The 57,671-nt window shown below is 68.7% G+C and carries 43 protein-coding genes (1 of these 43 running past the window's edge); 26 read left to right on the top strand and 17 right to left on the bottom strand.

The window, feature by feature from the left end:
- Positions 1-421: the 5' portion of an HDOD domain-containing protein gene (locus AB0M54_RS38525; RefSeq protein WP_364326452.1), read on the bottom strand. It extends 875 nt beyond the left edge of the window; only the first 421 of its 1,296 coding nucleotides appear in the window; its start codon is at positions 419-421; its stop codon lies off the left edge, out of view.
- A 400-nt stretch (positions 422-821) separates the two neighbouring features.
- Between AB0M54_RS38525 and AB0M54_RS38520 the strand changes: the two genes are divergently transcribed.
- The 3 genes from AB0M54_RS38520 (at position 822) to AB0M54_RS38510 (ending at position 5,022) form a co-directional block, all read left to right on the top strand.
- Positions 822-2,534: a sensor histidine kinase gene (locus AB0M54_RS38520; RefSeq protein WP_364476876.1), complete on the top strand. Its 1,713-nt coding sequence runs from the start codon at positions 822-824 to the stop codon at positions 2,532-2,534.
- Between the two features lie 77 nt (positions 2,535-2,611).
- Positions 2,612-3,298 (top strand): response regulator transcription factor, encoded by a 687-nt coding sequence (locus tag AB0M54_RS38515; protein WP_364476874.1) that lies wholly within the window; start codon positions 2,612-2,614, stop codon positions 3,296-3,298.
- Positions 3,298-5,022, top strand: a complete 1,725-nt coding sequence (locus AB0M54_RS38510; RefSeq protein ID WP_364476934.1) for a HAMP domain-containing sensor histidine kinase — start codon at positions 3,298-3,300, stop codon at positions 5,020-5,022. The genes AB0M54_RS38515 and AB0M54_RS38510 overlap by 1 nt, the downstream gene beginning before the upstream one ends.
- Here AB0M54_RS38510 and AB0M54_RS38505 read toward each other — a convergent pair.
- Both AB0M54_RS38505 and AB0M54_RS38500 read right to left on the bottom strand, forming a co-directional pair.
- Positions 5,006-5,602 (bottom strand): hypothetical protein, encoded by a 597-nt coding sequence (locus AB0M54_RS38505; protein WP_364476872.1) that lies wholly within the window; start codon positions 5,600-5,602, stop codon positions 5,006-5,008. The genes AB0M54_RS38510 and AB0M54_RS38505 overlap by 17 nt on opposite strands.
- A gap of 180 nt (positions 5,603-5,782) precedes the next feature.
- Positions 5,783-6,517 (bottom strand): GH25 family lysozyme, encoded by a 735-nt coding sequence (locus tag AB0M54_RS38500; protein WP_364326440.1) that lies wholly within the window; start codon positions 6,515-6,517, stop codon positions 5,783-5,785.
- Between the two features lie 416 nt (positions 6,518-6,933).
- Between AB0M54_RS38500 and AB0M54_RS38495 the strand changes: the two genes are divergently transcribed.
- Positions 6,934-7,656, top strand: a complete 723-nt coding sequence (locus AB0M54_RS38495; RefSeq protein WP_364476871.1) for a hypothetical protein — start codon at positions 6,934-6,936, stop codon at positions 7,654-7,656.
- 905 nt (positions 7,657-8,561) lie between these two features.
- On the opposite strand, the gene AB0M54_RS38490 is transcribed toward AB0M54_RS38495, so the two are convergent.
- Both AB0M54_RS38490 and AB0M54_RS38485 read right to left on the bottom strand, forming a co-directional pair.
- A complete protein-coding gene (locus AB0M54_RS38490) occupies positions 8,562-8,996 on the bottom strand; it encodes a DUF6294 family protein (RefSeq protein WP_364476869.1) in 435 nt (144 codons plus the stop codon).
- A 76-nt stretch (positions 8,997-9,072) separates the two neighbouring features.
- Complete coding sequence (locus AB0M54_RS38485) at positions 9,073-9,558, bottom strand: hypothetical protein (RefSeq protein WP_364476867.1); 486 nt, start codon at positions 9,556-9,558, stop codon at positions 9,073-9,075.
- 309 nt (positions 9,559-9,867) lie between these two features.
- Between AB0M54_RS38485 and AB0M54_RS38480 the strand changes: the two genes are divergently transcribed.
- Entirely contained in the window at positions 9,868-12,489 is a 2,622-nt protein-coding gene (locus AB0M54_RS38480; protein ID WP_364476865.1) for a tetratricopeptide repeat protein, read from the top strand.
- Between the two features lie 445 nt (positions 12,490-12,934).
- Here AB0M54_RS38480 and AB0M54_RS38475 read toward each other — a convergent pair whose 3' ends face one another.
- Complete coding sequence (locus tag AB0M54_RS38475) at positions 12,935-13,948, bottom strand: diacylglycerol kinase family protein (protein WP_364476863.1); 1,014 nt, start codon at positions 13,946-13,948, stop codon at positions 12,935-12,937.
- A 95-nt stretch (positions 13,949-14,043) separates the two neighbouring features.
- Positions 14,044-14,346 (bottom strand): hypothetical protein, encoded by a 303-nt coding sequence (locus tag AB0M54_RS38470; RefSeq protein WP_364326422.1) that lies wholly within the window; start codon positions 14,344-14,346, stop codon positions 14,044-14,046.
- Positions 14,347-14,736: 390 nt separating this feature from the next.
- Here AB0M54_RS38470 and AB0M54_RS38465 point away from each other — a divergent pair, with 390 nt between their 5' ends.
- The gene (locus AB0M54_RS38465; protein WP_364476861.1) at positions 14,737-15,768 is read left to right on the top strand and encodes an acyl-CoA desaturase; all 1,032 of its coding nucleotides are present in this window, start codon (positions 14,737-14,739) and stop codon (positions 15,766-15,768) included.
- An 89-nt stretch (positions 15,769-15,857) separates the two neighbouring features.
- Here AB0M54_RS38465 and AB0M54_RS38460 read toward each other — a convergent pair whose 3' ends face one another.
- The 7 genes from AB0M54_RS38460 to AB0M54_RS38430 form a co-directional block, all read right to left on the bottom strand.
- Positions 15,858-16,082, bottom strand: a complete 225-nt coding sequence (locus AB0M54_RS38460) for a hypothetical protein (RefSeq protein ID WP_364326417.1) — start codon at positions 16,080-16,082, stop codon at positions 15,858-15,860.
- 148 nt (positions 16,083-16,230) lie between these two features.
- Positions 16,231-18,492, bottom strand: a complete 2,262-nt coding sequence (locus AB0M54_RS38455) for an ATP-binding protein (protein ID WP_364476859.1) — start codon at positions 18,490-18,492, stop codon at positions 16,231-16,233.
- Complete coding sequence (locus tag AB0M54_RS38450; RefSeq protein WP_364476857.1) at positions 18,489-20,162, bottom strand: S8 family peptidase; 1,674 nt, start codon at positions 20,160-20,162, stop codon at positions 18,489-18,491. Before AB0M54_RS38450 ends, AB0M54_RS38455 begins: the two co-directional genes overlap by 4 nt.
- Positions 20,163-20,323: 161 nt before the next feature.
- Positions 20,324-20,707: a response regulator transcription factor gene (locus AB0M54_RS38445; RefSeq protein WP_285685715.1), complete on the bottom strand. Its 384-nt coding sequence runs from the start codon at positions 20,705-20,707 to the stop codon at positions 20,324-20,326.
- Between the two features lie 42 nt (positions 20,708-20,749).
- The gene (locus AB0M54_RS38440; protein WP_364326408.1) at positions 20,750-21,943 is read right to left on the bottom strand and encodes a response regulator; all 1,194 of its coding nucleotides are present in this window, start codon (positions 21,941-21,943) and stop codon (positions 20,750-20,752) included.
- Positions 21,940-23,109 (bottom strand): PAS domain-containing sensor histidine kinase, encoded by a 1,170-nt coding sequence (locus AB0M54_RS38435; protein ID WP_364476855.1) that lies wholly within the window; start codon positions 23,107-23,109, stop codon positions 21,940-21,942. Before AB0M54_RS38435 ends, AB0M54_RS38440 begins: the two co-directional genes overlap by 4 nt.
- A gap of 283 nt (positions 23,110-23,392) precedes the next feature.
- Entirely contained in the window at positions 23,393-24,322 is a 930-nt protein-coding gene (locus AB0M54_RS38430) for an NAD-dependent epimerase/dehydratase family protein (RefSeq protein WP_364476853.1), read from the bottom strand.
- Between the two features lie 135 nt (positions 24,323-24,457).
- Between AB0M54_RS38430 and AB0M54_RS38425 the strand changes: the two genes are divergently transcribed.
- The 11 genes from AB0M54_RS38425 (at position 24,458) to AB0M54_RS38375 (ending at position 37,312) form a co-directional block, all read left to right on the top strand.
- A complete protein-coding gene (locus tag AB0M54_RS38425; RefSeq protein ID WP_364326399.1) occupies positions 24,458-25,378 on the top strand; it encodes a LysR family transcriptional regulator in 921 nt (306 codons plus the stop codon).
- 102 nt (positions 25,379-25,480) lie between these two features.
- Positions 25,481-26,680 (top strand): MFS transporter, encoded by a 1,200-nt coding sequence (locus tag AB0M54_RS38420; protein WP_364326396.1) that lies wholly within the window; start codon positions 25,481-25,483, stop codon positions 26,678-26,680.
- Positions 26,681-27,179: 499 nt separating this feature from the next.
- Positions 27,180-27,704 carry a hypothetical protein gene (locus tag AB0M54_RS38415; RefSeq protein WP_364326393.1) on the top strand — a complete coding sequence of 175 codons (525 nt, stop codon included), beginning with the start codon at positions 27,180-27,182 and terminating at the stop codon, positions 27,702-27,704.
- Positions 27,705-27,718: 14 nt separating this feature from the next.
- Positions 27,719-28,045 carry a hypothetical protein gene (locus AB0M54_RS38410; protein WP_364326391.1) on the top strand — a complete coding sequence of 109 codons (327 nt, stop codon included), beginning with the start codon at positions 27,719-27,721 and terminating at the stop codon, positions 28,043-28,045.
- A gap of 6 nt (positions 28,046-28,051) precedes the next feature.
- The gene (locus AB0M54_RS38405; protein ID WP_364476851.1) at positions 28,052-28,846 is read left to right on the top strand and encodes a metallophosphoesterase; all 795 of its coding nucleotides are present in this window, start codon (positions 28,052-28,054) and stop codon (positions 28,844-28,846) included.
- A gap of 33 nt (positions 28,847-28,879) precedes the next feature.
- Positions 28,880-29,320: a YbaB/EbfC family nucleoid-associated protein gene (locus tag AB0M54_RS38400; protein WP_364476849.1), complete on the top strand. Its 441-nt coding sequence runs from the start codon at positions 28,880-28,882 to the stop codon at positions 29,318-29,320.
- Between the two features lies 1 nt (position 29,321).
- Positions 29,322-29,636 (top strand): type VII secretion target, encoded by a 315-nt coding sequence (locus AB0M54_RS38395; RefSeq protein WP_364326383.1) that lies wholly within the window; start codon positions 29,322-29,324, stop codon positions 29,634-29,636.
- A 2-nt stretch (positions 29,637-29,638) separates the two neighbouring features.
- Positions 29,639-30,343: a hypothetical protein gene (locus tag AB0M54_RS38390; protein ID WP_364326380.1), complete on the top strand. Its 705-nt coding sequence runs from the start codon at positions 29,639-29,641 to the stop codon at positions 30,341-30,343.
- Positions 30,344-30,887: 544 nt separating this feature from the next.
- On the top strand, positions 30,888-32,546 hold the full coding sequence (locus AB0M54_RS38385) for a hypothetical protein (RefSeq protein ID WP_364476847.1): 1,659 nt from the start codon (positions 30,888-30,890) through the stop codon (positions 32,544-32,546).
- 109 nt (positions 32,547-32,655) lie between these two features.
- Positions 32,656-34,800 (top strand): family 78 glycoside hydrolase catalytic domain, encoded by a 2,145-nt coding sequence (locus AB0M54_RS38380; protein ID WP_364476845.1) that lies wholly within the window; start codon positions 32,656-32,658, stop codon positions 34,798-34,800.
- A gap of 19 nt (positions 34,801-34,819) precedes the next feature.
- Complete coding sequence (locus AB0M54_RS38375) at positions 34,820-37,312, top strand: alpha-L-rhamnosidase C-terminal domain-containing protein (protein WP_364476843.1); 2,493 nt, start codon at positions 34,820-34,822, stop codon at positions 37,310-37,312.
- A 10-nt stretch (positions 37,313-37,322) separates the two neighbouring features.
- Here AB0M54_RS38375 and AB0M54_RS38370 read toward each other — a convergent pair whose 3' ends face one another.
- The 3 genes from AB0M54_RS38370 to AB0M54_RS38360 are packed head-to-tail and all read right to left on the bottom strand — an operon-like array spanning position 37,323 to position 47,775.
- Positions 37,323-37,529, bottom strand: coding sequence for a hypothetical protein (locus AB0M54_RS38370; protein ID WP_364326372.1), 207 nt, complete (start codon positions 37,527-37,529; stop codon positions 37,323-37,325).
- A 13-nt stretch (positions 37,530-37,542) separates the two neighbouring features.
- Positions 37,543-41,496: an AAA family ATPase gene (locus AB0M54_RS38365; protein WP_364476841.1), complete on the bottom strand. Its 3,954-nt coding sequence runs from the start codon at positions 41,494-41,496 to the stop codon at positions 37,543-37,545.
- Positions 41,497-41,526: 30 nt separating this feature from the next.
- A complete protein-coding gene (locus AB0M54_RS38360) occupies positions 41,527-47,775 on the bottom strand; it encodes an RHS repeat-associated core domain-containing protein (RefSeq protein ID WP_364476839.1) in 6,249 nt (2,082 codons plus the stop codon).
- A 654-nt stretch (positions 47,776-48,429) separates the two neighbouring features.
- Between AB0M54_RS38360 and urtA the strand changes: the two genes are divergently transcribed.
- From urtA to AB0M54_RS38315, 9 genes are all read left to right on the top strand, one after another.
- Positions 48,430-49,728: an urea ABC transporter substrate-binding protein gene (gene urtA / locus AB0M54_RS38355; RefSeq protein WP_364326364.1), complete on the top strand. Its 1,299-nt coding sequence runs from the start codon at positions 48,430-48,432 to the stop codon at positions 49,726-49,728.
- A 90-nt stretch (positions 49,729-49,818) separates the two neighbouring features.
- Positions 49,819-50,703, top strand: coding sequence for an urea ABC transporter permease subunit UrtB (urtB, locus tag AB0M54_RS38350; protein WP_364476837.1), 885 nt, complete (start codon positions 49,819-49,821; stop codon positions 50,701-50,703).
- Positions 50,700-51,794: an urea ABC transporter permease subunit UrtC gene (urtC, locus tag AB0M54_RS38345; RefSeq protein WP_364326675.1), complete on the top strand. Its 1,095-nt coding sequence runs from the start codon at positions 50,700-50,702 to the stop codon at positions 51,792-51,794. The genes urtB and urtC overlap by 4 nt, the downstream gene beginning before the upstream one ends.
- On the top strand, positions 51,791-52,594 hold the full coding sequence (gene urtD / locus AB0M54_RS38340; protein WP_364476835.1) for an urea ABC transporter ATP-binding protein UrtD: 804 nt from the start codon (positions 51,791-51,793) through the stop codon (positions 52,592-52,594). The genes urtC and urtD overlap by 4 nt, the downstream gene beginning before the upstream one ends.
- Position 52,595: 1 nt before the next feature.
- Entirely contained in the window at positions 52,596-53,279 is a 684-nt protein-coding gene (locus AB0M54_RS38335; RefSeq protein WP_364326356.1) for an ATP-binding cassette domain-containing protein, read from the top strand.
- A 6-nt stretch (positions 53,280-53,285) separates the two neighbouring features.
- The gene (locus AB0M54_RS38330; RefSeq protein ID WP_364326353.1) at positions 53,286-55,013 is read left to right on the top strand and encodes a hypothetical protein; all 1,728 of its coding nucleotides are present in this window, start codon (positions 53,286-53,288) and stop codon (positions 55,011-55,013) included.
- A gap of 23 nt (positions 55,014-55,036) precedes the next feature.
- Positions 55,037-55,606 (top strand): TetR/AcrR family transcriptional regulator, encoded by a 570-nt coding sequence (locus tag AB0M54_RS38325; protein ID WP_364326350.1) that lies wholly within the window; start codon positions 55,037-55,039, stop codon positions 55,604-55,606.
- Between the two features lie 8 nt (positions 55,607-55,614).
- Complete coding sequence (locus AB0M54_RS38320) at positions 55,615-56,178, top strand: TetR/AcrR family transcriptional regulator (RefSeq protein WP_364326347.1); 564 nt, start codon at positions 55,615-55,617, stop codon at positions 56,176-56,178.
- A 60-nt stretch (positions 56,179-56,238) separates the two neighbouring features.
- Entirely contained in the window at positions 56,239-57,480 is a 1,242-nt protein-coding gene (locus tag AB0M54_RS38315; protein WP_364476833.1) for an ISAzo13 family transposase, read from the top strand.
- The last annotated feature ends 191 nt before the right edge of the window (positions 57,481-57,671 follow it).

Here is a 57,671-nt window from a genome sequence, read left to right as displayed (position 1 = left end):
AACTCAGAAGCCTTTCATGGCGGCCGATCATGAAGTCGTCGAGCGCAACGGTATAACCATCGTCGACCAGCCGCGTCACACCGCCGACGACCTCATCGTCGATGTCGACGGTTTCTACCACCTCGATCACCGCATCGTCAGGGCCGAAGGGAACGGGCAGCTCGCCGACCAGGAACTCCCGGGTGACATTGACGAAACAAGAGCGACCGCCCACCAATTGTTCTATTCCGAACTCGGTGAAAGCAGCAACGATCACCCGGCTCGTCGCCGCGGCGGAACGCAGTGTGGCGCTGGTCGCGTTCTCGGCATCCCGGAAGAGCAGCTCGTATGCAACGAGGGCGCCGTCGCGGTCGTAGATCGCCTGACGGCCCACATGAGTCACCGGCAGTCGCGCCGTTTCCACCTGTTGCTGATGGTCCATAAGTCAATGTTAATCGTCAGCAGAGCGCATCATAGCCAGTTTAAATCAATTCACTCAGGCAACTACCCGTCCGCCCACTGCGATCATGCCATCACGTCCGGTGGCGTGACGGAAAACGCGGAAATGGAGTTCGGCTGAGCCGGCCGGCGACGTCTCGCCCGACGGATGCGACGGCTGCTGCCGATGGAGCGCGAAGATCGATCTCGGCCAACGCGGCGAGCCTGCGATGGGCAACCGGGCGCAGGCCCCCTGGTCGCCCGTTAGGCGCCTTGACTTGCATCGGCCCTGTTGCGGGCGGAAACGGGACGAGCCGGCACTCGCGGTGGGCGGGCGCCTGGGGCCGGGTCGGCGGTGCCCGCGATCGGTTCCTGTTGCAACTTGCACGAGCGATCATCGAGTCGTGCGTGGGCTGCGAGAGTATCGGCCGTCCTGGCTGCGGTGGCGGTTCGTGGCCGTCCCGGTGGTCATCTGGCTGGTGCTGACCACGATCGGCGCGGCGGGCCTTTTGCATGCTCAGCACAACAGTCGCGAACGGCAGGTCCAGCTTTTCGAGCTGCGGGTCGCGCTGATGGGCGACTTCGTCACCAGCTACGTCACCGATCTGATCGAGCGGGAACGGGCCGTCGCACTCGCGGTCCTGACCGGACCCGCGGTGAGCAGACACGACTTCAACCGGATGGTGTCCGGATTCGGCTATCCGGCGGCTGTCCTGCTCGACGAAAGCGGCCGGGTTCTGCACGTCGCCCCGGACAATCCCGCGATCGACGGCACGGACCTCACCGATCGGTACGCGCACCTGCGCACCGCGGTGAAACAACGGCGCCCGGCGGTGTCGACGGTGGTGCCGTCCGCCGCCCGCGGCACGCCGGTGGTCGCGTTCGCGGTCCCGTTCGACACCGCTTCCGGGCCTCGGGTGTTCTCCGGCGCCATCGACATCCGCCACAACCAGCTGTCGTCCTACGTATCCACCGCACTGTCGCTGTCCGGGGTACGCATCCAACTGGTCGACTCCTCCGGCGCCATCGTGGCCGCCAACCGGCCCTTGTACGACGCGATACCAAACTTCACGGGCGACGACCCCACCCTGGCCGCCGCCCTGCGGCACCAGCCGACCGGCCGCTACGAGCAGGACGGCAACACCTGGCGCTACGCCTCCGAAGCCATCCCTGGCACACCATGGCGGCTCTCCGCCACCGTGCGCGAAGACGTCCTGGGCGCCGCCAGTGCCGATAGCCAGCTCGCCGGCAGCCTCGCCCTGACCGCCGCCGCGGTCGTCGGGCTGATCGTCGTCGCCGCCGTCGCCCGCAGCCGCCGCAACCGCCGCGACCTGCAACGCAACGAAGCCGAACTAGCCCAACGCGCCGAACAACTGCAACAGGCCAACGCCCAGATGTCGGACTTCCTCGCCATGCTCACCCACGACGTCAGGCAGCCCCTGGCCAACGTGGTCGCCACCGGCGAACTCGTCCTGGCCGACTGGGAAGAGATCGACCAGAACACCAAACATCACTACCTACGGCGCATGATCCACGCCGGGCACCGCGCCAGCGACCTGGTCGGGGAAATCCTCACCCTCGCCCAACTCGACGCCGGCGCCCTGGTCGCCCGCCCCGTCCGGCTCGACATCGCACACGCCGCCCGGGAAGCAGCCGGCGCCCACAACACCACCCTCGAACAGCCGATCATCGTGGTAGCACCCGACCAATGCACCGCACTGGCCGACCCGGCCCTCCTGCAACTGATCCTCGGCAACTTGCTCGGCAACGCCACCAAATACGGTGCCCCACCGGTCACCGTCACCGTGGTCAACGATCCGGACCACGTCCGCATCCACGTCGCCGACCACGGCGAAGGAATACCCGAAGCGTTCCTGCCCCACCTGTTCGACCGGTTCAGGCGCGCCGTGACCGGCATAGCCACCACCAAACCCGGCACCGGCCTAGGCCTGTACTTCGTCCGCCAATTGGCCAACGCCAGCGGTTTGACCATCGACTACCGACCCAACCACCCCCACGGGGCTGTCTTCGACCTGACGCTTCCCCACGCCCCACCACAGCGAACCGCCGCCGGCCGGGACGGTCTCGCCAACGGCGTGCCCGGCATCTTCGGTTAGTCGGTCAGGAACCTGTTAGCCCGGAGCAACGATCCGTACGGCGAAATCGCTCGCCTCGTCTGCCTATAGTGCCGCCCGTGTGCGCATACGTGCTGATCGCCGAGGACAACGAGCGCCAGGCTGAGGCGCTGCGGCAGTACCTGGAGGCCGATGGCCACCGGGCGGTAGTGGTGCACGACGGGCAGTCGGCGCTCGATCACGCGCTGCGGTCGGCGCCGGATCTGCTCGTGCTCGACGTGATGCTCCCGGTCATGAACGGGCTGCAGGTGTGCCGGCGGCTGCGGGAGGGTTCGTCGGTGCCGGTGCTCATGCTGACCGCGCGCACCGAGGAGGAGGATCAACTCGTCGGGCTGGAGCTGGGCGCCGACGACTACCTGACCAAGCCGTACAGCCCCCGGGTCCTCGCCGCGCGGGTCCGCAGCCTGCTCCGCCGCGCCGCGGCGACGCCCGACCCGGGCGGGATCCGCCAGGTCGGGCAGCTGACCGTGGATCCCGGGCGGCATGAGGTGACCGTGGCCGGGCGGCGGGTCGAGTGCACGCGGGCCGAGTTCGCGCTGATCGACGCGATGAGCGCGCAGCCCGAGCGGGTGTTCACCCGCCTCCAGCTGCTGGAAGTCATCAACGGCCTGGACCGCACCTCCACGCGCCGGGCGATCGACGTCCACGTCCTCAACCTGCGCCGGAAGATCGAAGCGGATCCGCATCGGCCCGAACTGCTGGTCACCGTGTACGGCGTGGGATACAAGCTGACCGGCGGCGCGTGATGGCCGCCCGCGGCGTGCCGGCGCACCGCAGCATCGTGGTGCGGCTCCTGGCCACCTCGATCCTCGTGGCGATCTGCGCGGTCGTCGGCACGGCGTGGCTGGCGGTCGAGACGACGACCCAGGCGATCCGCCAGGAGCAGGGCCGCTCGCTCGCCGACGATCAGCATGTGTACGACGTCCTGACCGGCTTCGCCGCCACTCACCGCGGCTGGGAAGGGGTCGCCCCGGTGCTGGACGGGCTGGCGCGGCGGACCGGGCAGCGCATCACGCTGCTGACCGCGGACCGGCAGCCGATCGCGGACACGCACCCCGGACCGTCGCCCACGGACCGCCGGCCCACCGCGACGGTCGATCCGCTGGTCGGCCCGGACCCCAGGGCGGTCGGGCCTTATCGGCTGGCGAAGGACGAGCGGGCGATCATGCGCAAGTGGGCCGACGGCGTACTCGGCTGCATGCGGAACAACGGCGTTCGCGGCGAGGCGGTCGAGGAGCCGACCGGGCAGTTGGTCGTGCGGCCGCGGCCCGCCACCGTCGGGGACGTCGCCGCCGAGAGCTGCGGCGGCGTCCGGTTCCCGAATCTCACCCGGACCGAGTCCAGGGCGCTGGACGACCTGGGGCGCCGGATCACCCGGTGCATGGGCGCGGACCCGCCGATCACCATCGGGCCGGGCTTCGTCACGAAGGAGATCTCGTCGCCGAAGCTCGACGCGTGCGTCATGAGCGCGCGCCGGGCCCAGCTGCGACCGTACGTGGCCCCGCCCGCGCTGTTGTACGTCGACGATCCGGTCGCGCCGGGCGAGCCCGAGGTGTTCAGCCTGTCAGGTGACAACGTCGGCCGGATCGCCGGGGTCACCGGCGTGGTCCTCGCGCTGACCGTGGCGTTCACGGTCGTCGCGGGACTGCGCCTGGTCCGGCCGCTGCGGGCACTCGCCGCCGCGGCGGGCGCCCGGGAGCCGATGCCGGTCGCCCGCCGGGACGAGATCGGCCATCTCTCCATGGTTCTCAACGACCTGTCGGAGCGCCGCGACCGCTCCGAGCAGCAGCGCAAGGCCATGATCAGTGACATCGCGCACGAGCTGCGCAGCCCCATGACGAACATCCGGAGCTGGCTGGAGGCGGCCGAGGACGGCGTGACGCCCACCGATGGGCAGTTGCTGGCGCTGCTCCTCGACGAGACCTCGCAGCTGTCCCGCATCCTCGACGACCTGCGGGACCTGGCCGCCGCGGACGCGGGCACGCTGCGCATCCACCCGGAACCTTTCCGGCTCGGCGACGTGCTGGGGGTCGCGGCGGACGCGCACCGGGGCACCGCGGAGGCGGGCCGGGTGCGGCTGACGACATCCTTCGACCCGCGCGAGCCGGTCGTGGCCGACCCGGTCCGGATGCGCCAGGTCGTGGGCAACCTGCTCTCCAACGCCGTCCGGCACACGCCACCCGGCGGCACGGTCGCGCTGCGGGCCGGCGTGACCGGCCCGGCCCTGCTCATCGAGGTCTCCGACACGGGTACGGGCATCGCGCCGGACGACCTGCCGCACATCTTCGACCGGTTCTGGCGGGCCGACCGCTCCCGCGGGCGCAACACCGGCGGGAGCGGCCTGGGCCTGGCCATCGTGCGCGATCTCGCGGAGGCGCACGGCGGGACGGTCGAGGCGGTGAGCGCGCTCGACGCCGGAACGACCGTCACCGTACGCGTCCCCGCCCGGCCCCTCAGCGGTACGTCTTGATCCGCTCGGCGAACGCCTCGTCGATGCACTTGTCCTCGGTGTCGCCGGCCCGCATGAACTCGCCGGAGTCCCGGTAGGCGAGCCGCAACTCGGGCTCTTGGACGACCCGGGCCTCGAACCCCTTCTTCTTGAGGCACTTGGCCGCGCTCCGCAGCAGGTCGGCGAACTCCGGGTTGGTGCGCCGCTCCACCTCCAGCCAGCTCATCGGCTCCTTGCCGGCGCAGGCGGTCTTCGCGGCCCGGACCTTCTCGGGGGAGGGCGAGGGCTGCCCCGCCTTGGTCTCGCCGTCCTTCGACGACGGTGCTCCGTTGTCGCGAAGGCACTTGAAGTAGATGCGTTCGAGGTCGCGGATCTCCTCGCTGCCGGCGTCGGGCCGGATGATCGCACCGATCTCCGGCCCGGCCGCCGCGGAGGCCGGCGCGGAGGCCGGCGCGGAAACGCTGGGCGGCGCGCTCTGCAGGGTGGCGACCTCGTCACTGCTCTTGCCGGCGGTCCGCGGCCCGGCCTCGCCCCCGCAGGCCGTGACGGCCAAGACGGCGGCGGTCGCCGCGAGGAGGAGGGGCACTCTGCTGAATGTCATGCCGACGAAGATCGCAGCGGCATGTCAGCGAGTGGTTAGCGTTGCCGAACGGTCCGCCCTTGTCGCACGGACGGGCGCCCGGACCTGGGTGCGGCAATGGAGGTCACCCGCGTCCATCTGCGCCGGCCGCCCGTCTCGCGAGACCGCGGCGATGTCGCCCGGCCGCCGCCCGTCAGCTGGTCAGCCGACCGTGGCGAACCTGGTCAGCTGTTCCTGGCTGCCGTTGAAGACGTTGAGGTCGACCTCGCCGTTGATGCCCGGTACGGAGCCGGACTGACTGTATTGCCAGAAGGTGTAGCGGCTCCAGCCGTTGGGCAGCTGCGGCTGAGGGTCGGGTTCGGCATACCAGAGGGGGTTGTTCGCGGCGAACTCGCCGTTGCCGCCGGTGCAGCTGTTCCACCAGCTGCGGTTGGTGTAGATCACGACGTGCCGGCCGGTGCGTTCGCGGTAGCGGTCGGCGAACTGGTGGATCCACTGCACCATCGCCGCCGGTGACAGGCCGGCGCAGTCGCCCTCGAGGTCGAGTGCGCCCGGCAGGGTCCGGCCGTCGGCCGACCAGCCGCCGCCGTTGGCGAGGAAGTAGTCGGCCTGGACCATGCCGTTCGACCGGGCCGGCCGGGCGAAGTGGTACGCCCCGCGGATCATCCCGACGAGGTAGGCCTGCAGGTAGTTGACGTCGAAGTAGGTGTCCTTGATGGTCGTTCCCTCGGTGGCCTTGATGTAGGCGAAGCGTTTGCCGTTGAGCGCGACGGTCGCCCAGACGACGACCGTCTGGTAGTGCGACACGTCGATGCCCTCCGGGCCGGTCTGCTGGATCTGTGGCTGGGCCGGCGCGGCTGTTGCCGCGCCGGCCGGCAGACCCAGGCTGAGGGCCAGAGCGGTGACCGCGGCTGCGGCGGCCTTGACAACGCGCATGACTGTTCTCCCCTTGCTCGCACGCCCCGTCAGGGCGCTGGTGGCTGCTGAGGAGTTCGATTACACCCAGTGTGGATCGCACCCGGGCATGCCATTCGATTTACATCGAAACGGCATCGAAGGCTGTCACGATGGGACTTTCGGAAGCGAGGGTTGTACGCCAACGCGTGTATGCCCTCGCCGAGCGGGCCGAACAGGCCAGGGATCTTCCGCATGCCATCGTTCGCGGGCGGAATAGGCGCGTTCTTCGCGCCCGGCTGCGCCGATCCGCCAACCGATCGGCGCCGCCGCGGCAACGGTTCGCATAGTCCACATCCGCCTTCTGGCGCGACCACCGGAAGCTCTCGCAGTCGATGATCGGGTGCACGCTCATCGGCAGATGCGTGCGGTGTTGCGTCTGTCGAGACTCGAACCACATGACGACGACCTTCTCGCCCCTGCTGGACACGGCACGCGGCGGAGCAGCAAGATTGACGCACCCCGATGCGGAGGTGCCCAACATCATGACGACGCTGTCCGTGGACGCGGCGCGCAAGGTGTGTGAGATCGGGCTGACCGTCATTCCCGTGTTCGCGCTCGCGTTCCTCGTCAGCGAGCGCGACAAGCTCCGGATTCCCCTGATCGAGCCGCCACCCGCGGGCGAGTCACCGGAGGAGAGCAACCGGCGGGGCCGGCCCGGCACCTACCGCCAGCGCAACTCGGATCCCGTCGAGTTCATCCCTGCCACGGATCTTTCGACTGCTGTCCAACTAGCCACTGGACTTCCGTTTCTGATGGCCTCGCTGATCGGCTTCATCGTGGCCCTGCTCGGGCTGATTGTTCGGCCCGCACCGTGGCTCCTGGCGATAGTGACGTCATGTCTGCTGATCGTCGTGTTCTTGTTCTTCGTTCACGTGGCACTCAATATCGCCCAGTCTTCCTTCCAGCAGGCCGCCACCGGAACGACGCCGGCCGAGCGCGTCCGAGCCGTGTTCCTCGGTCGAGAGCGCGGATATCTGGGATCAACCCCGAATGATGCCGACGCCTATGAGCGGATCGGCTTGGCGGCCCTGCGTATCGGATTTCTCCTGTCAGCGTTGGGCGTACTGACTTTCGTCGGAATCAACGTGTTGATCCTTGGCTTCGTACGCCTCGGCTGAGCGGACCGCCGGCCGACGCCCAGTAGGCAGGTCGAGCTACGATTTGCTAAGTAATCATGCAGACGTGAGCAGTGCACATGACGTATCCCGACTCGCTCTTGCCGCAGGCGTAAGTGTGGTCCCAACACTCGACCGACTGGCGCAAGAGGGGATCCGTTGTGGGTTGGTCGCCGCCTGGCCCGACCTTGATCTCGAATTTGATCTCCGTCGGGACCGGCATACCGGCGTTGGCGCGACGCATCAGGAGATCGCGGCCAGCCGCTTGGAGAGCGGCGACATGCGAGGTCACGCTTTCGGCCAGATCGAATAGAACACGCCGAGTCTCGTCGGACGCCGTGCTTGAAAAGTGCACCTGACTCTCGGGCTGCATTTCTGGTACCTCCGGTTCGTTTTAGCCGGTGTCGTTGAAGTTCAGGCTTAATTCTTACGACCACAGCCTCCGAATCGGAGGCTCTCTGGAAACGTTGAGCATTCCGGGCACGGCTCGTCACATGCATCAGTGGTGGTGGATCAGGCGTCGTATGTGGTTTCTGGGGTGCCGTTGACTCGAACAAGTGAGTTCTTAACGCATGCCGTAGAGTCTCCGCGGAGTAGCTGATAGGTGCACGTTGCCGACGTCCAAGAAAACCCCGCTGTCCGGATCGCCTACGTGAACTCCGGGTTCTCTCTAATACGATGCGGCGACTTCGGGCCGGCCGGCATCCGCTGAACTACGCATCCATGCCGCTCCGAGTACGTATCCGCGCCGCTTCGGTACGTACTTTGAGTGACAAACCTCTATGCCAAGACCCCGCCGCCTTCGTCTCCACGACACGCTTGACAACCCAGCCCGAGCCCTTAACTACCCGGCATTTGGGCTAGCCGGCCGCTGTTGTTGCCGCCGGCTCGTCGCTGTTGCGAGACCCTCAACAGTGAAAAGACATCGATACCCGGGCGATGTGCGGGAAGATGTAGGCGCCGAAGAAGATCTGGTTGGCGCTGATCCATTCGATGGGGGTCGGGCTCAGGGTCGGTGACCAGATCCATCCGTGCTGCCACAGCGGAACGTCGTGGTTGTCGAGGAATAGGAACCTTGATCCCCAGGAGTCTTCTCCGACGTTCCTCGACATCACGGTCGCCTGCCATCGGGCGGTTCCGTCATCGAAAATGTCCAACCGGTTTCCGCCCAGCGTGCATCCCCCTGAGAACAGCCTCGGCCAGGAGAACGACAGCGTCGCAAGCGTCGCACTGGCCGGGATGTCTATCACGGTTTCGCTCAGCGCGACGCCGGATGCTGGCGCATGCGTGTGGGGGTGCTCATCATCGTTGATTGCGGCGGTGGTGTCTTTCGAGTCGGTCATGGCGTGGTCCTCCATACGTACCGCTTGGTGGTGGTGCGCCTCGGTCTCGAACGTGCTTGCTGCGGCGGTCGTCCGCTCATCCGATCTGTTCGTAGACCTTGACGGAGTAGAACAGCCAGTGATCGTTGTTGGCGTTGCGCAGGGCCCAGGGGTGCCAGCCTTGTTTGGTGATGGTTTCGGTGAATTCCAGGTCCGCGTCGCCGCCGGCGACCGTGACCGGCGTACGGTCGTTGAGCTTGTAGCGGGTGGTCGCGGTGACGTCGGTGGTCAGATGAAAGACCACCTTGTAGGTGTGTGGCCTGTCGTCCGGGACCGCGTACATGGGCACGGCGCTCTGATTGATGGACGGGTCCAACACCTTCGGGTTGAAGTTGACCAGGATCGGGGTGAACGCGTAGACGCCGTAGAGCGTCAATACGCTGTTGGGGGTCTGCACGTGAGCTGGGTCGAGTGTGGCGGCCAACGACCACGCGGCGTCCGGGGCGGATTCGATCTGCCTTTGCTGCGACGCGGTCCGGCCCTCAGTGGCGGCAGCCGCCGCGGGAAGCACTCCGAGAGTCATGGCGGCCGAGGTAAGCATGAGTGCCAGGCGGCGAAGGGCGGGCTGTCGGTGCCTGAGTTGATGGCGCACTGCGAGTCTCCTCGATCACGATGTCGTCGGCGGGAAGTCCCGGCCGGCTGGGGTTGGCTTACCGACGAGGTTTCCGTGGCGGCTTGCCGCGTGGGGAAATCCCAGACAAATCCAGCAGGGAACATCCACTTGTCCCGATCATGTCCGAGTGGCAGATCGTGGACACGAGCCCGACCTCACCTGCCGCGTCGATACGCTGAACGAGCGTTCTCGACGGTCACCTATGCCTAGGGATGATCTATGGATGCTGTGCGGCCGGATGATGCGTTCGCCGCGATTCCGGACCCGGGCCGGGCCCGCACTCTCGATGAGCTGATCGACGAACTGCGGTCGTTGAAGGTGTGGGCCGGGGACCCGTCCTACGAGTGGATCACCAGCGAGATCAACGACGCGTGGACCGCCGCCGGTCGCCCGGCCGGGGAGTCGGCCAAGAGGCCCACAGTCGGGGATTGTTTCAAACCCGGCCGGCGACGGCTGAACACCGACCTCGTCATCGCGATCGTGCAGGCCCTGCACCCTGACGTGGGATACGTGACCCAGTGGCGCCAAGCGCTACGAGTAATCGGTGGGGAGACCCGGGCAGCGGCGCAGGTGCGGACCCAGGACCGGCTGCCGCCGGACCTGGTCGGCTTCACCGGCCGCAGCACCGAACTCAACCAGCTCCGCCAGGCCCTGCACCACAGCCAGCAAAATGGTGGTGCGGTGGTGATCTCCGCGATCGCGGGGATGGCCGGAATCGGCAAGACCCAACTCGCCATCCACGCCGGGCACCTCCTCACCGGCGAGAGGCCGTTCGACCGGGTGCTGTTCGTCAACCTGCGCGGGTTCCACCCCGACCCGGCCCAGCCACCCGCCGATCCGGCCGCCGTCCTCGACGGCTTCCTGCGCCTGCTCGGTGTGCCCGGCCAGCAGATCCCGCACGACCTGGACGCCCGCACCACGGTCTATCGTGGCCAGCTTGCCGGCGTCCGTGCCTTGGTCGTCCTGGACAATGCCGCCGACGCCGATCAGGTCTGGCCGCTGCTACCGGAGACCCCGGGTTGCCTCACCCTGGTCACCAGTAGGCGAAGCCTCGCCGACCTGGACGCGGCGACACAGCTCACGGTGGACGTGTTCACGGCGGACGAGGCCCGGCAATTCCTGACCCGAGCCGCACCCCACGTTCCGATCGGTGACGATCCCGACGCGGCGGCCCGGATAGCCGCACGTTGCGGCTATCTACCGCTGGCGCTCGGGCTGGTTGCCGGGCACATGCGGGCCCAACCGGGCTGGACGCTGACCGATCACGCCGACCGGCTCGACGAACGCCACCAGCAGCGGCGCCTGGACACCGGCGTCGAACTCGCCCTCGACCTGTCCTACCAACACCTACCAGCCGACCGGCAACGACTACTGCGACTACTGGCGCTGCACCCGGGCCAGGACTTCGACGCCTACGCCGCCGCCGCGCTGGCCGACACCGACCTTCACACCGCCCAGACCCGCCTGCACCACCTGTGCGGCGACCACCTACTGCAACAGAGCACCCCCGGCCGGTACACCTTCCACGACCTGGTCCGCGGCTACGCCAACACCCGCGCCCACGACGAAGACCGCCCGCCCGAGCGCCGCACCGCCCTGACCCGCCTGTTCGACTACTACCTGGCCACGGCCGCCGCCGCCATGAACACCCTGCACCCCGCCGAAGTCCACCACCGACCCCATACCCCTCCGCCCCGCATTCCCCGACCGGGCATGCCCGTGCCGGATCTGACCGACCGCGGCGTTGCCCTTGCCTGGCTGGATACCGAACGGCCCACTCTGGTCGCGGTTGCCGCACACACCAGTACGTACGGCTGGCCCACCCACACCGTCCGACTGTCCATGACCCTGTTCTGCTACCTCGGCGGTGGACACCTCGTCGACGCCGTGGCCGTGCACGGCCACGCCTACCAAGCCGCCTGCCACGGCCGCGACCCGATCGGACAAGCCCACGCCCTGACCAACTTCGGCGACACCCACCTGCGGCTTGGCCGGTTCGAGGCGGCTGTCGAGTGCCTCCAAAATGCCTTGAATCTGTTCGAGCAGGCCGCCTCCCCGGTTGGTCAGGCTCGCGCATTGCGTACCCTCGGCATCGCCGAGACGTACCTGGGCCACTACCGGCCAGCCGCCCGCCGAATCAAGAAAGCCCTGACGCTGTACCAGCAGGCCGGCGACCGACTCGGCGAAGCAAATACGCTGATCAACCTCGGCACCGTCGAGACGTACCTGGGCCATTACCGGCCAGCCGCCGACCACTACGAGCAGGGCCTCATCCTGTTCGGACCGGACGGTGAACGGGTCGCGCAAGCCTACGCGCTGAACGGCCTTAGCGAGCTTGAGATACGAATAGGTCGGCCGGGGCCGGCCGTCGACCATCTTCAGCAGGCCCTGCGTCTGTGCCGGCAGGCCGGCAATCGCATCGGCGAAGCCTGGACGCTCGACAGCCTTGGCAAGCTATACACCCGCCTCGGCCAGCCTGCCCAGGCCACCGAACACCTCCTGCAGGCCGCCGTCATCCACCGCGAGACCGGCAACCCGTACGGCGAAGCCTGCGCGCTCAACGGCCTCGGCGAAGCCGCACACACCGCCAGCCACCCCTCCGACGCCCTCACCCACCACACCGCCGCCCACACCATCGCCGCCGACACCGGCGACCGCCGCCAGCAGGCCCGCGCCCTCATCGGCCTCGGCCACGCCCACCACACCCTCAACCACCCCGGCCAAGCCAGCCAGCACTACCGGCACGCCCTGACCCTCTACATCGACCTCGGCGTGCCGGAGGTCGACCAGATCCACGCCTACCTCGCCGCCCTCGACGACAACGGCTCAGAACAGCGGTGATGGGAACACCCGCTGGTTGCCTTCAGGGAAGGTCCCGGCCCTGGTCACCTGACCGTGCTCGCGTCCGGCCGGAGTTGGATGCGCACGTCGTCGTCGTACGGAATGATCAGGGTCCTGCTCTGCTTGGTCCATTTCCCCGGCACCACGACTGGCCAAGTCCGGAAGCCGCACCTCGTACGACGCCTGACGAATTCAGCGACCGCCGCCGGCCCACATTGATTCCGGGCCGGCGGCGATCGCTGTTTCTGTGGCGAAACGTTTGTCGACCTCAAGCGAGGGTGGCCGCCGAGCGCTCCGCAAATATCGGTCCGAACGCCGCGACAGTGAAGGCGCTGCTCACCGCGGGTGCCGACCCGATCGGCGGCACCCCATCCGTGGTGGCCACGGCGAATCTTCAAGCTCTCCGAGATGGCCTCACTGCTGAGGGAGCAGCGGTCCCCACGCGTCAGCTCGCCGAAGCACTTGCGTCGACGGCTGCACGGATCTCATCTGCCTGACGGTCGGTCGCGGCGGCGTCGTGGGCGAGATCGGGGTCGGTGGCGGGCTGGGGCACGCAGAGCAGAAGCGCTTTCGGCCGTACGGTGATCAGCAGTTGTTTGCCGGCCTCGATGAGGTCGCCGTCGAGCTGGCGTGGCTGGATCCGCTTGCTGTTGATCTCCACCCGGGTGGCTGTGAAGGTCTTCATGTTCGAGACCGTTTCCTTGCGTCGGATGACTCCCCAGCCCAGTGCCAGCCAGTGCCGCAGAGTACGCGGACTCAGGACGGCGACATCGAGCAGCCCGTCGTCGGGCCGGGCGTCGGCGAGCAGCCGCATTCCGCCGCTGAGCCGTCCGACGTTGCCGACGATCACAGTGCGGGGGCGGCAGGCGAACGACGGCCGGTCGTCGAGGGTGACGCGGACCCTCATGGGCCGGTCTCGCAGGTGCCGTGCTGCTCCGGCGGCGTAGGCGAGCCAGCCGATGTGCTTCTTCGCGGTGTCGTTGGTCGCGTCGAGCATGTGGGCGTCGAAGCCCATGCCGGCCATCACGGCGAAACTCTGCTCGCCGACGGCGCCGACGTCTATACGCCGGCGTCCGCCCTGCAGTACGACCTCGAGCCCGGTGGCGAGGTCGCCGGTGAGTCCGAGGTTGGCGGCCAGCAGATTGCCGGTGCCCGCGGGCAGCACGGCGAGAGCGACGTCGGTTCCGGCCAGGGCGGTCACACATGCCATGACGGTGCCGTCACCGCCGCAGGCGAAGACGAGTTCGGCGCCGTCACGCACCGCCTGAGAGGCCTGGCCGGATCCCGGGTCGTCGACTGTGGTCTCCAGCCACATGGGCTTCGGCCACCCAGCGGCGGTCAGAGTGGCCGTGATGGTGCGGCGGAGCTGGGGCAGGTCGGGCACCTTCACCGGATTGACGACGACGGCTGATCGCAGAGCGGCGGTCGGTGATGCGACGGGCTTGGTGGGAGCGTCCACGGGGAGTCCTCGAACTTTCTGGCGGCGAAGCAGCACATGAAACCGCCGCCGCCCCGGACGTCGATGTCCGGGGCGGCGGCGGTCGTGGGAACTGATCAGACGTCGGAGTCGCGGCTGCCGGCCTTGGCCAGCCCTCGGCTGACCATGTAGCCGATGGTCAGCAGGGTGATGTAGAGCCAGGCCCGGTCGGCGCGGAAGTAGTCGCCAGCGGCGCCGTTGTCACCGTTGCCGTTGCCGTCGACCGCCACGGACGCGATCAGGATCCCCACGGTGATGACGACATACGCGATGAACTCCGTGGTCTTGAAGGCGGCCTTCGTCTCGGCCGAGCGGCTACGCGGAACCCGGTCGGTGGGAGTCACGTCGTGCCGAGAAGTTTCCAGGTTGGAGCGGGTCAAGAAATTCTCCAGGTGCGATCAATGCCCGGCCAGCATGTCGTGCCTCGCATTGCTGCGGCTGGTTAAAGGCGAATGAGCCGAAGAAGCGGCTTCCCGATGACAACTGTTTGTCACCGTCGATTCAGCGGATACCCGGGCCGTCCGGGCACAAACAGGAATGCTCCCGCAGGTTCGTCACCGGTCCCGCCGGCTCACGCGCAACCGATGAACGCCCATACCGGTTGCCTACCGTTTACGGCCTTGCCGAGCGGGTAGTCGTTGAGAACTGCAGTCGTCGCCCTGGGGCGGTGACGCGGCGGCCGCCCAGACTCCGCGGCCCTGCCATCAGCTCACGCCGGCCCGCCCGACAGAGACGTCGTGTCTGGCCGTCAGATTTCTAGGAGTCGCGCGATGAGCGCATCTGTTACGCAGCGGCCGCGGACGGCCGGCAGCGATTTCGCCGTGCTGAATCGTCAGATCGTCAACGCCGGACTGCTCGAACGACGTCCCGCCTACTACGCCGCGCGGTCGAGTGTCGTGGCCGCGATGTTCGCCGGCGGGTGGGTGGCTTTCTTCCTGATCGGCTCTTCCTGGTGGACCGTGGCCGTCGCGGTGTTCCTCGGGATCGCCTTCTCACAGGCGGCGCTATTGGCGCACGACGTGGCCCACCGACAGGTGTTCCGTACGAAGAGGCCCAGCGAGCTGGCCGGTCGGATCGCCGCGAACGTGGCGGTCGGGATGAGCTACGGCTGGTGGATGGACAAGCACACCCGCCACCACAACAACCCCAACCACGACGATCTCGATCCTGACGTACGACCTGAGGTGCTGATCTGGGCCACCGAGTCCGCGTGGGGCCGGCGTGGTTTGAAGGGCTTCATCACCCGTCATCAGGCCGGGTTGTTCTTCCCCCTGCTGACGCTGCTCAGCATCGATCTGCGTATCTCCAGCTTCAAGGCGCTGCGGCGGCCGGGCATGAAGCGCCGCGGCTCGGAAGCCGGCTTGATGGCGTTGCATCTGGTCGCCTATGTGACCGCGTTGCTCGTCGTGCTGTCCCCGCTGCAGGCGCTCGTGTTCTTCCTCGTGCACCACGCGGTGTTCGGCGTCTACCTGGGAATGACGTTCGCGCCGAACCACAAGGGCATGCCGCACCCGACCGGCGACGAGGACTACTTACGCAAGCAGGTGGTGACCTCACGCAACGTCGCCGGGGGCCGGCTGATCGACGCGGCCCTGGGCGGCCTGAACTACCAGATCGAACATCACCTGTTCCCGGCGATGCCCACCCCGAACCTGAAGAAGGCCCAGCCCCTCGTCGAGGCGTACTGCCTGCGTGCCGGTGTGCCCTACGTGGAGACGAGCCTGGTCGAGTCGTACCGGCAGGCGCTGCGTCACCTGCACGAGGTCGGTGCCCCGCTGCGTACGGCGCGATGGAACCGGTGACAGCGGCCAACTTTCTCGGTAGTCGGGTAGTCCTGCGGGCCGTCGTCGGAGGGATGCCGGCCCGCAGGACGCCTCCGTCAGTGTTCGCGTCAGCCTGTCGGCTCGGTCTTCAGCAGTGCCATCGTCAGTGAACCTTTTTCAACGTGGCCAGGGCCGTACGGAGCGGCGCCGGTCAACGGCGCTGAAGCCTCCGGCCGGTCGCCAGGTTGAAAAAGGTTCAGTGTCAGCGCCGCGGTCACGGTGGTGATCGGCGCTACCTGAGTAGGAAACGCCCGCCGCATCGTCGGGTGGAAGACCTCGAATCGATGTGACACCGATCTGATCCTGGCCGCGCTCGAGTACGGCATCTGGTCACGCGACGTCCGTGACGGCGGCCTGATCCATCACAGCGACCGCGGGATTGATCTCCAGATCGATGTGACTGCAGGACCCCGCTACTGACGCTCAGAACCAGCCAGGCGATTACTCCAGTCGGTGTTCTCCGTACGTGAGGGACAGGGTAAACGTCGATCCGGTGTTCAGGGTCGAGGTGACGCTGATGTCTCCGTCCATCGCGCGGGCCAGCCTGCGGGCGATGAACAGTCCCAGGCCGGTGCCGCTGGTGCTCATCGTCATCGGATCTTCTACGCGGTGGAACTTCTCGAAGACCTTGTCGAGCTGGTCGGTCGGAATACCGTAGCCCTGGTCCCGGACGTCGACGTGCAGGCGGGTCACGTCGAACCGCAGGCCGACCCGCACCTCGGTCTCCTCCGCGGAGTACTTGAGACCGTTGCCGATCAGGTTGGCGAGCACCTGCAACGTGCGCTCCGCATCACAATGGGCAAAAACGGGTACCGACGGCAGGTCCACCCGGACGCGGGCCGAACCCAGATCCCGGGCGGCTTGAGTGATCAGCGCGCACAGGTCGTGAGTCGCTGAGGACACGCGCAGGGAGATGTCGTCCGGGTTGTCACCGATCCGCGAGGCGAGCAGGAGATCCTCCACCAGCCGGGAGAGATGCCCGGCGCGGTCCCCGATCAGGTTCAACGCATCCAGTCGCTTCTGGGGAGTCATCCGCTCCCCCCGTTTACGCAGCAGATCGACATAGCCGATGATCGGCGTCAGCGGCGTCCGCAGCTCGTGCGACACCATGGCGATGAAGTCGGATTTGAGCCGGTCGGTGCGGTATTCGCGGGTCAGGTCGCTGATCACCACCACGTCGCGGACGAGAGCGGTGAGGGTGAAGATCGCCGAATGGGCTAGACGCAGGCGGCGTTGCTCCCCGTCGGGGCGACGGACGGTGAGTTCGGAGACCGCCTTCGGTTGCGCCACCGACACCGGCATGAGCAGCATCTGTTCGTCCTCGACGGGCACGTCGAGGACATCTATGACCGGCCGGCCGGCGGCGTCGGCCGCGTCAATACCGGTGATCTCGGCCAGCGCCCGGCTCCACATCTGGACCAACCCGTCGCCGTCGATCACCATGATGCCTTCGGCGGACTGCTCGACGACGGCCTGCAGCTTGCTGGTCTCGTCCACGAGCCGGTCCAGGTGCTCGGCGCCGCGCATGGCCACGGCGAGAGCGCTGGCCAGTGAGGCCAGCAAGCTGATGTCGCCGGTCGTCATCCATCCGCGATCGCGGCGATGGACGGCGAACGCCGCCGTACCGAATCGGCGGCCGCCGCCCTGGATCGGGACGACCACCATCCGGCGCAGGCCTGCCGGCAGGTCCTCGGACAGGTCCACCGGCCCGTCGATCCGGCGTAGTTCAGCGAGGTGGCGTGGAATCGGGCCGTGTCGCGGGGAACCAGGTGCGGCGGCCTCCACCGAGAGCGCCACGTCGTCGTTGTCCAGCATCACGACGGCCAGGTCGGCGCCGAAGGCCTCCCGGACCAGGACGACGAAGTGACGCACCACGTCCTCGCGCTCGGCGAGGGCGTGTGAAAGCTGGAGCAGGCAGCCGGAGCGAGAACGTTCCTCGGCTTCCCGTGCTGCCGCCCGGTAGGCGTAGGTGACCGCGAGTGCGGGCATCGCCATGAACGGCAGCAGCAGTGGTGCGTGCAGCGCGATTTCCGTGGTGGTCAGCCCGGTCGCGACCGTCCCGACGGCCATGTATCCGGACAGCCGGGCCTCCGAGCGGACGATCAGCCAGGGCGGCTGGGAGTTGATGACGCCCAGGATCTGAGCCAGGCAGCAGAGGTTCACCATCGTGAAGGCGATCGTTGCTAGCACCACGCCGGCGAGCACGTGCAGGGTCATCACGCCGGGCGTGCCGGCCACCAGATGCACGATGATGATCAGTACCGAGGTGGCGGCCGTGTAGGTGCCGACGTTGAAGAGCGCCTTCACGACGGGCCGCCGCTGCAATCCGCTGGCGAACACCAGCCCGCCGACGGTGGCGATCAGGGCGTCCCGGGGCGACAGGAGCAGGACGTCGATGATCAGGGCGACCTCGTAGAGGCTGAGCTCCTCGACGGCTTCCCCGTGCCGTAGTCGCACCACGGCTATCTCGGCGAGGCAGGTCAGCACCGTCAGGCCGGGCAGCAGCAACGCCGTCGGCACACCGATTCCGCGCAAGACGCTGCCGTGCCCCGGAAATCCCAGGATCACCACGGTGGCCAGCCCGGAGCCCAGCAGGACGACCGCCACCACCCGGCGCAGGATCGGATCGCCCAGCTGTGAACGCACGGCGCCGGCCGCCCGGGACAGACCCGGGCGGCCGGCGCGTGACGGAGCCGTGCTCACGACAGGGGCATCCAGGCCCAGGCGCGGGCGGCCCATCGGTCGGCCGCCCAGGCCCGTGCCGTCCAGTCGTCGGCGGCCCAGGCTCGGGCGGTCCAATCGGAGCCGGCCCAGGCGCGGGCCGCCCAGTCGTCCGACGCCCAGGCTCGAGCGGCCCACGCCCGGGCCGCCCAGGCCCGGGCCGCCCACTCACCGGCGGCGCCGGCCCAGGCCCGCGCTGCCCAGGCCCGTGCCGCCCAGGCGCGTGCGGCCGGGTCGAGTTGTGCCCAGGCCCGGGCAGCCCAGTCCCGCGACGCCGGGGTCAGCTTTGTCCACGCCCGTTCGGCAGCGTCCTGGTCGCCGTCCACGACGGCCTTCGAGAATGCCGCCCAGCGGCTCGCGTCGCGCCCGATCGTGGCGGTGTCGTCGTCGTACTGTTTCTGCGCCTTGCTGACGCGCCAGCCGGACGCGGACTTGAGCACTCGAGAAGCGTCCAGGCCGCCCGCGCCGCCGCCGGCCGCCCGGCTCAATCCGGCACTTGCGTACGTCGTGGTGGTGAGCAGGTTCTTCATCGCGTCCGGCCGCAGCCGGGGCTGCAGGGCGAGCGCGCCCGCGGCAACGCCGGAGGTCACCGCCGCGGCCATCGACGTCCCGGAACCGCGGAAGTAGCCGTTGCCGACCCGGGCCTGAGGGTTGCCCTTGTCGACCACGCTGCCCGGCGAGCGCAGGCTCACCACATGACCGCCGACGGCGACCAGGTCGGGCTTGGCGTCGCCCTGCCAGGTGGGGCCGCGCCCCGACCAGGTACCGACCACGTCGTCGCCATGGTCGGCCGTTCCCTCGGCATCGAGGCCGCCCGTGGTCAGCAGCAGCGGGTCGTTGCCAGGGGACGTCACCGAGCCGGTGCCCGGGCCGTCGTTCCCCGACGGCACGACCACCATGACGCCCTGGTGCCACAGCGATTCGAGCGCCTGCGTCAACGGGTCGATCTGGTACGGCAGTGGGCTGTTCGAGGACAGCGACAGGTTGACGACCTGCACGTCCTCGCGATGGTCGCTGACCCACTGCAGGCCGCGCAGCACGGTGGTGAGGTCGGTGCGCCCGTCGGCGTCCGCGACCTTGACGTCGATCAGCTTCGCGCCGGGCGCGACTCCGCGGTAGGCGCCTCCCGAGGCCCTGCCCGAGGCGGCGATCAGGCCGGCCATGAACGTTCCGTGGCCGTAGCCGTCACCGGTGCCGGTATCGGTCAGGTCGACCCGGTCGGCCACCTGCCCGGCGAGGTCGGGCACGGCGGCGATGCCGGTGTCCACCACGGCCACCGTCACCCCACGTCCTTCGTCGCCGTCCGCGGGCAGACCGAGCATCTGGCGTACGGCCACCCCGCCGGCGGTACCGTCTGGTGTCGCCGCTTCGGCCACGGCGATCTCACGCTCGGGGGCGATCGACCACGCCGGGTCGAGGGTGCTGTCCTGCGCCAGTTGAGCGGCAACGCCGCGGACGACCGGCAGCTTGGCCACCACTCGGCCGCCGGCCGCCTCGACCGCACGTGCGGCCCCGTCGGCGTCCGAGCCGGTGACCACCACATCCCGCCACGCGGCGGCGACCGGATGCGCGCCGGCGGCGACCGGGAGGCCGGTGACGGCCAGCGCGGCAGTGATGATCGTGGCCATGCGCCGGCGGTTTCCAGCGGTCATTGATAGGCAGCTCAGTCTCATGCTGCAATCTCCCAGTCACGTTCAGTAGTCGAGGGGGGCGTGGAGAAGTAGCGCGAACGGCTGCTGTCTCGGGAGACCTATATCGGTTGCTCCGCGGCCGTCTTGAGCAGGATCGCCTCCCGGTTCCCGGTCGGCCGTCGTCATCGGTCGTTGGCGCCCGCCTGGTCGTTCAGCACGCCGTCGATCAGGTCCAGCACAGCGTCCGGGGTGAACGGCTTGGCGAGGTAGTAGTCCACACCGCTCGCCCAAGCACGCGCGTCGGCATCCGCTTCGGCCGCGGCGGTCAGCATGAGCACGGGCACCGGTTCGCCAGGTTGGGCACGGATCGCGCTCAGCACCCCGAAACCGTCGAGTCCCGGCATCATCACATCCAGCACCACGAAGTCCGGGCTGGACGCCTCCACCGCACGAACAGCAGCCAACCCGTCCACGGCGACGCTGACCTCGTACCCATCCATCTCCAGCACGTCGATCAGAAGTTGCCGGATCGCCGGGTCGTCGTCGACCACCAGGATGCGTGCCATGACTCCTCCTCCCAGATCGAGCCGCCGCAGCGGCGCCGATGATCATCGCCCGCGGTCGTCGTCCCGCTGGCCGGCGTGGCGTGAAGCGTCGTCGGCGGCCGCGCGCCAGTCGATGCCCTGGGCCCGCAGTTGCGGATGGGACAGCAGGTGAGCCAGTTCCTCACCGTGGGCGCCGGCGCCCGGGCACGCCGACTCGGTCTCCTGGAGCAGCAGATGAGCGGTCCGTACCGATGCGGCCACCCCCAGCCCGGAAGCGTCCGGCGATTGCGGTGTGTCGCGATGCGCCACCGCGGCGATGATCGGCGGGTGCAGACCCCACAGATGCAGCAGTTCCACGCCGACGTCGCGGAACGGAACGCCGTCGCGCGTCTGAGCGGCGAGGTCCACCCCCGCGCCCCGGGCGTCGGCCACCGCGGCCAGGCAGATCAGCCGCCCCACGTCCTGCAGAAGAGCCGCGGCCTGCGCATGCGGCCGGTTGGCCGGTGAGGCGACGACCTCGACCAGGCACGCCGTCGCCACCGCATGCCGCCAAGCGGTCTCGAGGTGCCGCTCGATCGTGGGGTCCCAGGCTGTGGTGGGCTGTAACGCGCACACGGCGCCGACCACCGCTTGCACCATCGGGAGGCCCATCGAGTGGGCGATCGACTCGACCGAGGAGTTGCGTGGCCGGGAACCGAAGAACCGAGAATTCGAGAGCTGAAGCAGCTTGGCGGTCAGTCCGACATCGTGCATCGCCGTCCGCGCGGCGAGCTGCAGGTCGACGTCCGGTCCGAGAAGGGCGACGACTCGTTCAGCGTGCGCCGGCAGGGCGGGAATGGCACGGACACCGCCCGCGATGCGCCGGGCCGCTCTCTCATGGCCATGGGACGTCCGGACCAGCAGTTGCTCGATAACGGCGACCACGTCCTCGGTCGCGGACGGCTTGGTGAGGAAGCGATGGCCGGCGACCGACACGCGAATCGTCGCGTCCGGTTCGATGTGCCCGGACAACACGACCCGGCCGACCTGCGGGTGACGTTCGCTGACGTGGCTGAGCAACTCGGCGCCGTCCATGCCCGGCATCCGCATGTCGGACACGACCACGTCGCACGGCGACGTCGCGAGCAGTTCGAGGGCCTCCGCGCCACCGGGGGCGAACGACATCTCCCACGCGCCACGTTTACCACGCAGCGAGCGACGAAGTCCGTCCAGGATGGATGGCTCGTCATCGACGAACAGGACTGAGGGCTTGCTCATACCGAAACGTTCTGCTTGCCGTCGATCGGAAGCCGCAGGATGAACTCGGTACCCTCGCCGATCACCGATCGCACCCCGATCGATCCGCCGTGTTTCTCCATCACCGCGCGGGCAAGCGCGAGCCCCTGCCCGGTGCCCTTGCCGATCTCCTTGGTGGTGAAGAAGGGCTCGAAGATCGACTGCTGGATGTCCTCCGGAATGCCCGGCCCGTTGTCGGAGAATCTGATGACCGCGGCGGGGCCGTCCGTCTCCGAACTGATCCGGATCTCGCCCCGTTCATCCTTGTCCGTCAAGGCGTCGGCGGCGTTCACCAGAAGGTTGAGGAAGACCTGGTTCAGATCGCCGAGATGACACCGTACGTCGGGCAGCTCACCCAGGTGTAACGCCACATCGGCGACATACTTGACCTCGTTGCGCGCGACGGTGACGGTGGTCCGAATCGCCTCGTTCAGGTCCGCGTAAGCCGGCTCGGTGGAGTCCTTGTAGCTGAACGACTTCATCGACCGCACCAGCGACGCCACCCGCTCGGTGCCCTCCAGGCTCTGGCTGACCGCATTCGGAATCTCGATGGCGAGGTATTCGATGTCCGCCTTGAGCTCAGCCTCCTGCGCCCGCCGGATCCGCTCGTCCCAGTTCACCTCACCCGTGGTGGGCGCCATGCACGCGCGATACACCAGCAGCAGGTCCAGCATGTCCCGGTAAGCCTCGGCCAGGAACCGGGTGTTGTCCCCGACGAACTGGATGGGTGTGTTGATCTCGTGGGCCAGGCCGGCGGAAAGGCGACCCAACGATTCCAATTTCAGAGCGTGACTGGCCTCGACCTCGGCCCGTCGCGCCTCTGCATCCTTCTCGATGTCTGTGGCGATAACGATCCAGTGCTCGAGCCGGCCGTCGTCCGCGCACACCGGTGTGAAGCTCACGCTGTGCCGACGATAGGACCTGTCCGTACGCTCGATCCGGCACTCGGCAAGATACGCCGCCGGCTCGAGACAAGCGGCCGCAGAGTCGCACCGCACTGTCTCGATGTCGTCCGGATGGACCATTGATTCCCAGGGAGAGCCCTGCCGGCCGGTGTATTGCAGGGCGGGCGCATTGGTATAGACGATGTCACCAGTGACAGATGTGACCCAGGTGCCGTGGGGTACCGCGGCTGCAAGCGCCGCCATGGCGCCGCTGGGAGAAGGGAGAGCGTCCCCGGGCGATGCTCCATCACTAGCCGATGTCGGCCGAGGCGTTCGACGTCCAAACACTCGCACTCCTCAGCGACCAGGGCTGTGAGCTTTCCTATGAACCTTCGACCGGTCCCGGCCATGTCTGAGCCCTGGACCGGAACTTGCGCCCACTGCCGCTGCGAGGTGACTTCATCTCGTACGGATGCCGGCCTGTCCCGCCCGATCGGCGCGATCCTCATCTGGTCTCCTGGCCTCCGTGAAGGCGAGCAGTGCCACCTCACGTGCTGCTGACGGCGAGGGCGGCCCGCACGGTGTCCAGGCCCTCGTCCAGTGAGATGACCGGCAGGTAGCCGAGTTCGGCCCGAGCCTTGTCGGTTCGCAGCAGGCAGGGCTGGCCGAGGAACCACCGGGCCGGCACGGGAACCTCACGGGCCGCCGTCTCGGCATCCATTTCCGGGATCGGCGTGTCGACGCCGTACATGTCGAACAGGGTTTGGAGGAAGTCACGCAGGACGACGCGGCGCTCGTCGGTGACGAAATAGGCCTGCCCTGGCCGGCCTCGCCGCCAGCCGAGCATCAGACCCTCCACCGCGTTGGCGACGTGCGTGACGTTCGAGATGTGAGCGCCGTCGATCCAGGCGAACCGGCCGGCCCGGGCCGCCGCCGCCAAGCCCTCGACGAGGAAAGCGTTCGGGCCCCAGACAAACCTCGGACGGATGGATACCGTCGCCAGTTCCGGTGAGTTCGCGTCGAGCGCCAACTTCTCGGAGACGGCCTTCACCGCGCAGTAAGCGGCCGACGAGTCCGGTCGCAGTGGTGCGGTTTCATCGACCTCGATGAGTGGCTCCCCGGCCAGAAGCGCGGCTTCGCTGCCGCAGAGGACGAATCGGCTGACCGCGGCGAAGCGTGCCGCCTCAAGAGCGGCTCGGGTGCCGCCGACAGTTGTGCGTTCGTGCTGCTCGCGGGGGGCGTCGATGTCAGTCTCGGCGGCCAGGTGGAACAAGACCTCGCTGCCGGACACCGCTTCCCGCCAGGTGCTCGCGTCGCTCAATTCGCCGTGTACCGGTTCGGCGCCCAGAGCGGCCACCGTGGCCGCCGACTCCTCGCTGCGGACCAGCGCCCGGACGGTATGCCCCTCATCGAGCAGTCGTCGCACCAGAGCCTGGCCGATGAAACCTGACCCGCCCGTGACAAATGCCTGAGTCATTTACTACCTCCGGTAGATGTTCGCCCCGGCTCCCAAGGCGAGAGCCCAGGTCCTCGTCAAGGGTGAAGCACCTCCGGGCCGTCAGCCTTCCCTCCAAGACACTCATAGATCAAGGGACTCGTATAAGCTTTCCGAATGGCATCGTTGAGGGCGCTGGAGTGCCTCGTCGCCGTCGCGGCTTCTGGGTCGATCACGCAGGCGGCGGCGCTGCTGCATTCGTCGCAGCCGGCCGTCTCCCACCAACTCGCGGCGTTGGAACGCGAAGCGGGAACGGCCCTGCTCCGTCGCGAAGCCCGGGGAGTCAAACTGACTCCCGCGGGACGGGCCGCCGTCGCCGATGCCCGGCGAGCCGTGGACGCGGCCGCAGCCGCCATCAGGTCGGCGCGTGCCGTCGGTTCGGCGAGCGGGGGAAGGCTCCGGCTGGGCTGTGCGCAGAGCCTGGTGTCCGTGCTCGCCCCCGTCATCCACGAGTGGCACCGCCGTTATCCGGAGGTGGCGATCGACCTGCGCGAATCCACGTCGGCACTCCAGTTGCACGCGCTCATCGATTCCGACGAGGCCGACGTCGTGCTGATGCCCGAGGCCGTCGTTCCCGAGCGCTTCACCAACACGGTCGTCGCCGATGAGGAAGTCGTGGTGGTCACACCGGCCGATCACGCCCTGACTCGTCGGTCATCCGTACGGATACAGGAACTCGACGGCGAACGTCTGGTCCATTACGCCCCGGAGAACGGCCTCAGCACTTGGCTGGACCGATCGTTCAGCGCGGCCGGGATCCGGCCGGAAGCAGTCATGAGGACCGCGGTGACATCCTCGGCGCCCCAACTGGCCGCCGCCGGTCTCGGGATCGCGGTCTGCCCGATCAGCGCGATCAGCGCCGGCTTCGCCGGTGCCGTCCGTTCGTTCTCGCCGCGGTGGGTCCGGCAGCTGAGCGCGGTGACGTCAGCCGAGCCGGACCCGCTCGTCGCCCGGTTCATCACCAGCCTCAACCGACACGGGGTTCCCGTGCCCGCTGACGTGCGCGCCCAGCTCGCCGGCGACCCATCGAATCCATGAGGGGCGGACCCAGACGAAACGACGGTCACCTCCGGAATCGTCACCCGGACAGCTCAGTTGGACGAGAACTGAATGAGGCGTTCAGTTCCGGAGGGTCCAACCATGTCCACAGCGACGACCGCTGAACCTCAGGCCGGGGTAACGGCCAAGCTCCCCATGTCCGGTCTGCTGGCCCTGTTCACGGCGGGCTTTCTGGGGATCATCAACGAGACGATTCCCGCGGGTCTGCTGCCGGAAATGTCGAAGAGCCTGGGACTCTCGGAATCGGTCGTGGGGCAGACCGTGACGGTGTACGCGTTGGCGACAGCGCTGACAGCGATTCCGCTCAACGCACTCCTCAAGAATTGGCCACGGCGTACCGTCCTCGTATCCGCCCTGGTCATTTTCGCTGTGGCCAACGCCGTGGCCGCACTCGTCAGTAGCTTCGCCGTGCTGCTCATCGCCCGTTTCGTCGGCGGTGTCGGTGCCGGACTGATCTGGTCGAACCTCGGCGGTTACGCCGCCCGGATCGCCCCGGCGAAACTGCAGGGGCGGGCGATCGCCGTCGCCATGGCCGGCACGCCGGTTGCTCTCTCACTCGGCCTTCCGGCCGGCACCTTCTTGGGTGACGCGACCGGGTGGCAGGCGACCTTCGGGGTCGTGGCGATCGCCAGTGGCATCGTGATCGTCTGGGCTTTCGTATCGCTGCCCAACCTTTCCGGTACGCCCGAGGGCGGACACGTGCCGCTCACCGCCATCCTGCGCCGTCCCGGCGTCCCCTCGATCCTCGGGGTCGTCGCGGGATTCATCGTGGCCCACAACATCGTGTACACGTACATCGGACCGCTGGCGGTCGCCTCCGACGTGGGCAACCAGATCGAATGGGTCCTGCTGGTCTTCGGCCTCGCGGCGCTGCTCAGCATCTGGGCCACCGGAACACTGGTTGACCCGCACCACCGCCACCTGATCATCATGAGCACCGTCGCACTCGGCTTCGGAGCAATCGTCCTCGGCTTCGCCAACGTAAGCCCCGTGATCCTCTACCTCGGCGTGGCTGTGTGGGGCTTCGGGTTCGGCGGCTCCGCGACACTCTTCGTCACGGCCGGGGTGCGCGCCGCCGGGACGGACGCAATCCAGGCCATCATCGTCACGGTCTTCAACCTCAGCATCGCGGCCGGCGGCGTGTTCGGTGGCCTACTACTGGACGGGATCGGCGTCACCTCCATTCCCTGGGTTGCCCTTGCCATCACGATTCCCACCGTGCTCACGACCATTGCCGGTCGGCGACACGCCTTCCCGCACTGGCCGAAGACGCACGAGTAATAGCGCCCACCTACCTGGGTGACCTGTACCGCATTTCAAGATCTTCGTGACTGATGGCGCGCTTGGTCGTCGACCCAACATGGTTGAGGCAGTGACGGTTGTGGATCTTGCTGGTTGGGACGCGGAGCTTCGGTTTCTGAACGGACAGGTTTCTACGCACCCGTGCGGATTTTGCGTGTCCGAGGCCCAACAGGGTAGATGCACCCACGGTGCTCGCCTGGAAGGAACTGGCATGCGACTGCAGACCCCGCTCGGCCGACGTGTCCTGTTCAGCGATCTGACATGCGTCGGAATCCGTCCTGCGTGACCAGGTCGGCGGCGGACGGATTCACCCGGTTCCACAGCCGATGTGGAGTGTCGACGGCGGCGATAGGGTCGGTCCCGATATCGACGGAGGTGGACGTTGACTCCAAGATCCCGCGGTCGGGGGAGCGGTGACGGCTCCGACCCGCCCGCCCACGGTCGTGGGGGCCGAGGCCGGGGTGGTCGGCCGGGCAGTGTGCAGCAGGGTGAGGGCCGTGCCCGAGAGACGTTCCAGCGTGGGCGCCCCACGGCCGCCGGCGGCGGATCGTCGCCTGCCTCGGGGTCGCACTCGTCCGCGCCCGGCCAGCCCAAGGGTGTCCCCTACGGTTTCCGGGACTTCGGGCAGTTCCGCGAGTTCGCGACCCGGTTCCGGGATCGGATTCGTGAGGTCTACCCCGACCTTGACATGGGATTTCAGGGCAGTTCGGTCACCGGACGCAGTGCTGAAGACGGGTCGCCGTTCGACGACGGCAGGGTCAGCGACTACGACATCGCGATCAGCGGTGAGTCGGTCAACCAGGCCGCTCGTGACAATGGCGTGGAGTTCCGCGGCGACCAAGTGTCAACGGGGCCGCTCAGCGAGCGCGATCTCGAACGGCTCGGGCTTGACGACATGGTCGAAAGCGCGTCGGCCGAGACGCAACGAGTGGTTCACATCATGATTTTCCGTACGATCGAAGAGGCCGCCGACCGCAAGCCGACCATCAAGGTCTGGTTCTGAATGGAAAACACACAATGATCTACGACGTGTACGGATACGGCGAGCCCAGCCTCGGTGACCAGCCAGGCCAGCTTGCTGAGGCCCTCGGGATCGAGTGGGTCCTGCACGACAGCGACTATCGTGGCAGCTACTTCGCCGCACGCCCGCACACCGGCACCGGCAAGCTCCGGCTCCAGTCCAACGACCTGCGCGACGGCGACTACGAATACCATCAGGAACCGGACTTTCCGGAGTACCGCTACCTGTTGTTCGTCGACAAGTTCGACCGCCCCGACGAGGTGAGGACCAAGTTGAGTTCTCTCCCGCAATGGCGGTTCCTCTATCGCAGCGTCGTGGAGTAGTAGCTGATGCGGCTGATCGACACCCGGCCGCAACGGCTGGCAACGGTTTCCTACCGGGCGGCAGGTCCCGGCGGCGTCCCGCAGCATGTGCAGCTCGGCGTCGAGCGGCTGAGGGTCGACAAGCTTCCGGATGGCTGTGATGCGCTGGTCGCCGCCGGGGATCTGCAGGGAGTGGCGCCGTCGCCACTGGGCGGCGACCCGGTGTTGCTCGGCATCTCGCTCGCCGATTACCTGGCCGTGTGGGCAGAAAGCGAGCTGCTGCCACCGGCCGACCGGGTGGGCGTCCTGCTCACCGGCGATCTGTACTCGGCGCCCGGCGCCGACCGGCGCGGCGTCTCCGGCGCGGTCCTCGATGTCTGGCTGGCCTTCGCCGCCGCCGGCTGCCCCGTGGTGCTGGGTGTGGCCGGCAACCACGACGAGGTGACCGCCGCCGAGGTGGCGGATCTCGGCCCGGACGTGGCGTTGCTGGACGGAGAACGTCGTGACGTCGGCGGTGTCACGGTCGCCGGGGTGTCGGGGATCATCGGTGACCCCGAGCGTGCTCTGCGGCGTACGGAAAAAGACTTTCTTGATCTTGTCAGGAAGCTCACCACACCGCTTCCGGACGTGCTGCTCCTGCACGAAGGACCAACGGGGGACCGGGCCGGCCAGCTCGGCCGGGCGGCGGTGCGCAGTGCACTGGAACGGCGAGCGCCGGCGCTGACGCTCTGCGGACATGTGCACTGGACCGATCCGGTGGCCGCCCTCGGCGATGGTCACATCGTCAACCTCGACGCCCGGGCGGTCGTATTCATGACGTGAGCCATTTGTGCTGCTCGTTGTAGGATTCGACACATGTCCGAGGTTTCCGACACCCAGGCGTTCCTGGATCCGGACGCGTCCCGCGAGTATCTGCGGTCGTGGAAGGAGAACGTCGACCGGGCAGCCGCGCGGGCCGCAGCCATGGCCGAGCAGATGGAACGGCTGCGCGTCACCGCGAAGGACGCCAACGGCCTGGCCGAGGTCACCATCAACTCCGCCGGGGTGATGGTCGACCTGAAGCTGACCAGCCGCATCAACCGGCTGGCGCCGGAAGTGGTGGCCCAGGGCGTGATGAGCGCGCTGAGCGGGGCCCGGGCCAGAGCCGCCGACCGGGCACACGACATCGCGGTGGAAACGATGGGACCCGACTCGCTCTCGGCGCGCACCACCGCGGACAGGATGCGCCAAGCCCTGGAGCGGCCCGGTGCCGTCCCGCCGACCGACGAGGACGAGCCGAACCAGAGGGGGCGCTGACATGTCGGATGACTTGCAGGTGGACTCGTCCCAACTGCTCCGGCACGCCAACAACGTGCGATCGGTGAGCGACCAGCTCGCGGCGATCAAGAGCGCGAGCAGCGCCATCTCGCAGGACGACAGCGCCTACGGCCTGCTGTGCGGCTGGATCTCGGCGATTCTCGAGCGCCGGCATGCGGGTCAGGACGATCTTTACTCGTACGTGGGGGAGAACCTGCGACTCCTGGCCGATGCCCTCGACGCGACCGCCCAGGACTATGACGCCGCCGATCACAATGCGAAGAACACCATCAGGGTCGCGGGTGGCCTGAGCTGACCATGGTGTCGAACTCCTCCTTGGTTGCCTCGTCGACGACCACCCGGACCGCGTACACCGGCATCTCGCTCGTCGATGGCTTCCAGGGCCTTCAGCAGGCGGTGCAGGGTGGAAGCTGGGTCGACGGCCTGCTTGCCGGCGGCGCCTTCGTTGGTGACGCCGCGGCGACCGTCATCGACCCCTTCAGCGCGCTGCTGGCCAACGGGCTGGGCTGGGCGATGGAACACTTCGAGCCGCTGCGTGAGATTCTCGACAAGCTCGCCGGCATCCCCGACAAGGTCACGGCTCATGCACAGACGTGGGCCAACATGGCCGGCGCACTCCAGAACATGGCCGAAGACCTGCGGGCGGGTCTCGCCGCCGACCTGCCCGACTGGGGCGGCACCGCGGCCGGCGCGTACCGCTCGATGATGACCAACAATGTGGATGGCCTGGGCGGTCTGGCGGTGCTGGCCGACACCATGTCGGCCGCCACCCAGGCTGCGGGCAACCTGGTCCAATTCACCAGAGACATCGTCCGCGATCTGATCTGCGACCTGGTGGCCCGGGTGATCGTGTGGGCGGCCGAGGCCCTCCTGATCGTCACCATCCCGGTGGTCGCGGCGCAGATCATCGCGGCGGTGGCCAAGTGGTGCGGCCGTATCTTCGGCTACACCGGCGCCCTCATCACCAGCCTTGAAAACCTGACCACTCTGATGGAAGCCTGAATCCAGGAACAGCCAGCAGCGTTGACGCCCTGGTCACCGTCAGGGCATCAGCATGGATTCCGTCGCGGTGCAAAAGACCCGGGTGGCGCGTAGCGGCGGGCCTCGGACGTGTTGCGCGCGAAGGAGCAGACAACTCTGCCCGAAAGCCTGACTCAGAGGCTCCTGCGGAGGGCATCCGAGCCTTCGACTCTGGGTGAACAGCGCGGCAACGTGAGCGCGAGGGTGAATCGAGGCCACGAGATGGGGCAAAGCTCGAAGCATCGACGACCGGCGTTGATCGGGATGGCAGTTCGCATTCTCCGATCGGAGGTGACGGATGGACGCGGCCCGCTCGGCGCCACCGCCCAAGCGCCGGCCTCCTGAACGCGCACCTTCGCAGAGCATCGAGAATCGACTTGAAGTCCAATCCGCTGGAGCGCCGCACACTCCGGGGTTGCTTTTGAATCTTCAGCGGACGGCCGGAAACCTCGCTGTCTCCAGACTTGTCAAACCACCATCATCACAGGGGTCGTCGGATCCACCGGGTATCAGCGACACGGCGATTGTGCAGCGGCAGGACAAACCAGAAGACCCGACGACGACGCTGAAGAGCCAGATCAGCCACGGCGAGTTCCGGCCTGCGCTCGAGTACCTCAACGGGCGATCGATGGCGGACATGCTTGAACGGCTCGGCGCCCTGGGCTTCGCTGACCTCAGCTATCTGCTGGCCAACCTCGGAGCGGCGGCAGGGCTTGGGCCGGCGTCAACGGCTCGGCTGGAGACCGCGATCCGAGCCATCGGACTGCGGTCCACCGGCACCAGCGCGGAGTTGCTCACCCCCATGCTCGACGCCATGGGCAGGTCCGGCGTCCGGAAGATCTCCGATCAGCTCGAGGCGCTGCGTCGCCACGTACCGGTCCCGCCGGGCGGATGGGAGACTGCGGTTCAGGCGCAACTCGGAATGACTCGTTACGGCCCGTTCCTCGACCTGCCGGCCGCGGATGCCGCCTTCCGCATCCTCGACTTCGCACCGGACCAGCAACTCAGTCTGGTTCTGAGGCAGTTGGAACAGGCACAGTTGCGCTTCCTGATCACCAATAACCGCGCGGCCGACCGCTACGACGGCGAGCGCATCAAACAGTCCCTCGACTCGACGTGGCGGCAGCGGTTTCCGATGGCGGAAGCGCCATGGCCCAAGGCCACCGCCACGGCGGGACTAGACGTCGCCGGGATGTCCGCGATGGACAAGCTGGCCGAGGCGATCCGGCGTGCGGAGAAGTTTGGCGGAGAAGAACTCCAAGGCAAACTCGCCGAACTCCTCACGCCGTCGTCACTCGCGTTCATGGCGGCTACCATGATCATATTCGCGGTGTTGGAAGGATCCACGGCCGGCGCCGCCGGCGTCGCCCTCGTCGCGCTGTCTGCGCTGCTGATCGGACCAGCAGTCCTTCAGGTCGCCAACGACATCAACGGATTTCTCAGTACCGCTCTCGGTGCCCGCGACGAGACCGACCTCGACCGGGCCGGCCAGTTCTTCGCCCGAGCCGCGATCTCCATCAGCGTGGACATCCTCATCGCAGTGCTCCTGCACAAACCCACGAAGGCGGCGACCCCGAAGATCCAGGCCGGCGCCAAGAGCGCCGTCGATTTCCTGAAGGGCCCCAAAGACCCACCCGCCGGTGGGCTGACACCTGCCCTAGCTGTGGCCGGGGACGGAACACCCCGCTTCGTGCAGGCCCCAGCCGAACGCTTCAAACCCTCACCGGCTGCGGAAACCACGCACCAGACCACCGGCTCAGGCGTCTACACGGCCACCGCCGAGGCCGCCCGGCCTTCCCTCGCCGCCATGGGCATGGACGCCGCGAGACAAGATGCGCTGCTGGCTGGCGCCTCCGTCATGTACGAGACAGCGAATGGCGTGATCTGTATCGCCCAGATCGTCCAAGGACGGCTTCGAGTCGGCATCTTCAGCATCAACATCAAGAACGACCCGGCGGCCGCCGTTCGCGGCTTCGCCTCTTTCCGCGGACCCGCCCGCGCTGCTGCTCGAGCCCTCCAGGTTCCCGAGTACGAAATGTTCGGGGCGGCCATCGTCAATTCCGAGATCGAAGCCATGCTGCTACGGCAAGGATTTGCGAAATCGACCGAGACCGTTCCCGAGGCCTTCGGTCTCGGACCCTCCACCCAGGTCGAGATCCTCACGAAGCGCTTCCCCGTACGCTGACACCTCAACCTGCCCAACTTCGAAGCGGCTGATCTTCCACAAGGCATGGCGTGCATACATCGATCGTGGTTGAATTCCTGAAACGTTCCAAGCGTGGAAGGATCCCCCCATGCGTGCACCCGCTCGGGCCATCCGATCGCTCCTCGTCGTCGCTGTCAGCCTGCTGATCTCCGTCGCCGGCGTTCCGGTCGCCGCTGTGGCGGCGGCCGCCGGAGGGCCGGCGGTCCACCTTGCGTTGTTGCAGGTGGAGCGCAAGACGCAGCCGGTGGGTATCGACGTCGCGCAGCCGCGGTTCTCGTGGATCGTGAAGTCCGATCGCCGCGGTGTCGAGCAGGTGTCGTGGCGGGTGCGTGTGGCGACCAGCAGGTCCCGCCTCGACGCCGGCCGGCTGGTGTGGGACAGCGGCCGGACGGTCTCAGCCCGGTCCTTCGACGTGGCGTACGCCGGGCCCGCCCTCGCCGCCGCCACCGACTACGTCTGGCGCGTGGACGTCACCACCACCAAGGGCGCCGCGAGCGCCGTCAGCCGGTTCCGCACCGGACTGTACGACCTGGGGGACTGGGCCGGCAGCTCCTGGATCGGCAACGCCCGCGCCGGCGACACCGACCAACTGGACCTCGGCGGGGCTTCCTGGATCTGGACACCGGAGGCGACGACGCCGGTCGCGCCCGCGGAACCGCGCGCGTTCCGCACCGTACGCGTCTCACCGGCGGGCCGGGCCGCCCGGACGGCCGAAATTCTGATCACCGCAGACGACCTGTATCGGCTGTGGGTCAACGGCTCGCTGGTCGGCGAGACCCAGGGCGCCGTGAACGAGTGGCAGCAGTCGCGGCTGTTCCGGGTCGGCCTCGACGCGTCCCGCAACGTGTTCGCGATCCGCACCGACAACGGCGCCGGATCGCCGGCCGGCCTGGTGGCCAAGGTCCGGATCACCTACACCGACGGCAGCACGTCGGTGTTCACCACCGGCACGGACTGGGTGGCGAGCAGGACCGCTCCGGCCGGGTTCGAGGCGCCGTCGTTCGACGACAGCGCCTGGGGCGCCGCGGTAGTCCAGGCGCCGTACGGCCAGGGCCCGTGGGGCGGCAATGTGCGCGCGCCGCAGGCGGAGGTGCGCCCGGCGCCGTTGCTGCGCAAAGAGTTCGCGGTCGACGGCAAACTCGCCGACGCGACCCTCTACTACGCCGCCGGCGGCTACGCCGAGGTGGCCCTCAACGGCGCCGCGATCGACGACGGGGTGCTCTCGCCGGGCTTCACCGACTACGACGACACCGTCCAGTACGCCGCCGTCGACGTCACCAAACAGGTCGTGCGGGGCGCCAACGCGATCGGCATGGAGCTCGGCCGCGGGTTCTACGGCATGACCGGCGGCAACGTGTGGCGATGGCAGTTGCCGCCGTGGCACGACGAGCCGGTGGTCCGCGCCGTCCTTCACCTGGAGTACGCCGACGGCCGCACCGAGAACATCGTCACGGACGACTCGTGGTCCATCGCCGACGGGCCCACGGTCTTCGACGATCTCTATGCCGGCGAGACGTACGACGCCCGCGAGGCCCAGAACGGCTACGACACGGCCGGCTTCGACGACCGGTCCTGGGCGGCGGCGAGCGAGGTCGGCGGGCCGAAGGGCGTGCTCGTCCATCAGCGTCAGCAGCCGATCCGGGTGACCGAGTCGCTGCCCGCCGTCGAGGTCACGCAGCCGGCGTCCGGTGTCTGGGTGGTGAAGTTCCCGCGGGTGCTCGCCGGCTGGGTGAGGTTCACCGCCCAGGGCCCGGCCGGCGTGACCATCCGCGCGCAGTACGGCGAGAAGCTGCTCGCCAACGGCCGGGTGAACTTCTCCAACAACGGCAACTTCGGGTCCGGCTTCCAGACCGACCGGTTCGTCCTGGCCGGTGCCGGCGTCCCGGAGTCGTGGCAGTCCCGCTTCTCCTACAAGGGTTTCCAGTACATCGAGGTGACCGGCTGGCCCGGCGGCGGCCCGCCGCCGCTGCACGCGTTCACCGCCCAGGCGGTGCACACCGACGCGGCCGAGACCGGCTCGTTCGCCAGCTCGGACGCGACCATGAACCAGACCCACCGCGCGGTCGTGGACACGCTGAAGAACAACATCCACGGCATCCCGACCGACACCCCGATGTTCGAGAAGAACGGCTGGACCGGCGACGCGGCGGTCGGCGCCGAGATGTTCATGATGAACCTCGACGTGCATGAGCTGTTCGCGAAGTGGATGCGCGACGTCCACGAGACCCCGTGACTCCAACGGCGCGCCGCTGGTGATCGCCCCCAGCTCGGGTGACTGGGGTCAGTGGGGCGTGAACCCGCCCTGGCATTCGGCGTACGTGATGATCCCCTGGTTGCTCTACCAGTACGGCGGCGACGAGCGCGTGCTGACCGAGCTCTACGACGGCATGAAGGGGTACGTCGACCTCGAGTTCGGCCGGTCGTCGGACGGCATCGTGGCCAATCCGCGGCTGGGTGACTGGGTCAGCCCGGAGGCCAGCCCGGACGGCGGCAACGCCCCGGAGGACGTCCGCGTCTCCGGCACGGCGTACCTGTACGCGATGTTGTCCACGATGGAGCGTTCCGCCCGCCATCTCGGCCGGTCGGCCGATGCCGCCGCGTTCGCCGGCCACGCCGCCGTCGTGAAGACCGCGTTCAACAACACCTTCCTGAACCGCGCCGAGGGCTATTACCGCGGCAACGGCGATCGCGGTTACCGGCAGACGCACAACGTGCTGGCGCTCGCCTTCGGGCTGACACCCGACGACGCCACGGCGAGGCGGGTGGCCGACAGCATCGTCGCGGACATCAGGGCCAAGGGTACGCATCTGAACACCGGCGTCCTGGGCACGAAGTACCTCCTGCCGGTGCTGACCGACGCGGGCTACGCCGACGTCGCGTTGCAGCTCGCCCGGCAGACGACCTACCCGTCCTGGGGCTACATGATCGAAAACGGCGCCACCACGATGTGGGAGCACTGGGCGCTCGAGGCACGGTCACGTGGCCACTACTTCCTCGGCACCGTCGACGACTGGTTCTTCCACTCGGTGGCCGGCATCCGGGCATCGAAGGAGACCGGATATCGCGACCTCACCATCGCGCCCCAGGTGACCGGGCAACTCGACTGGGCGAAGGCGACCACGCAGACGCCGTACGGCCCGGTGACCAGCGATTGGAAACGCACCGGCCGTACGCTGCGGCTCGCCGTGACGGTGCCGGTCGGCGCCCGGACCACCGTCGAGCTGCCCGCGCGGAACGTGTGGGCGGTCACCGAGAGCGGGGGACCGGTCGGGAAGGCGGAGGGCGTCCGGACCGTACGGCAGGGCGACGGCACGGTTTCCGTCGAGGTCGGCTCCGGCCGCTACACGTTCGTCGTCGACGAGCGGCACGAGCCGGCGGGCGCCGTGGTCGACCGCACCGACGAGCTGACCGCGGTCGTCGACGAGCTCCGCGCCGCCGGGACGTTGAGTGATCAGCAGGCGCGGCAGCTGCGCCGCCACGCCACGGCGGCGCGCGGGCAGGCCGTCGGGTCGCTCGAGCGCACCGGTCTCGCCGCCGCCCGGGACCTGGCCGCGGCGCAGCGGCAGATCGAGGCGTTCGACGCCGCCGCACCCGCACAGGAACGGCTGGACGCCGCGGTGACCGCCGTCCGTGAAGCGCTCGGCGCAGCCGTCGCCGGCCTTCTCGCGCTCGACCTCACCGTCACGTCCTCCGGCGCCGTCCTGCCCGACGACACCGCCACGGTGACGGTCACGGTCGCGAACCGCGGCCGCGGCCGCCTCGACGACGTGCGCGCCGCCGTCAGCGGGCTGCCCGACGGCTGGACGGTCGACCCGGCCGGCGCGCGGCTCACCGACCGCCTGCGTCCCGGCGGATCGGCCGCGGGGAACTTCGCCGTCGGTGTCCCGATAGGGCAGCGGCCCGGTCCGGCCGGCGGCGCCGCCGTGGCCACGTACGTCTTCGAGGACGCGACGTTCTCGCTGGCGAAACCCGTCACGCTGACCGTCGGTTCGCCGGTGGTCATCGACTCCGTGACGCCCACGCCGGCTCAGACCCGCCCCGGACAGCCGGTCACCGTGAGCGCCGTCCTCCGCAACGTCGGACGCGCCGCCGTCGAGGGCCGGGCCGAGCTCGACGCGCCGCCCGGCTGGAGCGTGTCCGCACCGTCGACGACGACCGTGCCGGCCGGGCAGTCCCGGACCGTGACCTGGACGGTTGGAGTGCCACGCGACGCCCGGCAGGCGGTCGAGGACGTGACGCTGACGGCGCGCGTACTCGTCGGCGGCGCGACTCTCGCCACCGGCGCCGGCGCCCTCCAGGTTGCCATCGCGCCGAGCGTGGCCGACGCGATCGACCACATCGACCTGGGCGAGTCCGCGTCGGAGCAGGCGCACCGCCTGACCGCGTCGCCCTCCTCGGGCACCAGCGTGGAGTCCGGCCTGACCCGCCGATACGCCGGCCATCTGACCCCGTTCTCGCAGTTCGAGTTCGACATGGCGGTGACGCCCGGCCGGCCGTTCGTGGTCCGGGCGGTCGAGACCTACGACAGGGCACAGATCAAGCGCTACAAGGTGTACGTCGACGGCGCCGAGGTGCTGCTCCGCACCTTCGACCACGGCGGCGGGGCCGGGACGGAGACCCACGAGTTCGTGGCGCCCGCCGCGCTCGCCGCCGCCGACGGCACCGTCCGGGTCCGCTTCGAGAACCAGGGCGACCCGGCCTTCTACGATCCGTCGATCGCCGACGTCTGGACCCTCCTCGATTGAGTACACCCGGTCATGGCTGCTGATCGAGGAACGTCCGGACCTGCGGCACCAGCACGGCCACCGGCTCCTGGGCGTCCAGCAGCAGCCTGCGCAGCCGTGCCGCGAGATCGAGGTGCCCGGACCAGAACTCGGCCGGCGCCCGCAGGACCGCCGCCAGCAGGTCGCCGGGTTGTACGCCAGCACAACGGGGATGACTCAGCTCATCGCCAACCTGCACGGTGACTTCGTGGTCAGCGGCAGGGTGGGTCGTAGGGAAGTTGTGGGATGTACCGGTGCCACACCTCCGGCGTCACAACGTTGCGCGTCCTCGCGCAGATCCGGGTGATGGCGGCCTCGGCGTCCAGGTTCCACAGGCGGACGGTGTTGTCGGTGCTTGCCGTGGCCAGGGTGTAGCCGCCGCCGGCGAACACCAGGGAGAGGATGCCTGCGCGGTGTCCGGTCGCGATCTCTCCCGCGGCGCGGGGGTCCGCCGGGTCGCGGACGTTCCACAGGCGGACGGTCTTGTCGCTGCTCGCGGTGACCAGCAGCCGCCCGTCCGGGCTGAACGCGATCGCGTTGATGGGCTCCGTGTGGCCGGTGAGGGGGCGGCCGAGCGCGGTCGGCCGGTTCGGGTCGCTCAGGTCCCACAGGCGGACGGTTCGGTCGTCGCTCGCGGTCGCGAGTCTCCGGGTGCCGGGCGCGAACACGGCCTGGGTGACCGGGCCGTGGTGACTGGACAGCGTGTTCGCGAACGGCACGGGGTCGGCCGGGTCGCGGACGTCCCACAGGCGGACGGTCTTGTCGCTGCTCGCGGTGACCAGCAACCGTCCGTCCGGGCTGAACGCGACGGAGTTGACGTAGCCGGCGTGGCGGGGGAGGAGGGTGCCGAGGGCGGTCGGGCGGTCGGGGTTGTCGATGTTCCACAGCTGGACTGTCTGGTCGTCGCCGGTCGTGGCGAGGGTGTGCCCGTCGGGGCTGAAAGCCACCGGCGCGGTGTACCGGTTCCGGGTGGTGATCGGCTGCCGGAACGGAACGGGGTCGGCCCGGTCGGTGACGTTCCACAGGCGGACGGTCCCGTCGTTGCTTGTCGTGGCGAGGGTGTGTCCGTCCGGGCTGAACGCCGCGGCGAACACCATGCCGCGGTGTTCGGTGAGGGGCCGGCCCAGGGTCACCGGGCGGCCCGGGTCGGCAATGCCCCACAGGCGGACGGTCTGGTCGTCGCTCGCGGAGGCGAGGGTGTCTCCGGTCGGGTCGGTGGCCACCCGGACGACGCTGGCCCGGTGACCGGCGAGGATGCCGGGGGGAAGCGACCAGATGCGGGTGACACCGTCGGCGCTGCCGGTGGCGACTGTGCGCCCGTCGGGGCTGAACGCCACGGCGAACACGATGCCGGTGTTCGCCGTCAGGGGTGGGCCGAGCTGGGTGACGGCGGATGGGTCGGCCAGGTTCCAGAGCTGGGTCGTGCTGTCGACGCTTCCCGAGGCGAGCACGCGCCCGTCCGGGCTGAAGGCGACCGACCACACCGGTCCGGTATGCCCGATGAGCGGTGCGCCCAGCGGCACCGGACGGGTCGGTGCGGTGACGTCCCACAGACGGATGGTCTTGTCCTTGCTGCCGGTGGCGAGGATGCGGCCGTCGGGGCTGAACGCCGTCGTGTGGATGAGCTCGCCGTGGCCGGTGAGCGGTCGGCCCACGGCTGTGGGACGGCGTAGGTCGGTGACGTTCCACAGCCGGACGGTGCGGTCGTCTCCCGCGGTGGCCAGCAGCCGTCCGCCGGGGCTGAACGCCACCGACCGTACGGCCGCGGTGTGTCCGGCCAGCGGAGTGGCCCGTGGCACCGGGCGGGCCGGGTCGCGCAGGTCCCACCATCCGACGGTGTGGTTCTCGTTGGCGGTGGCCAGGGTCTGCCCGTCGGGGCTGAACGCCACCGAGTAGACGGTGCCGCCGGCTCCGCCGAACGGCGCGCCGACGGGTGACGGGTTCGCCGGGTCGTCGACGTTCCACAGACGGATGGTCCGGTCGTTCCCGGCCGTGGCCAGAACGCGCCCGTCCGGGCTGAAGACGGCCGACGTGACCCAGCTGGTGTGGCCGGTCATGGGTTTGCCGAGCGGCGCCGGGCGGGTCGGGTCGCGCAGATCCCAGAGGCGGACGGTGTTGTCGTAGCTCGCGGTGGCCAGAACCCGCCCGTCGGGGCTGAACGAGGTCAGGTACACGGCTCCGGAGTGCCCGGGCAGCGGCGTGGCGAGGGGCGTGTTCGTCGAGGAGATCAGCCGCGCGTATACGTCCCGGTCGTCTCGGCGCAGCCGGTGCGCGACCAGGTTCAGCTGGGCCGACAGGGACTGGTCGGTCGCCTGCAGCCGGTCCGCCTCGGAAAGGACCTGCCGGAACACCGCCTCGTCGCGTTGCCGGACCGCGAGCACCGCGGCGGCCACGGCGACGATCGTGGCGACCGCCAGCGCGGTCGCGGCGCAACGCCGGGCCCACGTCGCCCGGCGCCTCTGGCGGGTGGACGCGGCGAGGAAGTCGCGGGCCGCGATGGTCAGTTCGTCTTGTGTCGCCGGGGTGACCTGGTACCGCGCGGCCTCGAGGCGTGCGCCGCGGTAGAGCTGTGAGGGGTCCCGGCCCGTCCGCCGCCAGGCCGCGGCGTCTTCCTCCAGGCGTTGGCGGGCCAGGCTTCCGGCGCGGTCCTGGTCGATCCACCGCCGCAGCCGTGGCCAGGCGCGCAGCAGCGCCTCGTGGCTGATCTCGACACACCCGTCGTCGAGGGTGATCAGGCGTTCCCGGGCCAGTACCTCCAGTGCTTCCGCAACGGCCCCGTCGGCGGGTTTGGCCAGGTCCGCCGACGAGGTCCGCCGGCGCGTGTCGCGCGTGTCCTCGCCGACCCGGACGAGACGCAGGAGCAGCCGGCGCGCGGCCGCCTGCGCGTCCGGGCCGAGCTGTTCCCAGGCCCGCTCGCCGGTCGCCGCCACGGCGCCCTGGATGCCTCCGGTCGCCCGGTATCCGGCGACGGTGAGCCGGCCCGCCTGCCGGCGTTGCCACAGGGCGAGCAGCGTGTGTGACAGCAGCGGCAGGGCGCCCGGCTCGTAGGCGTCCCCGCCGCCGAGATCGCGTAGCAGCACCTCCACGAGTCCGGCCTCCGGGCGCACGCCCACCGCCTTCGCCGGGCAGGTGATCGCGTCCCGCAGCTCGGCCGAGGTCATCGGACCGAGCACCATCTGGCGGTCCTGCAGCGCGCCGGCCAGCTCGGCGTACTCCAGGCAGCGGGCGTAGAAGTCGGCCCGCAGGCCCAGGACCACCACGGCCGGTGCCGATCCGCCCGGACCCGGGGGAGTGCACGCCGCGTGCAGAGCGCGGATGAACGTCGACCGGCGGGCGTCGTCGCGGCAGAGGGTGAACGCCTCCTCGAACTGGTCGGCGACGAGCACCAGGCGCGCTCCTGGCCCGGCGAGCCGCTCGGCGTACGCCGCACACGCCGCGCGTACGCCGGCGGCGAACTTCTCTCCCGGCGTGTCGATCGTCTCGTCGAGGGCTCGCGACAGGTCCGGGATCTGACCGGCGAGAGCCTTCACCGGATCCGTACCCGGGACCAGCAGCACGGCCGGCCAGTTCGCCGATCCGTCGGCCGGCAGCCTCCCACGGGCCAGCGCGGGGACGAGTCCGGCGCGCAGCAGGGAGGACTTTCCCGAGCCGGACGCTCCGACCAGCGCCACGATCCCGCCGGTCGTCAGGGCGTCGCCCAGCCGGGCCACGAGATCCCGCGTGGCCCGCTCCCGGCCGAAGAAGCGTCCGGCGTCGTCGGTGCCGTACGCGGCAAGCCCCTGGTACGGGCACAGGCCCGCGTCGTCGTCACCGGACGGCTCGCCGGGCGAGGTGTCGCCGGCCGGGCTCGCCAGGGCCTCCGTCCACAGTGTGCGCCACGCATCGAGGTCGTAAAGGCCGGTGACGACCGGGCGGGCCCGCCGCTCGCGGGCCTGCCCGATCAGGAAGTGCAGCACCGTGGCCAGAACGGTGAACCGGGCGGGAACGTTCCGGCCGCTTCTCCAGTCGCTGACCCGCTGCGCCGACACCCGCACGCCCTGGCCCCGCTCGTCGGTCCGCCCGGCGCCGGCGACCGACGCCGTCACCCGCTTGAGCGGTGGGTTGCCCGCCTCGGCGTAGAGCAGCGCGAATCGATCGGCGAACGTCTCCCGCTGCTTCATACTCATGACCTGCCGATCCGGTCGCGGCCTACACCGTCACTCTCTCAGCAAGAACTGGCACGTGAGTGAGCTAATCCACGAGGTGGGCGAGACCTGGTTGAGCCTGCCGAGGATGGATGCGACCGGATCGTGGTCGTAGGGGATGCTGCCGCCGGCCATGGCGCAGAAGTAGGTCTTGCCGTTCTTCAGGTACCCGTATTCTATTTCCCATTCGAGTTCGTCGATCCGGCTGGCCTGGCCGATCGCCAGTTCCATGGCCGCTTCGTTGCCGGCCTTCAGGTTGGAGACCTGGCCGCTCAGCTTCAGCTTGTCCTTGATCAGGCCGTCGATCACGCCGTTCTGACCGTCGACGTAGCCCAGCAGCTCGACCACGTTGGACCCGGCCCAGGAGCGCACGCCCTTCCCCGCGTCGATGCCACCGAGAACCTTGTCGGCGTACCCGGGCTGGAAGGCGTGCCGCACCAGCTTGTCGATGACCCCGCGGTAGTACACGGCCTTGCCGCGCCAGTACGTGGCCTGGCCCTTCCAGTACATCGCCTGGCCGCGCCAGTACATGGCCTGCCCACGCCAGTAGTTGGCCTGATTGCGCCAGTAGTTGACCTGGCGGGTCAGGGACGCGACCCGGACCTCGAGCTGGTCGATGATGCTCTGCTGCTGGCGGATGAAGCTTTCCAATGAGCCGATGTACGTCAGCAGTTGCTTGATCGCGTTCTGGTTCTCCAGGATGACGTTCTGAAGGTCACCGATGATGCCGCCGAGACGCTTGACCTCGTTGACGAGCCGGGTGTTGGCGCTGACCAGAGAGTTGACCTGACCCTCGAGAACGGAGGTGTCGAGGGGGGAGAGGCCGGACGGGTCGCTGAGCGTGGTCGGGTTGCCCAGGCCGTACGCATAGGGATTGAGCGTCTTGGGTTCGCTGGTGTCGTAGAGCGGGTCGGGTGAGATGAAGATTCCGGCGGCGGCGTCGTAGTAGCGGGCGTTGAGATAGGAGAGGTCCGTCGAGGCGTCCTCGACCTGGCCGAGGAAGCCGCGATCGGTCTGGAACGTGCCGGTCTCGTGCCGGACCGCGCCGTAGGGCCCGTACTCGCGCTGCGCCGTGGCCGGCTGTCCGGGAGCGGTGACGGCGGCCTCGACCGATCCGGCTTCGTTGGCGGCGAGGTATTGCACCCCCGCCGGCGAGCGGGTCGCGATCGTCTCTCCGTTGAGCCCGTACGGGCGCACCGCCGTCACCCGCGTGCCGTCGGCGTTGGCGGTGATCTCGTGGCCGGCCCAGTACAGCGTCGCTTCCCCGGCCGTGCGCCGCAGGAGGCGCTGTCCGGCGGGATCGTAGACGAAGCTCGTGGTCTGCCCGGCGTGTTCGACCGACGTCAGGCGCTGCTCGGCGTCCCACGTGAATGTCTCGGCGGTGGCGCCGGTGCCGCGGGAGACCAGGTTGCCCGTGTCGTTCCACCCGTAGGTGTCGCCGCCGACGGACGTCGGCGCGTGCGCCCGTGGCCGGCCGGCCACGGGATACTCGTACCGGGTCTGCGTGCCGTCCTCGGTACGTGTGTCGAACCGCCCGTCGACGGTGTACGCGTACTGGTGGACGTAGGGCCGCGAGCCGCCGCCGGGCGTGGCCGTGGCACAGTCGGCCGATCCCGACACGGCGGCGCCGGCAATGGTGTGGGCGGCGACGAGCCGCTGGCGTGCGTCGTACCGGTAGCACTCGCTCCAGGACGCCGCGGCGACGTCGCCCTGCCAGACCTCGCGCTCGGCCAGCCGTCCGGCCTTGTCGTAGCTGAGCCGGTCGGCGCTGACGAGGCTGTGGTTCCAGCCCGCCTGGGCGGTGCGGACGTAGGTCGCGATGCCGTCGCGTTGCTGGTCGGCGTTGTAGCTGTAGGTGCGCAACACCAGGTGGGTGGTGCCGGGCTGGTCGGGGCCGCGGGTGGACTGCGTCAGGCGTCCGCGGTCGTCGTAGACCTCGCCCCGGACATAGGCCTCCAGGCCGCTGGTCATCGTGCTGGGCAGGCCCAGGCTGTCGTACGTCGCGGTCACGGTCTCGGCCGGAAGGCCGCCGACGGCCGGAAGGGTCGTGGTCACGACCTGGTCGGCGCGGTTGTAGGTCTGGGCCAGCGGGTAGGTGCCGGACAGCCCCGGAATGCCCGCCGGAACGGTCAACGTCCTCGACGTGACGCGGTTCTTCACGTCGTAGCCGGTCACGTCGGAGACCCAGTCGCCGGTCGCGGTGTGGCGGACCTCCTTGTCGAACAGCCCGAGTTGCCCCGGAGCGTCGAAGAACCACGACGCCGTCCTGGTGCCGGTCGACGGCGCGCCGATCCAGCGCTCGCGGGCCCGGTTGAGCGGGTCGTAGACAGTCGAGACGGTGGTGCCGTTCCCGTCGGTGCCGGCCGTCTGGTTGCCGGCGTCGTCATAGGTGAACGTAGCGGCGCCTCGGTCGGGATCGGCCTGGCCGACACGCCGGCCGGCGAGGTCGTAGGTGTAGGTGACGACGTTTCCGGCCGGGTCCGTCACCCGGGTCGGCCGGTCGGCGAGGTCGTAGGCGTAGCTCGTGGAGACCCACCCGGTGCCGTCGTGTTCGGCGACCCCGACTGTGCGTCCGAGCCCGTCGACGGTCTGCCGCACGCGGTTGCCCTCCGGACCGGTGACGGTGACCGTGTCGACCGCGTATCCGGTGGTCGTGGTGTGGACGAGGTCGGTGGACCGGTACCGGTCCTCGGTGGTCTTGCGGCCCAGGACGTCGTAGCCGTATTGGGTGCGGTTGGCCCAGGCGGCCACCGTCAGCAGGGTGCCGGGAGTCCCGGTCACGGCCTGGGGCGCCGTCTCCGCGAGCGTCAGGCCGCGTCCGTCGTAGGTGGTCTCACCGACCAGCACCTTCCCGGCGGCGGGCGACTGGGACTGGGCCTGCCGTTCGCGGCCGAGGCCGTCGTAGACCGTCCACGTGTCGATGAACCGCACGTCGGCGCCGGTCCGGGCCGCGGAGACCAGCTGACGTGTGCGCACCGAACGGTTCGGCATGTCATAGCTGTAGCGGAACGACGGCTCGGCGAACGCCAACGGCGCGTCCGGCAGCGACACGGTCTCCATACGGCCGAGCCCGTCGTAGCCGTACCGCGTCACGGTGCCGTTCGGGTCGGTGATCTTGGTCGGGACGCCGTACTGCTGGAGGTAGTCGGTGACGGTCGTGTGGCCCAGCGCGTTGGTCACCTCGATCCGGTTGGGGATCAGGCCCAACTCCTGCACGGTGCAGTCGGTGTTGCGGCACGCCTTGTAGACGGTCCGCGTGATGCCGCCGTTCGGATCGGTGACCTGGGTGGGGCGGCCCCAGTCGTCGAACCCGGTCCGGGTCTCGGCGAACCTGGTCCCGCTGATGCGGGTGCGCTGGAGGGTGGGGTTGCCTCTCGTCGGTGCGGCACCCACCGCCAGGCCGTCGTACGCCGTCTCCGAGTACGACACGACCTTCGCCGGGTCCGTGCCGGCGCAGTCGGTGCCCGCGACGACCTTGTTCGTCGCGGGATAGTTGAACATCCCGGCCGCCGGATTCTCGGCGTAGGAGGTCGCCGTGCAGCGTTCGTCGCCGCCGACGTCGGCCCAGCCGTGCTCGGTGCTCGTCGCCGGCTGGAGGCGCGCGGTGTACGTCGTCTCGCCGCGGCGCTCCCGGAACTGACCGGGTGCGCTGTACACCTTCTCGACTGTGCTGACCACACCCGCCCACCGGGGCCACCGATGCTCGGCGACACCGCCGGGAAGGTCCGGCTGGGTGACCCGCACCTCGTACCCGTACGAGGTCGACTGCGACCGTTCCTCGGCTGCACCGGGCAGCGGACTCAACCTCTCCTGCTGCAGGACCCGGCCGGCCAGCGTGCGCTCGTCCCAGAAGCTGTTGCCGTCCAGGTCGTTGATCGGAACGTCGCGTTCGTCGAGTTCATAGCCGCCCCCGCCGACCGGACGCAGGACCTTGTCCTTGTGCATCCCGCGGAACACCCGCGTCCTCGTCCTCGAGGTGCCCTTGACCGTCAGCACGGTCGCGTAGCCCCGCCAGTTGGCCCACGCCCACGTCGCGTCGTACCCGGTCCAGGCGTCGAGCACGTAGGACCACGCCGGGGCGTCCTCGTAGGTGTAGTCGGTGCGTATGTTCGCACCACCATCCATGGGCATGTCCGTGACCGAGCCCACCAGGTACTTGTGGAACACCCCCCGCCGCGTGGTCGGCGGGTTGCCCTCCTTGACCGACTGCGGGAAGCAGTCCATGGCGTGCAGGTCCCACCGGTCCGCCGGAGCGGTGTAGTTGGCCGGGCAGGGCCGGCTGTGGCCGTAGCTGACCCGCGTCTCACCCCGCAACTCGTTGACGATGCGGGTCAGCCGCCAGTTCTCCATCGGGTCCCGCCCGGCGGCCCGGTCGGCGTCGACCCGGTTGGCGTACCGGCCGTAGACGAGGTCAACCGCCGGTCTGGGCAGCAGGCTGAGATCGCCGTCCCCGTCGGCGTCGGCCAGCCCCAGCGCCTGGATGTTCGTCACCAGCAGCTTGGGATAGGCGTTGGTGCTGTCCTTACCCCATCCGTGCGTCAGGTTCCATCGCATGACGGGCTTGTACGTCTGGCCGAGCCGGACCTCGGAGTACGCGTAGAGGTAGCGCCAGGGGTTGAAGAACGTCGGCGAGTACGTCGTGCAGGCGCTGGAGCAGATCAGGTCGTTGGGCGTGTCCGGAAACGATTCGCCGTTGTTCTTGTTCGGCGCGCTGGTGCACGAGTCGCCCAGCGCCGCACACCGGTACGCGTGTTCGAACACGATGCGCGCGGGCGCCGCGATGCCGCCCCGGCTGCCGTACTCGATGCTCGTGAGGATGGCGCTCGGGTTGTAGGACTCGTCGACACCCAGCCCCTCGACCGACCGGTACCGGTTGCCGTACTTTTCGTACCGGTACGTTGCGGTGTTTCCGTTCGGATCGACCACCCGGTCCAGCATCCAGCGCCAGGTCTGCTTGCACGACGACGTGGCGTAGCAGGGCTCGCCCGGCGAGTCGGCGACCACCGGCACGAGCAACGACGCGTCGATGCGCTGCCCGAAGAAGTACTGCGTGCCGTCGACGGCGGTCACCTTCCAGTACTCCCCGTCGTTGTCGCCGTTGCCCGAGGCGCCGGTCAACCGCTCGACCCGCCAGCCCTCGTCGTACTGGACCGCCCACCGCGACGCCGCACCGTCCAACGGGAACATCGCACCGCTCACGCCGGCGAGGGAGATCGTTCCGTTCTGGCCCTTCCAACACAGGTCCCGCGTCGGTACGTGCTGGGCGTTGATGCACGGCTCGTACCGGCGCTCGATGAACCCGCCGGCAATGTCGCCCCATCCCAGACCGACCGGGCTGCCCTGCGGGTTGGTCGCGTTGGTCAGGCCGTCGATCGAACCCGAGGAGTAGCTCAACCCCAACTGCGGCGCACTGCCGCTGGGTGGCGCGGGCAGCGACAAGGGATAGCTCCAATTGAACTCCCCGGACCCGGGCGCCACCTGCCACTCACCTACGACCGACAACGGCGTCGCACCGTACGTGCCGGTCTCGCCCGCGACATCGGCCGTCACCGCGAAGACCGCCGACCGGTCGTCGGATCCCGCCTGCCGGCCGGCGCCGCCGGGCGGCGCCGATGCATTTCCGCCGGGCGGCACCGGGGTGGTCGTCGCCGGCGCCGCCAGGTTGTCGAGCCGGGCGGTCAGCGTGTCCGTGTCACGGTTGTTGCGCGTCGTCAACGGGACGCCCCGGACGTCGCAGCCCCGCGGCACCGGGTCGAGCACCGCGCAGTCCGGTAACGCCACCACCCGCAGGCGGTCGGCGTAGCCTCCGCCGTACGCGTTCTCGAACCCCGAGTAGTCGATCGCGAGATCGACCGGCCCGGCCCCCTTGGCCATCACGCCGTTGCCACCCGTCGAGGGATCCGACACGGTGAAGACGAAGCCCGACATCCCGAGCCGATCGGCCGTGGCCTCGGCGTGGATCTCGATCCGCAACAGCCCACCCGCGGCCTTCGCGCCCGCGTCGCGGGCGTCGGTGACCCCGACCGGGCCCGCCCGGCCCCCGGTCACGGCGGCGGACCGGCCTGCCGCCCGCAGGTCCACCTCCCAGCGACCGGGCTCGGGGAAATCGACCGTCGCCGGCCTTTCACCGACCGGCCGGGCCACCGGCGCCACCGACGACGCCGTCCACGGCAGTTGGTCCGGACCGCGCCTCGGCTCCAGCCGCGCCGGTTCGCGCCGCTCGGGCGAGCCGTCCGGGCGCCCAGGGGCACTGGGATCCACCGGAGACATCACGGAGGAAAGGAGCGTGGAAACTACCAAAGCGGTGACCGTACGCAACACGACGTCGCCTCCCGGACCAAGGTGAGCCAGCCAGATTCCCGATGCGCGCGACATCGACAGATTCCGATCACATCCACCTCGGAACCTGAACACGAATCACGATACGGACGGCCACGGACCGCAAACAGCGACGAACGGCGATGCCCGTGGTCGGCCGGCGAAGTGCCTGGTCGGGACGTCCCACGGGTTTTCCGGTCCGGACACCACGGAGAGGCCCAGCTCCAAGAGTGACCAGCCGGCTGCGAACCATCCGGTTTGGAGCGTTGGCCGGCCGCACGGCCGGGGTCACTCGCCGGGCATCTGCTCGATGTCAGAAGTGTGCCATCTTCATCGAGCCACTACGAAGGTTGGCAGAACTCTGACGTCGCCATACCGAAGTATTGCCGCCAACTTTCAGGGAAAATGCTCCTCGCCTGGTCCGGCGGCTACAGAGTTGGAACATCTGAGAAATGTCAGAGCAATGACTTTGAGTCAATCTGCTCTCACCTCGTCAGTTGGTTGCACCCCTGCCGGCAGCAGGGGGCGGGAGCTCGGGACACCTGCATCCGCACTACCCCGGCGTCACACCCCTTCCCCGGAACGGAGTTCTCACATATGTCCATCACCAGCAAGCGGCTACGCGCGCTCGTGGTCACGGGCACCATCGGGATGACCATGGCCCTCGTGCTCACCGGCTGTGGCGCCCGAGCCGGCGACGACACGCCCGGCGGCGGGTCGGCTGCGGCGGCCAGCTGCGTCGACTCCTCCGGCAGCACCATTAAGCTCGGCTTCCTCAACTCCCTCACCGGCGGCATGGCGATCTCTGAGAAGACCGTCTCCAATGTGCTGCACATGGCCGTCGACGAGATCAACACCGGCGGCGGCATCCTCGGCAAGAAGATCGAGTACGTCCAGGAAGACGGCGCCACCGACTGGCCCACCTTCGCGGAGAAGACTGAGAAGCTGCTCACCCAGGACTGCGTGGCCGCGATCTTCGGCGGCTGGACGTCGTCCTCTCGCAAGGCCGTGAAGCCGGTCGTCGAGAAGCTCAACGGGCTCTTCTTCTACCCGGTGCAGTACGAGGGTCTCGAGTCGTCGCCGAACATCTACTACACCGGTGCGACCACCAACCAGCAGATCATCCCGGCGATGGACTTCCTCGCCTCGAAGGGGGTGAAGAAGCTGTTCCTCGCCGGCAGCGATTACGTCTTCCCCCGCACCGCGAACGCGATCATCAAGCTCTACGCGGCCAAACTCGGCATCCAGATCGTCGGTGAGGAGTACGTACCCCTCGACAAGGACGACTGGACCAGCCAGGTGGCGAAGATCGTGGCGGCCAAACCCGATTTCGTCTTCAACACCATCAACGGCTCGTCGAACGTCGGCTTCGTCAAGGCGTACTACGACGCCGGCCTCACCCCCGCGACGACGCCGATCATCTCGGTGTCGATCGCCGAGGAGGAGGCGCCGGCCATGGGCCACGAGGTCACCGGCAACTACGCGTCCTGGAACTACTTCCAGTCGCTCAAGACCGACACCAACCCCAAGTTCATCAAGAGCTGGAAGGCCTACCCCAAGAGCAGCGGCGTCACCTCGGACCCGATGGAGGCCGCATACATCTCGCTCTACCTGTACAAGGCACTCGTCGAGGCGGCCGGCTCGTTCGACGTCAACGCGGTGAACGCCGCCGCGAAGAAGAACACCATCACGTTCGACGCACCGGAGGGCAAGGTCACGCTCGACGGCGAGAATCACCACATCTCCAAGCCGGGCCACATCGGCCGGATCAACGCCGACAACCAGTTCGACATCGTCTGGGCCTCCGACACATTCATCGAGCCCGACCCGTACCTCGAGGGCTACGACTGGTTCCCGGCGGACATCCGCAAGCAGCTCGTGGGCGCGGCCGGCTGATCGCCCGACCCCCACACGGACGCGGGGTCGCGTGTCGCCCGTGGCATGCGACCCCGCACTGCCCGCCCCTTTTACAGAGAGCGAACGCACGTGGACGTACTGATCCCACAGCTGCTGAACGGCAGCGCGCAAGGTGCGCTGCTCCTGCTCGCCGCGCTGGGCCTGTCACTCACCTTCGGCCAGATGGGCGTGATCAACATGGCCCACGGCGAGTTCCTCATGATCGGCGCCTTCACCGCCTACCTCGTCCAGCACGTCATTGCCTCCAGCGACCTGTCGATCCCGGTCGCGCTGCCGGTCGCGTTCGTCGTCGCCGGCCTGTTCGGCCTCCTGCTCGAGGTCACCATCATCCGGTGGATGTACCGCAGGCCCCTCGACACCCTGCTCGTCACCGTCGGTGTCGGCCTGATCCTGCAGCAGGCGGCGCTGCAGATCTTCCCGTCCCAGGGCGTCCCGGTGGAGAAGCCCGGCTGGCTCGACGGGCAGCTGAACAGCTTCGGCTACAACTGGCCGCTGCGGCAGCTGTTCACCATCCTGCTCGCGGCCGTCTGCGTTGCCGCGCTGGCGGCCTGGCTCAAGTACACCTCGTTCGGCCGCCGCATCCGGGCGACCGTGCACAACCGGGACCTTGCCGAGACGACGGGGATCTCCACACGCACCGTTGACCGCCTGACCTTCTTCGTCGGGTCGGGTCTGGCCGGGGTCGCCGGCGTGGCCGCGTCGCTGATCGGCGGCACGAACTCCCAGATGGGCGCGCAGTACATCATCCCGGCCTTTCTCGTCGTCGCCGCCGGCGGCATCGGCCAGCTCAAGGGCACCATCATCGCCGCGTGGGCGGTGGGCGTCGCCCTCTCGTGCTTCGCCTACTGGACGACCGGCAGCTTGGCGCAGGTGCTCGCCTTCATCCTCGTGATCGTCTTCCTGCAGCTGCGCCCGCAGGGCCTGTTCACGGTGCGAACCAGGAGTCTGGTATGACCAAGCTGAAACCATGGCTTTCCCTCGGCGGCATCGGGGTGTTCGCCGTGCTGCTCCTCGCGGTCGCTCCCCTCGTGCTCACCGATCACTGGCTCAGCAACCTCGGCAAGTACTGCTGCTGGGCCATCGCCGCCGTCGGCATCGGCCTGGCGTGGGGCCGAGGCGGAATGCTCGTGATGGGGCAGGGGGTGTTCTTCGCCGTCGGCGCCTACGCGATGGCCATGCACCTCACGCTGGAGACCGCCGGCGACCGGGTCCCGGGTTTCATGGTGCTCTACGACCCGCTCGCGCCGCTCCCGGTGTTCTGGGAGCCGTTTCGCAGCGACGTGTTCACCCTGCTGGCGATCGTGCTGCTCCCGGTGATCCTGGCCGGCATCCTCGGCTACGCGCTGTTCAAGCGCGGCGTGAAGGGCGCGTACTTCGCGATCCTGTCGCAGGCGCTCGCCGTCGCGCTGGCCACCCTGATCAGCTCCACGATCCGTGAGACCGGCGGCGACACCGGGCTCAGCGACTTCAAGTACTTCTTCGGCTTCGTGCTGAACGACCCGGCAAACAAGATCATGGTGTACGTCATCGCCGCCGCGTTGCTCATCGTCTGCCTGCTCGCGGTGTGGCAGTTCTACCGCAGCCGCTTCGGTGAGCTTCTCGTCGCGACCCGGGACGCCGAGGAGCGCGTGCGTTTCCTCGGCTATGACCCGGCCAACGTGAAGCTCGTCGCCTTCGTCGTCTCCGCGCTGATGGCAAGCATCGGGGGAGCGATGTTCGTGCCCATCGTCGGCATCATCACTCCGGCCGAGATCGGCGCCGCCGCCTCGATCCTCATGATCGCGGGTGTTGCCTTCGGCGGCCGTGCCTCGCTCTTCGGCCCCGCGCTCGGCGCGATGGCGGTCGGATGGGGGCAGTCGAGCCTCGGTTCGACCTGGCCCGAAGGATGGGTCTACATCCTCGGTCTGCTGTTCATCGTCGTCATTCTCCTCCTGCCCAACGGGCTGTCGTCGCTGCCGGCCAGGTTCGCCGCAATGCGCCGGAGCCCTGAGCGGCAGCCCGCCCCGGCGATCGCCGCCGCAGAGCTCGAAGAGGTGAGGTCATGACCGACGCCTCGCTTGTTGTCACGGACCTCCATGTCGAGTTCTCGGGCTTCGTCGCGGTCGGCGGCGTCTCCTTCGACGCGCACCGCGGCGAGGTCCGGTTCCTCATCGGCCCGAACGGCGCCGGCAAGACGACCTGCATCGACGCCATCACCGGGCTGGTCCCAGCCACCGGGTCGGCCAGGCTCGGCGAGAGTGAGCTGCTCGGAAAGCAGGTGCACAAGGTCGTCCGCCTCGGCGTCGGCCGCACCTTCCAGACGGCGAGCGTCTTCGAGGAGCTCACCGTGCTCCAGAACCTCGACATCGCCGCCGGACTTCATCGCTCCTCGGCCTCGCTGCTGAGGGCCCGTCGTGGCACCGACGTGTCGATCGAGCATGCGCTGGAGGAGACCGGACTCGGCGGCGAGCTCGCCACGCCGGCCGGCATCCTGTCGCACGGCCAGAAGCAGTGGCTGGAGATCGCGATGTTGCTCGTGCAGGACGCGAAGGTGCTGCTCCTCGACGAGCCCGTCGCCGGCATGACCCAGGACGAGCGCACCGCGACCGGCGAGCTTCTGCAGCGCATCGCGGCGAAGCGGATCGTGCTCGTGGTCGAGCACGACATGGACTTCATGCGCCGCTTTGCCACGCGCGTGACAGTGCTGCACCAGGGCAAGGTGCTCTCGCAGGGCACGGTGGCCGAGGTTCAGGCCGATCCCCAGGTGCAGGAGGTCTACCTCGGCACCGCGGGCGCCGCCACCACAGCCGCCATGTCGGTCGTACCCGAACCGCTTGGCGTGACGCAGAAGCCGAGGGAGGACTGACATGCTGGAGCTCACCGACATCGAGGCCGGCTACGGGCGCACGCGGGTGCTGCACGGCGTGACGGTGCCGTCCGGCAACGTTGTGGCCGTGCTCGGCCACAACGGGGCCGGCAAGACGACCCTGCTGCGTCTCGCGATCGGCCTCATCAAGCCGTCGAAGGGCCGCGTGGTGTTCGACGGCGAGGACGTCACGTCGCTCGCCCCCAATCAGCGCGTCGCCCGCGGCATGGCGTACGTACCGCAGGGTCAGCAGTCGTTCGGCCAGCTCACCACGCTGGAGAATCTGCAACTCGCCGCCGACGGACGCCGGGGCGGCAAGGCCCTCATCGACGCGCAGATGGCTCGCTTCCCCGCGCTGGAGCAGTTCGCCGCCCGGAAGGCGGGCCTGCTCTCGGGCGGGCAGCGGCAGCAACTCGCGATCGCCCGCGCCCTCATCACCGTCCCGAAGTTGCTGATACTTGACGAGCCGACCGAGGGCATCCAGCCCACGATCGTCGCCGAGATCGAGCACACCATCATGCAGCTGGCCGAAGAGGGCATCAACGTGCTGCTCGTCGAGCAGCACATCGGCTTCGCCCTGGAGGCCGCCGACCACTACGTCGTGCTCGCCTCGGGCCTCGTCACACAGACCGGAGAGGGCGGCAAGGCCGCCACCTCCACCGTGCGAGCCGCCATGGTGATCTGAGCCGGCATGACCCATGCCCGCAATGCCCTCGTAACACCGGACAGCGACGATTCCCCAACGCAAGGTGCCTTAGGGGATGCCACTGTGTCGACGGACAACGCTCGCGCGGCCGCAGAGGACAGCCTGGAGGACTACGCCTTCCGCTATGTGCCGCGAACGTTCCGGCGCTGGAGCGCGGCCTCCGTCGGTGCGACCGCCCTCGGGTCCATCGCGTTCCTCGCCGACTTCTCGATCGGCGCGAGCATCGGCATCGATCACGGCACCTCAAACGCCGTGCTCGGTATCGTGTTCGCGTCGGTCATCATCTTCATCGTCGGCGTGCCCGTCGCCTACTACGCCGCCCGCTACAACCTCGACCTCGACCTCATCGCCCGCGGCTCGGGATTCGGCTACTACGGCTCGATCATCACGACCGTTGTCTTCGCCGGCTTCACCTGCATCTTCTTCGCCCTGGAGGGCGCCATCATGGCGCAGGGCCTGCGGGTGGCGACGGGGACGCCGCTGTGGCTCGGCTATCTCATCTCGACCGTCGTCGTGATCCCGATCGTCATCTACGGCATGCGTGCGCTGGAGCGCCTGCAGTTCTGGACCACGCCGCTGTGGCTCGCCCTCGCCCTGCTGCCACTGCTGTGGATCGTCGTCTCCGACCCGGAGGCGGTGCGCGCCTTCACATCGTTCACCGGCAACTCCGACGGCTCGATCAGCCTCAGCGCAACAGTTTCGAGTGCGGCCGTGTGCTTTGCACTTACCCCGCAGCTGGCGGAGCAGATCGACTACATCCGTGCCATGCCGCCGCGCACGCCGTCGAACGCTCGGTCGTGGTGGACGTCGTTCGTGTTCGCCGGCCCGGGCTGGGTCGTCTTCAGCGGCATCAAGCAGGTGATCGGCGTGTTTCTCGCCGTCTATCTCCTGGTGAAGATCGATCCCGCTCTCGGACACCAGACGGCCGAACCGGTCAGGCAGTTCGTCGAGATGTACCGGACCCTCGTCCCCGACTGGCTCGCGATCGTTCTCGCCCTGGTGCTCATCCTGGTCGCGCAGGTGAAGATCAACGTGACGAACGCGTACTCGGGCTCGCTCGCGTGGTCGAACGTCTTCACCCGGATGGCGAAGCACTACCCGGGTCGTACGATCTTCGTCCTGTTCAACCTCGTGATCGCGTACGCGCTCATGATGCTGGACGTCTTCACCCTCATCTCCTTCGTGCTGAGTCTCTACGCGAACGTCGTCATGGCGTGGCTCGTGACGATCGCCACCGACATCGCGATCAACAAGTGGGTGCTGCGCATCTCGCCGCGTTTCCCCGAGTTCCGCCGCGGCATGCTGCACGACTGGAATCCGGTCGGGCTCGTGTCGGTCGGGCTCGCCTCGGTGCTGTCGCTGCTCGCGTTCGCCGGGCTGCTCGGCGCCGCCGTCAAGCCGTTCTCGGTGCTCATCGCGATCGGCGTCGCGATCGTGGCCACGCCGGTCACGGCCCTCGCCACACGGGGGCGCTACTACCTGCGCCGCCGCTCCGACGGCATCGAGTCCCCCCGGTTCGACGAACACGGCAACCCCTCGGGCGAGCGGCTCCGCTGCCACGTCACCGGGTACACCTTCGAACGGCCGGATATGCTGGCCTCGGCCGAGAGAGGACCGCACGGCGAGGTCCAGTACGTCTCGTCGCTGGCGCTCGCGCTCGACGACTCCGATCGCTACGTGCTCCCGCCAGAAGTCACCGGGCCCCCGCACTGAGCGGCCGCCCGAAAGAGGGAGAAATGATGGAGGAGCCGGTCGACACCGCGACCGCGATTCTCGCGAGCGCCGCGGTGCTGCTGCGCGAGCGTACGTTCGACGACATCTCCTATCGGGCCCTCGCCGATGAGGTCGGCATCTCGGAGCGCACGATCTACCGCCAGTACCCCACGCGCGCTCACCTGCTCGCCGCCCTCTCGAACTGGATCGAGCAGACCTGCTTCCCGCTGCCGCCGTTCGTGACCGTGGCCGACTTCTGCGCCGCCGTGCACGAGCGTTTCCGGGCCTTCGACGCGTCGCCCGCGTACGCGTACGTCGGCGCACGGGCGTCCGCGATCTCGCCGACGCTCGACGCCGAGCCGGCCTACATCACGCGTGCGATCGAGGCGATGCTCGACGTGGCGGCGCCGACGCTCAACCGACGGGACCGGCGGCGGGTCGCGGCAGCCCTGCGCTACTTCTCCTCGGCGATGTTCTGGGCGCGGCTGCGCACGGGCTTCGACCTGGACGCCGGCGAGATATGCGACGCGTTCGACCGCGCCGTGAGCACCGTGCTCGCGAGGCTGCCCGACGCGACCTGGGCGAAGCCGTGACCGGGTCGATGGCCGTCCCGGCGCTGAGCGGCACGCAAGCGGCGATCCTCGGCGCCTACGCCGAACTGATCGAGGAGGTCGGCAGCGACGACGTGTCGTACCGGGTCATCGCGCGCCGGGCCGGCATCGCCGAACGCACGGTGTTCCGCAACTATCCCACGCGCGTCGACCTGCTGCTGGCGACCGCGGCGTGGATCGAGGCGACGCTGTTCGCCCGCGAGGAGTCGCATTCGATCTTCGACATTCCCCTCGCGATCCGTGACGCGATGCAGCGTTACGACGCGCGGCCGGAGCTCGCGCACGTCGTCGCCGAGACGGCGATGCGCGGCGTGAGCGGCGCGTCGCCGTCGCCCGGCCGGGCGCAGCTCGAGCGGCTGCTGGATGCCGAGGTGCCATCCCTCGACGCGGCGCAGCGCAGGGCGGTCATCGCGGCGCTGTCACACCTCGACTCCGTCGGGACCTGGGTGACGCTCCGCCGCGAGTTCGGTATGGACCAGCGAGACATCGCCGACGCCGCCGCGTGGGCGGCGGAGGCGGTGCTCGACGGCATCCGCGACCGTGTCACCCCTTAGGGCTCGACGATGAATTAGCTGGTCGGCGGTTTTCATGATCGGCTCGTTGGGTTTGGTGTGATGAGTGAGGATGCCTTGGCGGTGAAGTTGGCTGTTTTGCGGCCGCATCTGGATGAGCGGCAGTGGCGGTTGCTGCTGGGTGCCGAGGCTGTGGCGATCGGCCGTGGCGGGATTGCGCTGGTGGCCCAGTTGTCGGGGTCCTCACGGACCACGGTGCAGGCCGGGGTGGGTGAGGTCCGTGCCGGTATCGAGCCGGATGGGCGGGTGCGGGCGGCGGGTGCGGGCCGGCCTTCGGTGGAGCAGAGCCAGCCGGGTATCGCTGAGGCGTTGGACGCGTTGGTCTCGCCGGAGACTCGCGGGGATCCGATGTCGCCGTTGCGGTGCACGACGAAATCTTTGGCTCAGTTGATGAAAGGCTTGTATGCCAGGGGTTTCACCGCCAGTAAGAAGACCGTGGCCCGGTTGCTGAAGCAGGCGGGGTATCGGTTGCAGGCGGTGTTCAAGACCAAGGAAGGCGCTGGACACCCGGATCGTGATGCCCAGTTCGCCCAGATCAACGCTCTCGCCACCGTGTTCCTGGATGCCGGGGATCCGGTGATCAGTGTGGACACGAAGAAGAAGGAACTGGTCGGTGAGTACGCGAAAACCGGACGGGAATGGCAGCCGACCGGTCGGCCTGTGCAGGTCAACGGTCATGACTTCCCCAGCGGGGTTCCCCGGGCGATTCCGTACGGGGTGTACGACATCGGCGCGGATACCGGATTCGTCACCGTCGGGGTGGACCACGACACGGCTGCTTTCGCGGTCAACGCGATCCGTACCTGGTGGGATTCTGTCGGCCGGGACCGGTATCCGCACAGCAGCCGGTTGTTGCTGACCGCGGACTGCGGCGGCTCGAACGGTAACCGGCTACGGGCGTTCAAGGTCGAGATCGCCGCGTTCGCGGCGCAGACCGGGTTGCAGATCACGGTCTGTCATTTCCCGCCCGGTACCTCGAAGTGGAACAAGGTCGAACACCGCCTGTTCTCGTTCATCTCGATGAACTGGCGCGGCCGGCCACTGACTGACTACCAGGTCATCGTGGAGACGATCGCCGCGACCACAACCGAGACCGGGTTAACCGTCGCCGCGGTCATGGACACCAGCCAGTACCCCACCGGGATCCGAGTCAGTGACGCACAGATCAAGGCTGTCCCGGTCCAGCGATACGCCTTCCACGGCGAGTGGAACTACGTCATCCATCCTGGACCGATCCCAGAAACCCTACGAGACCAGACAATCAACCTCGAACCGACCAGCTAATTCATCGTCAGGCCCTTAGACCCTGGTAAATAAGGGGTTCGGCACGAGGCTGGGTCTGGCGGAGATCGACGATCCTGCCCGTTTGCGGCGTGTCGAGCAGACACGAGGAAGGGCCTCCGGTACGAGCAAAGGCGACTAAACCAGCAGCTCGTAACACCGAAGGCCCAACCCTGTCTGTATACCTCGTCGCT

It is taken from the genome of Actinoplanes sp. NPDC051470 (assembly GCF_040682035.1).
Taxonomy (GTDB): Bacteria; Actinomycetota; Actinomycetes; order Mycobacteriales; family Micromonosporaceae; genus Actinoplanes.
The sequence above is the reverse complement of the archived record's forward strand: the minus strand, read 5'-3'. Positions and strand labels throughout refer to the sequence as shown.

Excerpts from the sequence above, each read along its gene's own strand:
- AB0M54_RS38465 (WP_364476861.1), top strand. The coding sequence starts at position 14,737 with ATGAGCGCATCTGTTACGCAGCGGCCGCGGACGGCCGGCAGCGATTTC.
- AB0M54_RS38395 (WP_364326383.1), top strand. The coding sequence starts at position 29,322 with ATGTCGGATGACTTGCAGGTGGACTCGTCCCAACTGCTCCGGCACGCC.
- AB0M54_RS38380 (WP_364476845.1), top strand. The coding sequence starts at position 32,656 with ATGCGTGCACCCGCTCGGGCCATCCGATCGCTCCTCGTCGTCGCTGTC.
- AB0M54_RS38510 (WP_364476934.1), top strand. The coding sequence starts at position 3,298 with ATGGCCGCCCGCGGCGTGCCGGCGCACCGCAGCATCGTGGTGCGGCTC.
- AB0M54_RS38390 (WP_364326380.1), top strand. The coding sequence starts at position 29,639 with ATGGTGTCGAACTCCTCCTTGGTTGCCTCGTCGACGACCACCCGGACC.
- AB0M54_RS38495 (WP_364476871.1), top strand. The coding sequence starts at position 6,934 with ATGACGACGACCTTCTCGCCCCTGCTGGACACGGCACGCGGCGGAGCA.
- AB0M54_RS38445 (WP_285685715.1), bottom strand. The coding sequence starts at position 20,707 with ATGGCACGCATCCTGGTGGTCGACGACGACCCGGCGATCCGGCAACTT.
- AB0M54_RS38500 (WP_364326440.1), bottom strand. The coding sequence starts at position 6,517 with ATGCGCGTTGTCAAGGCCGCCGCAGCCGCGGTCACCGCTCTGGCCCTC.
- AB0M54_RS38320 (WP_364326347.1), top strand. The coding sequence starts at position 55,615 with ATGGCCGTCCCGGCGCTGAGCGGCACGCAAGCGGCGATCCTCGGCGCC.
- AB0M54_RS38315 (WP_364476833.1), top strand. The coding sequence starts at position 56,239 with ATGAGTGAGGATGCCTTGGCGGTGAAGTTGGCTGTTTTGCGGCCGCAT.
- AB0M54_RS38505 (WP_364476872.1), bottom strand. The coding sequence starts at position 5,602 with ATGACATTCAGCAGAGTGCCCCTCCTCCTCGCGGCGACCGCCGCCGTC.
- urtA (WP_364326364.1), top strand. The coding sequence starts at position 48,430 with ATGTCCATCACCAGCAAGCGGCTACGCGCGCTCGTGGTCACGGGCACC.
- AB0M54_RS38480 (WP_364476865.1), top strand. The coding sequence starts at position 9,868 with ATGGATGCTGTGCGGCCGGATGATGCGTTCGCCGCGATTCCGGACCCG.
- AB0M54_RS38490 (WP_364476869.1), bottom strand. The coding sequence starts at position 8,996 with ATGACCGACTCGAAAGACACCACCGCCGCAATCAACGATGATGAGCAC.
- AB0M54_RS38440 (WP_364326408.1), bottom strand. The coding sequence starts at position 21,943 with ATGAGCAAGCCCTCAGTCCTGTTCGTCGATGACGAGCCATCCATCCTG.
- AB0M54_RS38450 (WP_364476857.1), bottom strand. The coding sequence starts at position 20,162 with ATGACCGCTGGAAACCGCCGGCGCATGGCCACGATCATCACTGCCGCG.
- urtC (WP_364326675.1), top strand. The coding sequence starts at position 50,700 with ATGACCAAGCTGAAACCATGGCTTTCCCTCGGCGGCATCGGGGTGTTC.
- AB0M54_RS38485 (WP_364476867.1), bottom strand. The coding sequence starts at position 9,558 with ATGACTCTCGGAGTGCTTCCCGCGGCGGCTGCCGCCACTGAGGGCCGG.
- AB0M54_RS38365 (WP_364476841.1), bottom strand. The coding sequence starts at position 41,496 with ATGAGTATGAAGCAGCGGGAGACGTTCGCCGATCGATTCGCGCTGCTC.
- AB0M54_RS38425 (WP_364326399.1), top strand. The coding sequence starts at position 24,458 with ATGGCATCGTTGAGGGCGCTGGAGTGCCTCGTCGCCGTCGCGGCTTCT.
- AB0M54_RS38325 (WP_364326350.1), top strand. The coding sequence starts at position 55,037 with ATGATGGAGGAGCCGGTCGACACCGCGACCGCGATTCTCGCGAGCGCC.
- AB0M54_RS38335 (WP_364326356.1), top strand. The coding sequence starts at position 52,596 with ATGCTGGAGCTCACCGACATCGAGGCCGGCTACGGGCGCACGCGGGTG.
- AB0M54_RS38400 (WP_364476849.1), top strand. The coding sequence starts at position 28,880 with ATGTCCGAGGTTTCCGACACCCAGGCGTTCCTGGATCCGGACGCGTCC.
- urtD (WP_364476835.1), top strand. The coding sequence starts at position 51,791 with ATGACCGACGCCTCGCTTGTTGTCACGGACCTCCATGTCGAGTTCTCG.
- AB0M54_RS38410 (WP_364326391.1), top strand. The coding sequence starts at position 27,719 with ATGATCTACGACGTGTACGGATACGGCGAGCCCAGCCTCGGTGACCAG.
- AB0M54_RS38430 (WP_364476853.1), bottom strand. The coding sequence starts at position 24,322 with ATGACTCAGGCATTTGTCACGGGCGGGTCAGGTTTCATCGGCCAGGCT.
- AB0M54_RS38435 (WP_364476855.1), bottom strand. The coding sequence starts at position 23,109 with ATGGCGGCGCTTGCAGCCGCGGTACCCCACGGCACCTGGGTCACATCT.
- AB0M54_RS38330 (WP_364326353.1), top strand. The coding sequence starts at position 53,286 with ATGACCCATGCCCGCAATGCCCTCGTAACACCGGACAGCGACGATTCC.
- AB0M54_RS38420 (WP_364326396.1), top strand. The coding sequence starts at position 25,481 with ATGTCCACAGCGACGACCGCTGAACCTCAGGCCGGGGTAACGGCCAAG.
- AB0M54_RS38405 (WP_364476851.1), top strand. The coding sequence starts at position 28,052 with ATGCGGCTGATCGACACCCGGCCGCAACGGCTGGCAACGGTTTCCTAC.